Raw genomic sequence first — 57671 nt, forward strand, 5'->3', positions numbered from 1 at the left:
GTTGCAATAATAGCCAAAATCGGGACTTCATCAATAAGCCTTGGTACAATGTCCCCCATAACTTCTATTGGTTCTATCTCTGAAAATTCCACTTTGATATCACCAACAGGTTCTTTTCCAGCCTCCCATTCCTTTAATATTTCAATTTTTGCTCCTGATTTTTTTAATACCTCCAACATACCTATCCGCGTTTGATTTAATCCTACACGTTTAATAACTATACTCGATCCTTCAGAGATTAGCCCTGCTCCAATCAAAAATGCAGCAGAAGATATGTCCCCTGGAATATAAAAATCCTTTGCCTCATAACCCTCTATTTTGTGAGTCTTTAGTGTCAAACCGTCTCTTTCCAATGGTAATCCTAAATATTCAAATATTCTTTCTGTATGATCTCTTGATAATGCAGGTTCAGTAACCCATGTCTCACCTTCAGCCAATAAACCAGCTATAAGAAGAGCTGATTTGACCTGAGCACTTGCTACTTTTAATATATGTTTGAAACCTTTAAGTTGGTTACCTTTTATAGCTAATGGGGGATTATTGTTATCATTTCTTCCCCAGATCATTGCACCCATATTTACCAATGGATCTATAACTCTTCTCATCGGTCTCCTTCTTAGAGAATTATCCCCTGTTATAACTGAAAACATGTTTGGTATACTGCTCAAAAGTCCCGTAAGAAGCCTAATTGTAGTTCCAGAATTACCTGCATCTAAAACATCCTCTGGCTCTTTAAAACCTTTAATTCCTACTCCTTTCACTTTTATTACTTTTCCAATAATCTCTATGTTTACTCCTAAGCTTTTCAAACAATTCAATGTGGAAAGACAATCTTGAGAAAACAAAAAATTTTCTATCTTAGCTTCTCCCTCTGATAGAGCAGAAAAAATTAAAGCTCTATGGGAAATAGATTTATCTCCTGGTACTAAAATCTCTCCTCTTAAAGATACACTCTTCTTAATAACAATTTTTTTCATATTTTACCCCTCAATTTTCATTCTTTTTTCTCTTGCTCTTCTAAATATTTCTTCTATTTTTTCGAAATTTTTATCCCTTAAATAGTTAATAAAAAAATCTATATTATTTTTAAACTCACAAAATACATTCAATATTTCATCATAGTTTTCCTTTATAATATCCATCCAAAGTTTAGTATCACTCTTTGCTATTCTTGTTGTATCCTTAAATCCTGTTCCAAAAAAATTAGTTGAATTTCTTATTGACGTATAAGCCAACAAATAAGCAACAATCTGTGGTAAATGACTTGAGTATGCAAGAATCCTATCATGTTCATATGGATCAATCAAAACTGGTAAGGCTCCTATATTTTCGATAAAATTCATCAAAGTCTCTATTTTATCTTTTTCTACCCCCTTAGCAGGGGAAAGAAAATAAATCTTGCCCTTGAATAAATCAGAAATAGCCCCATATGCTCCTGAAATCTCTCTTCCTGCTAAGGGATGTCCCCCTATAAAAACTTTACATAATAATTTATCATTATTTACAAAAGTCATAATTTTTCCCTTAGTACTACTGGTATCACTTATGATACTTCTTTCTGGTATATAATTCTTAAGCTCTAAAAGCACATCCCTAACCCCTGAAGGATATACTGATATAAATATTATATCCGTATTATATATTTCTTTTTCAATTTCAGATATATCGATAGAGATATGGCTAAAAATGTCTTTATCCTTCAGAAAATTTAATGTATCACGATTTGTATCAATTCCCCATATCTCTATATCTCTATTTTCTTTTTTAATTGCCATTGCTATAGATGTACCAATTAATCCTAATCCTATTATTCCTATCTTCATAATCTTCTACCTATAGCATTAGCTATGCTTTTTAATTCATCCATAAGTCTTCTGAAATCAGAGAAGGTTAAAGATTGAGGACCGTCTGAAAGAGCTCTTTCTGGATGCGGATGAACTTCAATTATTAATCCATCAGCTCCTGCAGCTATAGCTGCCTTTGCCATACTTGGAACATATCTAAAGTTTCCAGTCCCATGACTTGGATCTACAAATACAGGAAGATGGGTTTTATACTTTAAAGCTGGCACAATAGTTAAATCTAAAGTATTTCTTGAATAATCCGAAAAGGTTCTAATTCCTCTCTCGCATAAGATAACCTCCGAATTTCCACCTACCATTATATATTCAGCTGCAAAAAGAAATTCTTCTAAAGTAGCAGAAATACCTCTTTTTAATAGAACAGGTTTTCTTAATTTACCCACTTCTTTAAGTAAGGTAAAATTCTGCATATTTCTAGCACCTATCTGAATTATATCTGCGTACTCTGCTACTATTTCTAAATCTCTTGGATCCATTACTTCTGTTATTACTGGCAATCCATATTTTTGCTTTGCTTCATAAAGTAGCTTTAATCCTTCTATTCCAAGACCCTGGAAACTATAAGGAGATGTGCGAGGCTTAAAAGCACCTCCTCTTAAAACCTTAGCTCCTACACCTTTTACAAATTCTGCAATCTCAAATAGCTGTTCTTTGCTTTCCACGGCACAAGGACCTGCCATAATTACTATTTGATCATTTCCTATTTCCACATCAGGAGAAATTCTTATTTTTGTTCCTGAAGGATTAAATTCTCTTGTCACTAATTTATATGGAGATAATATAGGAATTACCTGCTCAACAAATGGTAATGAACTTATCTGTTCCATTATCAAAATTTTCTCTTCCATTCTCTTCTCCCCTATCGCACCAATAACAACTCTATTTTCACCTCTTGAAATGTGGGCACCATAATTAAATTCTTTTAATTTTTCAACAACTCTTTGGATATCTTCATCAGAAGCTTCTGCTTTTAATACAATTATCATTTTATTACCTTTCCTCCTTTAACAAGATTATAATTTAATATAAAAAAGATAAGTTCTTAAACTCATAAAACTCAGATTCCATAACTATCACCCTCTTTCATAACCCTTAGTATATCTTCTTCTTTTAAATAATCTATGATCTTTACCTCTCCGATCTTTTCAGGTAATATAAATCTTAATTTGCCTTTGAAAGCTTTCTTATCTCGCTGTATAAATGGAATAAGTTCTTCAAATTTATAGGGGTTATTCACTACAAACCCAAAATTTAATAAAAGTCTTTTTAACCTTTCATACACTGAGAAATCACACATCTTCAGTTTATACGCCAACTGGGTTGCTAATATCATACCAATAGCTACTGCTTCTCCATGCAAATACTTTTTATATTTACTTTTTGCCTCAATTGCATGGCCAAATGTATGTCCAAAGTTTAAGATCATTCTTAAAGATGATTCTTTTTCGTCCCTTTCAACCACGTATTTTTTACATTCAAGACTTTTCTTTATAATCCATATTAATTTTTCTTTATTTCGATTTTTAATATCTAAATAATTTCTCTCCAAATATTCAAAAAGCTCATAATCCATAACTAATCCATATTTAACAATCTCTGCTATACCACTTATATATTCCCTTTGTGGAAGGGTTTCTAAGGTTTTAACATCAATAACAACAGCTCTTGGATGATAGAAGGTACCCACTAAATTCTTTCCTTCTGGTATATTTATCCCTGTCTTCCCTCCTATGGAGCTGTCAACTTGTGCAAGTAAAGTAGTAGGTATTTGTATATAATCAATACCTCTCATATAAATGGAAGATACAAATCCTGTTAAATCCCCAATAACACCACCACCAAAAGCTAATAAAACACTCTTTCTGTCAGCACCTAAATTAGCCATATTTCTAACAATTCTAATTACTTCTTTAAAGGATTTACTTTTTTCTCCTTCAGGAACAAATATATATGAATCTTCCTTTATATTTACGAAATCATTTTTGTAATAATTAATTAAAAATTTATGAGATATAACAAAATATGAGGAGTATGGCAAAATTAATTCATTAATCTTTTCCTTTAATATATCATCACCAATATATATTGGATATTCTCTTTTATCTGGCAAATAAATCCTTAACTCTTCCATCCCAACCTCTTATATACATAATTTTTATAATTTTCATAAGACAATTTAATCTCCTCTATATGATCTCCAGAAAATTTCTTAAGGAGTTCATCTGCAATTATCCAAGCCATCATTGCTTCACCTACAACTCCTGCAGATGTAACTACACAAACATCACTTCTTTCATAGTATCCTTCCGTTATCCTCTTTTCTTTTATATCAAAAGTTTTTAATGGTTTTCTCAAAGTTGGTATTGGTTTTACTGCAGCTCTAATCATTATTATTTCTCCGTTTGACATACCACCTTCTATTCCCCCTGCATAATTTGTTTTTCTCAACTTTGTACTTTCATTAATAAATTCATCATGAACTCTAGAACCCTTTTCTCTACTTGATAAAAAGGCCTCTCCAATTTCTACTCCCTTCACTGAGGGAATGCTCATAACTGCATATGCCAACAATGCATCAAGTCTTCTATCCCAATGAACATGACTTCCTATCCCAATAGGGACATTTTTTGCAAGTAAAATAAATCTTCCACCAAGAGTATCTCCCGTTTCCTTTGCTTCATCTATTAACTTTCTTGCTTGTTCTTCTAATTCATCGTCAATCATTCTAAGCTCTGAGTTTTCTACTTTATTTTTAATATAATCCCAAGAAAAGTTATTAATATCAAATCTACTTTCAATATTACCTATCCCTTCAACAAAACTTATTATATCTATATCAAATTCTCTCAATATACATTTAGCTACAGCTCCTACTGCAACCCTTGCAGATGTTTCCCTTGCACTTGCCCTTTCTAAAATATTCCTTATATCATCAAAATGATACTTTACAACTCCAGCAAAATCGGCATGGCCTGCCCTTGGTTTTGTTACAGGAACATAATCGTAAATTTCTTCAGGATCCATAACATTTTTCCAATTTTCCCAGTCCTTATTCTTTATTAAAAACCCTATAGGTGACCCTAAGGTATATCCACCTCTTATTCCTGAAATGATTTCCACCATATCTTTTTCGATTTCCATCCTCTTTCCTCTTCCATATCCTTTTTGCCTTCTATGAAGCTCCTTATCTATATCTTCTTTGTTTATCTTAATCCCTGCAGGAACTCCTTCTATTATTACTAATAAACCCTTTCCGTGAGACTCACCAGCTGTTAAGAAGCGCATATTATTTTTTCTGCCTCCTCCCTCATAATATTCACAGGTCCCATAAATCCAAACCATCTCTCCCAAGAAAATGCCGCCTGATATATGAGCATATCAAGACCATTTTTATAAGGAATATTATTTTCTTTTGCCATCATCAAAAGAGGCGTCAAAGGTGGGTTATATATAAGATCATAAACAAAAACAGCCTTATCTAAAGATGAATCCCAAGGATTACTCTTACTATCAAGTCCTAATGATGTAGTATTTATAAGTACAAATTTATCTTTAACTTTCTCCTTCTCTTCCCAAGGTAATAATTTAATAGCAATGCCCTTATTATTCCATATTTCTTCTGCTAATTTTTCTGCCCTTTCATAAGTTCTATTTGTTAAAAAAATCTCCCTTACTCCATACTCAACTAATGCATATAAAACTGCTCTACATGCTCCTCCTGCTCCTAATACTAAATAAATTATGTCCTGAGGAAGATTTAATTCCCTTAATGTATATAAAAAACCTGGTAAATCTGTATTATCACCCAACCAACAATTTCTTTTATCTCTATAGATAGTATTCACTGCCCCTAGCATTTTGGATGTGGGTGAAAGATCATCTAAGAATTCTATAACCTTCTCTTTGAAAGGTACAGTTACATTAAGTCCCCAAATAGGTAAATACTTTAATCCTAAAAATGCTTGGTTAAAATTCTCGGGTAAAATGGGTATATTTAAGTAAATAGCATCAATACCTGATGCCTGAAAAGAGGCATTGTGTATATAAAAAGATATAGAATGCCCTAATGGGTATCCAATAAGTCCTAATAATCTTGTCGATGAGGAAATCAAAGAAAATAATTCACCCCTCTTTCCACTATTTTCTCCCCTTTGAGCTTTTTAGTTAAAGGATAATTTACCAAAAAAAGCGTATTTTGTCAAACAGAAAGGATTTTACTTAGAAATTCAATGGTTCTCTCCTCCTTAGGGTTTTCAAAAAATTCCTTAGGATTACCTTCTTCTACTATCTGTCCTTGATCTAAAAATATAACTCGATGAGCCACATCCCTAGCAAAACCCATTTCATGAGTAGCAATCATCATAGTCATGCCACCATAAGCAAGTTCCCTTATTACATCTAAAACCTCTTTTGTCATTTCAGGATCTATAGCAGAAGTTGGTTCATCAAAAAGCATTACTTCTGGTTCCATGGCTAATGCTCTAGCAATTGCTATTCTTTGCTGTTGCCCCCCAGAAAGTTGAGATGGATAACTATTAGCTTTATCCTGAAGCCCTACTCTTTTCAAGAGTTCATATGCCTTCTCTTTAGCTATTTTAGGATCTATCTTTTTAACTTTTATTGGAGCTAAAGTTATATTTTCAAGAGCTGTAAGATGAGGGAACAAATTAAATAATTGAAAAACCATACCTACTCTTTGTCTTATTTTATTTATATCTACCTTAGGATCCGTGATTTTTACTCCATCTATATATATTTCTCCTTCAGTAGGTTCTTCCAACCTATTTATACATCTTAAAAGTGTGCTTTTACCTCCTCCACTTGGACCAATAATAACTAAAACTTCTCCTTTTTTTACTTCGAGATTTACGCCCTTTAATACATGAAGATTTTTAAATTTCTTATGAAGATTTACAACTTTAATCACCTTTTTTCAACCTCTTTTCCATCCACATTGATAAACGGGTTAAAGGTAAAGTCATAAGAAGATAAATAAGCGTAACTCCTAAAAAGGGACTAAAAACATTTGCTTTCCAAGCAACTATCTCTCTACCAGCCCTTAAAAGCTCAGTAACAGCTAAAGTAGAAGCTAATGAACTTTCCTTTAACATAGAAACAAATTCATTCGTCAAAGGAGGAAGAATTCTTTTAAAAGCTTGCGGCAAAATTACATATCTCATGGCTTGAAAATAGGACATACCTAAGGATCTCGCAGCTTCCATTTGTCCTTTCTCTATAGATTGAATTCCCCCTCTAAAAATTTCTCCTGTATATGCAGCACTATTAATCGATAGACCGACAATAGCAGCAGTAATAGCTCCTAAATTTATACCAAAGGACGGTAAAGCATAATATATGATAAGAAGTTGCATTAATAAGGGTGTACCCCTTATAACTTCTACATATAATGTGGCTGGTATCCTAAAAATATATTTTTTTGAAATTCTTGCAAGCCCAATAAATAACCCCAAAACTACACCAATACCTACAGATATAATCGAGAGGCGCAAAGTCACTAATGCGCCTCTCAATAGATATGGGATACTTTCTATGAAGATATTTATATTAAAATCCAAAATATCACCTCTACTCTATTGGCTCTGTACCAAACCACTTTTTATATATTTCTTTATATTTACCAGTTTTCTTTAAATTAACTAAAATTTCGTTTATTTTCTTCAAAAGATCAGTATCTTCTTTCCTCACAGCAATACCATACTGTTCCTTAGTAAATGGTTTTCCTACACATTTTAACTTTGGGTTATTCTTTGAATAATAAAGGGATACAGGAAGATCATTTATAACTGCGTCAAGTCTTCCAAGTTCAAGATCCATAAATGCTTCTGGAATTGTTTCATAGCTCCTTATCTCTTTAATCCCTACCTGATCCTTTAACTTTTTAGCACTTATTTCTCCTGTAGTACCTAACTGTACTCCAACTATTTTACCCTTTAAATCCTTCTCACTTCTTATATCTTTATTATCACTCCTTACAACTATAATTTGTCCTGAATCATAATAAGGGATAGAAAAGGATATTTCTTTTTTTCTTTCCTCTGTAATTGTCATTGCAGAAATAATCATATCAAACTTCTTCGCTTTTAATGCAGCTATTATTCCATCAAAAGAAGTATTTATAACTTGTAATCTCACTCCTAAGGCTTTTGCAATTTCATTAGCTATATCTATATCAAAACCTACAGGCTTATCACCTTCCATAAACTCGAAAGGTGCATAAGCCACATCACTACCAACTTTAAGAATACCTGCTTTCTTAATCCTCTCTAAAGCAGAAGCTCCAAATGTTGGTAAACTTAAAACAAATATTAATAGGAATAATATTAACCATAGTTTTCGCATAAATTTTCCTCCTTTTTGAAATTTTTAAAAGTATAAGAATAGATATTCATAAAAGTCAAGTATAATATATGAAGTGGAGGTGAAAAATTATGGATTACCTAATAAGAGGAATCTCTAAAGACAAAAAAATTATTGCTTATGTTGCTAAAACAACAGAACTGGTAGAACAGGCCAGGATTATACATAATGCCTCTCCTACTGCAATAGCAGTTTTAGGAAGAACTCTTACCCTAACAGCTATTATGGGGAAAATGCTTAAGAAAAAAGATGAAAGAATTAGTTTGCAAATTGTAGGGAATGGCCCCTTAGGAAATGTTTTTGCTGATGCTGATGCTAATGGAAATGTAAGAGGGTATATTAAAAAACCTTACATAGATTTGCCACCTACCCCAGAAGGAAAGCTTGATGTAGCTTCTGCAATAGGAAAAGAAGGAGTACTAAGTGTCATAAGAGATTTTGGACTTAAAAAGCCATATCAAGGAATGACACCACTTGTTTCTGGAGGAATAGCAAAAGACTTAGCTTATTATTTTGCTTCCTCTGAGCAACAACCATCAGCTGTTGCTGCAGGGGTTTATGTCAATAAAGAAGGAAAAGTAATTGCGGCTGGAGGTTATATTGTACAGATATTACCAGATTCAGAGGAAGATATTGTAAGTAAGTTAGAAGAAAATATTAATAGATTAAAACCACCAAGTCAAATGATATTAAATGGACTAAATCCAGAAGATATAATTAATAAAATATTTGAAGGATTTGATTTCGACATGTTTAATAGAGAAGAATTGAAATATGCATGTAGGTGTAGTCGAGAAAGAGCTGAGAATACTCTCATAGCTTTAGGATTAAAGGAATTAGAAGAACTACAAAAAAGAAAAGAAGACATAGAAGTGAAATGTGAGTTTTGTGGTAAGAAATATATTTTTCAAAAACATGATATAGAAAAAATTATTCTTGAACTTAAAAACAAAACTTAAAAAACCCCCGGAAAAACCAGGGGTTTTTTATACATTAACTCATTAACTTAGTACGTTTTCTAAAGGAGTGTAAGGCAGGTTAAAAGCGTTAGCAACTGCCTCACAAGTAATTTCCCCTTTTACTATATTTACACCTTTGGCAAGACTTTTGTTCTCTTTCACAGCTCTTTCCCAACCTTTATCAGCAATCTCAATTACATAAGGAAGAGTATTTAGAGTTAAAGCTCTTGTTGCTGTTCTTGGAACAGCTCCAGGCATATTAGCCACACTATAATGTATTACTCCTTCCTCCTCATAAATAGGATTTAAATGGGTTGTTGGTCGTGATGTCTCAGCACAGCCACCTTGATCAATAGCTACATCAACAATAACAGCACCTGTTTTCATTCTCTTTAAAAGATCCCTCGTAATTATTTTGGGGGCTTTTGCCCCTGGTACTAATACTGCTCCAATAAGTAGATCTGCGTATTCTACAGCCATCCTAATATTGTATTCATCAGCTATCATCGTATTCACCTTTCCTTGGAAATAATCGTCTACAAATCTTAATTTTCTTGGATTTATATCCAATAAAGTTACAGATGCACCCATTCCATAAGCTATTCTTGCAGAGTTAAAACCAACAGTTCCTGCACCTATTATAACCACATTGGCAGAAGGAACTCCTGGAACTCCACCTAATAAAATTCCTCTTCCACCAAAAGGTTTCTCTAAATATTTAGCACCTTCTTGGGGAGCCATTCTTCCTGCTATCTCACTCATAGGAGCAAGAAGTGGTAAAAAACCATCCTCTGTTTGTACAGTTTCATAAGCAATGCATATTGCTTTACTTTTAATAAGATTTTTTGTAAGTTCTTCAGATGCTGCTAAATGCAAGTAAGTAAATAAAATTTTTCCTTCAGAAAGAAGAGAGTACTCTTCAGGTAAGGGTTCTTTTACTTTTAAAATTAATTCTGCCTCATAAAACACATCCTCATGTTTTTCTAATATTATTGCTCCTGCCTTTTCATATTCTTCATCTGTAAAACCACTTCCTAATCCTGCACCTTTTTCAATATGTACTTTATGTCCTTTTTTGACCAATGTTTGTACTCCACCAGGAACAATAGCAACACGATTTTCTTCAGGTTTAATCTCCTTAGGAACACCTATAATCATATCTCTCTTAAGCCTCCTTGTTGTCTTATATCTTCTTTGATCTTAAGAAATAATAAATAGCAATTAAGGTTTTAGAATCCTCAAACTTACCACTTTCTAAAGCTTTTATTATCTCATCTGCTGTTAAAGAAATTATTTTTAAAAACTCATCATCATCAGGATTTGTATTTGTCTTCTCAAGATCTGTAGCTTCATATAGATATAACACCTCATCACTTATTCCAGGTGATGGGTAAAAAACATGAATTAACTTTAAATTTTTTGGAATATACCCTATTTCTTCTTCCAGTTCTCTTTTAGCACAATTTATTGGTTCTTCTCCAAAATCAAGTTTTCCGGCTGGAATTTCTAATAAGACTTTTTTAGCTGGAAGTCGATATTGCTCTACAAAAAATACAGATCCATCCCTTGCTATTGGTAATATAGCTACTGCACCCGGATGATGTACTACTTCCCTCTTAGCTAATTTTCCATTTTCAAGTACTACATCGTACTCTTTTACTGTAATTATTCTTCCTTTATAAATTTCCCTTTCATTTATTACTTTCTCATTCAACTTTCATCCCACCTCCTATTTCTCTCAATTTTTCTCTATTTTTAAGTTCTGACGCTTTTACTAAAAGCTCTTTAGCATGCTGTTGACTTACTTCAGAAACTATACTACCTCCTAACATTCTTGATATTTCCATCACTCTGATTTTATCCTCTAACATAGAAACCCTTATTCTTGTTTGATCATTTATAATCTTCTTCTCCACATGGAAATGATAATCAGCCCACGCTGCTATCTGAGGTAAATGTGTCACACAGAAAACTTGTCTCTTCTTAGATATATTCCATAATTTTTGAGCAAGTAGATAAGCCGTTTCCCCTCCAATACCTGTGTCTATTTCATCAAATACCAAAACAGGTGTATTATCCACTTCGTTAAGTATAGTTTTTAAGGCAAGCATTATTCTTGAGAGTTCTCCTCCAGATGCTATATGTCTCAAGGGTTTAAAAGCCTCTCCAGGATTTGGAGAAAGCATAAACTCTACAACTTCTCTTCCTTTTTCTCCCACTTTTACCCCATTAATAAATATAAATCCTCCTGTTGGTTCTTGAAAATCAACCGAAAATCTTGCATGTTCCATTCCTAAATCCTTTAACTCATTTTCTACCTTTCTTACAAAATTATCAACAATCTCTTTCCTCATTTGAGAAAGAACTTCACTTTCGTATAATAGCTTTTCCTCTAATTCCTTTATCTCCTTTTCTATGTTCTCTAAATGGGCTTCCATATTAGATAAAGTGTTAAGTTCTTCTTTAGCTTTTTCTTTATAATCTAAGATTTCCTCAATATTTTTACCATATTTCCTTTTTAATTGAGAGATTCTATAAAGTCTTTCTTCTATATATTCAAGATCATTAGGATCTATCTCTAAATTATCTTTATATCTCATTAAATTATCAACTGCTTCACTAAGATATAATTTAGCATTTTCCAATAGTTCTAATATTCCAGAAATATTTTCATCTATAGAAGAAAGAGCTTTTATACTATTTAATCCTTCTCCAATTAATTCAAAAGCAGAATATCCTTCGTTATTTTCATACAGATATTTTATAGCATCCTCAATACCATATCTTATTTTTTCAAAATTTTGTAGCTTTTGCCGTTGCTCTAATAGTTCCCCCTCTTCTCCTATTCTCAAATTTGCCTTTTCAATTTCTTCTATCTGAAAAGATAAAAGATCTATTCTTTGCTGTCTCTCTTTTTCCTTTGCATAAATTTCTTCCCTTTCGGAATAAAGACCTTTTAATCTAGAAAACAATTCTTTAACCTTTCCTTTTTGTTTTATCAATGAATCTCCACCTAAGAGATCGAATACTTCCAACTGAAAATCCTTATGAAGAATTTTCTGATGTTCGTGTTGTCCATGTATTTCAAGAATATTCGAGAGTAAACGCTCTAACATTCCTACTGTAACAAGTTCACCATTTACCCTACATTTACTTCTTCCATTTTTATTTAATTCTCTTGATACAAGTAATGTTCCATCCTTCTCTTTTGGAATCTCCCATTCATCCAATAGTCTTTCTGCTTCTTCATTCATAGCAAACATAGCTTCTACTAAACTTCTATTACTTCCTGTTCTAATAATGTCTGTTGATGCTCTTTCTCCAAGCAAAAAGGCTAAAGCATCCACAAGCAGAGATTTACCAGCACCTGTTTCTCCAGTGATTACGTTTAAACCATCATGAAAATCCAGAGTTAGCTCATCTATTATTGCAAAATCCTTAACTCTAAGAGCAAAAAGCATTTCTTATCTACCTCCAATGTAATTTCTTTTTTAATCTATTAATAAAATCCCAACCTGGAAGGAAAATAAGTTTTCCATAAAATTCCGCTTTAGTTATAATAACTTTTTGTCTATTTCCAACAAGATCTACTTTTTTACCATCAACCCAAACTTGCACTTGTAATGACCTTTTTGAAAAACTGATCTGAATTTCCGAATTAATTGGAAAAACAACAGGTTTAGATATAAGAGAATGGGCACATATGGGCAAAAATTCAAAAGCTTCAAGATCAGGAAAAATTATAGGACCACCAGCAGATAAAGCATAAGCTGTAGAACCAGCAGAGGTAGCAATAATTACTCCATCTGCAGGTTGTGTATTTAACAAAGCCCCATTTATTAATAGATTTAAAGATATCAATGGAGTATTCTCAGATTTCAAAAATACAACCTCATTAAAGGCATAATAAATATTATCATCAATTTTTAATTTGATTACAGGATGCTGTTCTATGAAATACTTCTTTTCATCTAAAGAAAATAAAAATTTACCTATATCTTTAAACTCAACAGTAGTTAAGAATCCAAGTCTACCCGTATTTATTCCTGCTATAGGTATACCCTTAGATGCCAACCTCTGTAAGGCATACAAAACAGTACCATCCCCACCAATTGCTATTCCCAAATCCACATCAGTATCATCTATTAAAACCTTATAATTCTTCTTTATTGCCCACTCTTTTATTATTTCTATTCCCTTTTTCGCATCTCTTTTTTTAGGGTTGTAAAATATACCTATTTTTTGGAAAGTAATTTCCAATTTGTAAAAGCCTCCCTTACTATCTCTTTTATCTTATCCATAGACAACTCATCCTTTTCTTGCAAAACAAACAATGTTGGATATTCTATATTTCCTTTTCCTTCCTTGCTATAAAAATACGTAATATTTTTTAAATAAAATCCAAGATCTTTTAAATTATTTTTAATATTTTCTATTACTTTTAAATGGACGTCAATATTCTTTACTATACCCCCCTTATTAACATCCTTTGGTGATGCTTCAAATTGAGGTTTTATCAATGAAATAACCATTCCTTCTTCTTTTAAAAAAGATTTTATAACAGGAAAAATCTTTAATATTGATATAAAGGATATATCTATAGTTATAATATCAACCTTATCGGGAATATCACCTTCTTTTAAATATCTCGCATTTATCCCTTCCATTACTACTACTCTTGTATCCTTTCTTAATTTTTCGTGTAAAACGCCCTTTCCCACATCAACAGCATAAATTTTCTTTACACCTTCTTGTAATAAACAGTCAGTAAACCCACCAGTACTTGCACCTACATCAATAGCTATAAATCCTGTAACATTTATCTTAAATTCATTTAAAGCCTTTTTTAGCTTAAATCCACCCTTACTAACATAGGGAAGAGATTGTTGAATTTCAATGGAAACAAAAGGTGAAAATTTTATATCAGGTTTATCTGCTACCTTGCCGTCTACTTTAACCAGTCCAGCAATAATAGCAGACTTAGCTTTTTCTCTACTTTCAAAAAATCCTTTCTTAACTAATAGAGTATCGAGTCTTTCCTTAGGAGTTTTTTCTTTCAACCTTCCACCCTTGTTTTATCAAGAACCCTTATTACTTCTTTTACCACATGATATTCTTTTAAACCGTATATTTCTTTTAAGATTTCCACATTTCCATGCTCTATGAATTTTTCTGGAAGTGCTATGGGATATACATTTACGTTAAAATGAAACTTAGAAACAAATTCAGAAATTGCACCAAAAAGTCCTCCTGTTACAATGTTTTCCTCTAATGTAAAGATATATTTAAACTTAGAGAATAATTCTTCAAGCAATGGAATATCTAAAGGTTTTAAAAATCTTAAATTGACTACTTTAGCATATATTCCCTTCTCCTTCAAAATATTATGGGCTTCCAAAGCAGTATAGACCATGGAACCTATAGCCAAAAAAAGAACATCCTCACCTTCTTCTAATATCTCAGCTTTACCTATCTCAATCTTACTAGGATTAGAAGGAAGTTTTACTCCGTATCCTTTTCCTTTGGGATATCTTATTGCAAATGGACCAGGATAATTAACTGCTGTATATAATAAATCTCTAAGTTCAGATTCATCCTTTGGAGAAGAAACAACTATATTGGGGATAAGCCTCAAATAAGAGAGATCAAAAATTCCTTGATGAGTAGGTCCATCATCACTAACAAGGCCAGCCCTATCTAATACAAATACTACAGGAAGCTTCTGTAAACAAACATCGTGAATGATCTGGTCAAAGGATCTCTGGAGAAAAGTAGAATATATAGCAACTACAGGTTTTAATCCATTCATAGCAAGTCCTGCTGCAAAGGTCACTGCATGCTGTTCTGCTATTCCAACATCAAAAAATCTTTCTGGAAATCTTTCTGCAAAATAGGAAAGTCCAGTACCATCTGGCATTGCAGCTGTAATGGCTACAATCTTTTCATATTTTTCCCCTAATTCTACCAATGTCTTACCAAAAATCTCTGTGTAGGTAGGTACCTTTTTTTCGCGTTCTTTCCTTGATCCCACACTATGGAACTTGGAAGGTACAGCTTCTGCATCTTTATGGCCAATTCCTTTTTTTGTTGTGACATGTATCAAAACTGGACAAGATAGATTATCTTTTATACCCTTAAATACAGAAATTAAAAGGGGTATATCATGTCCATCAAAGGGGCCAAAATACTTAAAACCTAAATCTTCAAATATGGGATTTTCCAAAAGGAGACTCTTTAAACTTCTCTCCAATTTTAGATCCAAGGATAATAAGGTCTTTCCTAAAGGTAAATTCTTCAAAAAATTCTGGGTTGTCTGCTTAAAAAATCTATAAAGAGGATGTTTCCTTAATTTAGCCAAATAAACTGCCAAAGCTCCTACATTCGGTGAAATAGAATGTTCATTATCATTTAATATAACAATAAGATCTGTATTTAAGAAGCCAATTTGGTTCAATGCCTCCCATGCCATTCCAGAAGTCAAGGCACCATCACCTATCACTGCTACAACTTTATATTTTTTCCCTTTAATATCCCTTGCTTTAGCGAATCCTAAGGCAGCAGATAAGGATGTACCAGCATGTCCTACAGCAAAATGGTCATATTCACTTTCCCAAGGAGCAATATATCCACTGATTCCACCATATTGTCTCAATGTATGAAAATCTTTGGCTCTTCCAGTTACTAATTTATGAGTATATGCCTGATGCCCTACATCCCAAATTATCTTATCCTTTGGTGTATCAAAAACATAATGAAGAGCTAAAGTTAATTCAACAGTTCCTAAATTAGATGCTAAATGACCACCATTATTCTCTACTGTATTAATAATTACTCTCCTAATTTCTTCAGCTAAATTCCTTAGCTCTTCTACAGATAGAGATTTTAAATCATTCGGAGAATTAATTCTCTCTAACAACATTTAAATATTCCTCTCTAATTTTTAAAATCTCATCCCAATTCCTAACTATATTCCTTAAAATACCATTAACAAATCTACCAGCTTCTGGACTGACATATTTTTTAGCCAACTCAACAGCTTCATTAACAGTAACACCAGGTGGAATATCTTCAAAAGCAAACATTTCAGCTATTGCCATTCTTAAAATGTTTCTCTCCAAGCCTCCTATTCTATCTAATCTCCAATTCTTACTAAATTTACTTATAATAGCATCAGCAACATTTCTAAAATAAAGAGTACTTTCATAGAGTTTGTGAGCAAAAGCTTGAGCTTGTAGTGAAAAATCATCAAAATCTACTTCAACATTTTGACCCAATTCTTGCTGGAATAAATACATCAAAACCTTTTCTCTACATCTTGTTCTTTCTTTGCTCATTTTTACCTTCCTATCATAAATATCTCTTTAATTTTTTCTATAAAAAGAAACAATAGATTCTTATCAATTATATTACCAATTAAATACCCTAAAAGTAACATAATGATTAGAAATAAGGTTCTCCAAAAACCAATAGTAAGAATAAGGATTCCTAATATTAAAAATACTAATGAGAAAATAAATCTATATTTATAATTTTTTATCCTTTCAAGATTCATCTACTTACCCCTTTTTGAAGGAACCACATCATCAATTATTACGTTTATTTTTTCTAAGTTCAAAGGTAAAACACTTTCAAAATAAACTTTTAATCTTTGTTGCATCTCATTAACAATTCTTGTTATATCTGCACTAGCAGGAATTTTTATCCTCAAAGTAATATATATTTTATCTTTTATAATTTCAATCTCAGGTCTTATATCTTGAATTTCTGAAAAATATCCAGCTATCTCTCTGATAGAACTTTTAATACCATTAACAGAAATCATTACATCACCTAAACCTGTTCTATTTCCTATAACAACAGAAGTTTTCTCTCTATTTATAATTAAAGCAAAACTTGATGAAAAAGCAAGAACAAAAAGAATTATAAACAAAATAGCAGAAAACAAAAAACCAGGTCCCTTAGCCCAATTTATTATACTTAATGCTAATTCCCATTTAAAAAGTCCAAGGATTAAAATAAGATCAATAAAAGAGAAAATTAACAAAATTATAGAGTAAATAATAATTTCATATCTATTAAGTTTCATTTCTTCTCCTCCTTATCTTTTTTACCTATCAATACTCCTTTTATAATAACATTCACTTCCCTTACATTTAATCCTGTCATACTTTCTATCACTTCCTTAACATGGGATTGAACTTCTCTTGCAACTTCAGGAAAAAAAACATTTTGTTTTACATAAATAGGTATCATTATGTATACATCTTTTTCATATAGATCAATTTTTATGCCCCTTCCAAGAGGTATACCCGATACAAGTTTCATAAATGAAGAAGAAGGCTCTCCTACTTGAGCGACACCTTCTACCTCTTGAGCAGCAATACCCGCTATTACAGAGATAACCCCTTTTGATATATTTACCGTTCCATATGAAAGTTCTTCTTTCATAGCTTATCACCACTCTCTATTTTATCAAAAATTAATCCTCTACTAACACCCTTCTTGATAAAAAGTTAGTAGAATAGTCTCCTTTTATAAATGAACTGTTATTTAGTACTTTTAAATGAAGAGGGATTGTCGTTTTAATTCCTCTCAAAACAAATTCCTCCAAAGCCCTTTTCATCCTTATTATAGCCTCATTTCTATCTTTTCCCCAAGTTATAATCTTTGCCAGTAAAGAATCATAAAAAGGTACCATTTCATAACCTTCATAAAGATGAGTATCAATTCTTACAAAAGGGCCTCCTGGAGGTATATATTTATCTATTTTTCCAGCAGATGGAGCAAAATTATTATCAGGATCCTCAGCATTAATTCTACACTCTATAGCATGTCCTCTTAATGTTACTTCTTTAAAATCTAATTTCTCTCCAGCTGCAATTAGTATTTGCCATTTTACAAGATCAATACCAGTTACCATTTCTGTTACAGTATGTTCTACCTGAATTCTCGTATTTACTTCCATAAAATAAAATCTCCCATCTTTGTCCAAAAGAAATTCAAAGGTTCCAGGACCCACATACCCAACCTTATACGCCCCTCGAATTGCAGCTCTACTCATAGCCTCTCTCAATCTTCTATCTACTACTGGGGAAGGAGATTCCTCAATTAATTTTTGATATCTTCTTTGAATAGTACAATCTCTTTCACCAAGAGAAACAATATTACCATAAGCATCTCCCATTATCTGTATCTCCACATGTCTTGGTTCTTCTATAAACTTTTCAATGTACACGCCAGGATTTCCAAAATTTTTCTCAGCTTCCAATTTAGCAAGTCTTATATTTTTTACCAATTCCTCAGGACTGTATGAAATCCTCATTCCTTTACCGCCACCACCAGCAGTAGCCTTTATAAGAACAGGAAAACCTATCTCTTTAGCAATTTTTACTGCTTGTTTTTCATCCTCAACAAGTCCTTCAGACCCAGGTAACAAAGGAACACCTGCTTCTTTCATTATTTTTTTGGCTCTGGCCTTGTCCCCTAAACTTTCAATAACTTCCTTTTTAGGACCTATAAACACTATACCGTGGTCTTGACAAATTTCAGCAAATCTTGATGATTCTGCTAAAAAACCATATCCTGGATGGATAGCATCAGCATTTGATATTAAAGCGGCACTAATAATGTTTGGAATATTTAAGTAGCTTTGTGAGGCAGGAGGTGGGCCTATACAGATTGCCTCATCTGCCATATATACATGAAGAGATTCTTTATCTGCTTCAGAATATACAGCTACTGTTTTAATGCCTAATTCTTTACAAGCCCTTATAACTCTAACAGCAATTTCGCCTCTATTTGCAATAAGAACTTTCTTAAACATTGCTCTCTGTATCTATTAGAAAAAGTTTTTGTCCAAATTCCACTGCCTGACCATTTTCAACTAATATTTTTTTAACTCTTCCTCTTACATGACTCTTTATCTCATTCATTAATTTCATGGCTTCAATTATACATACTGTTTGTCCTGGCTCTACCAAATCACCTTCTTCAACAAAAGGAGGGGCGCCTGGAGCGGGGGAACGATAAAAAACTCCAACCAAAGGAGCAGTAATATATACACCTTCCTCAGCAACCTCTTTTATGGCTTGTAATTTTTCAACTTGAGATTCTACCTGAGGTGATGAAATAGAAACAACATGATCACCTCTTCTTAAAATCAATTTATTTTCTCCATTTTCTATTATCAATTCTGAAAGATTACTCTTGTTAAATAGACATATTAACTCTTTTAACTCTTCTAAAGACCATTCTTTCATAGTAATACTCCTTTTTATTAAAACTCATTATTAAAATCTATGCTCTTTCAACATATTTTGCATAACGAGTATCCACTACAACTTTATCTCCAATTTGTATAAATAAAGGGACCTGTATTACTAATCCCGTTTCTAATTTTGCAGGTTTTGATCCACCCGAAACTGTATCTCCTCTAAGACCTGGATCAGTTTCTATAACCTCTAAAACAACTGTAGTAGGAAGCTCTATACCAATAGGATTTCCTTCATAAAAAAGCACACTAACGATAGTTCCTTCTTTTAAGTATTTAATTGCATCTCCTAATTGCTCCTCAGTGAGCATATGTTGTTCATAGGTTTCATGATCAATAAAATAATACTCATCTCCTTGTTTGTAAAGAAATTCTGCTTCTCTTTTATTAATAAAAGCTTGAGGAACATATTCATCTGATTTAAATGTTTTTCTCAATACATTTCCTGTTTTCAAGTTCTTTAATTTTACTTTGACTGTTGCCTGACCCTGAGCCATATGTACATGTTGGTATTCAAGTACTATATATATTTCTCCATCTAATTCAATAGTAAGACCAGGATAAAAATCATTTACTGAAATCATCTTTTTTATTACCTCCCTTTCCCTATATTATTATAAGTTCGTTAGTAAAACTATTTAATATAGTTGCCTTTTCCTCTTCAACAACTACCATATCTTCAATTCTTACCCCAAACCTTCCAGGAATATAAATACCAGGTTCAACAGTAACTACCATATTTTTCTTTAGAACCCAATTTCCTTTTGGGGATAACCTTGGTAATTCATGTATTTCAAGTCCTATACCATGCCCAAGGCCATGACCAAAATAATTTCCATAACCATTTTCTTGAATTATATCACGAGAAACTTTATCTACAAAACTACTTTCTATACCTTCTTCTATTACTTCTTCTGCCCTTTTCTGTGCTTCAAGAACAATATTGTATATTAATAGTTCTTCTTCAGTTGGGTTTCCGATATACACGGTTCTTGTAATATCCGAATGATATCCCTTATAAACAGCCCCAAAATCAAATACAATAAACTCATTTCCATATATCTTTTTATTGCTCGCCTTTCCATGAGGAAGTGCAGCTCTTGGTCCTGATGCCACAATTGTATCAAAAGCTATTTTCTCACTACCTTTTTTTGCCATTTGATACTCTAATTCTATTGCTAAATCTCTTTCAGATATACCTGGCTTTATAATTTCTAATACTTCTTCAAAAGCCTCTTCTGCAATTTTTAAAGCTGTTTTTATTTTCTCTATTTCATTATCATCCTTAACCATTCTCATCTCCTCTACCCAATTTTCTACTGGAATCAACTCAATATTCAATAAACTTTCAATCAATTTTTTATACTTAAAATAATTGAATGATTGTCCCTCAAAAGCTATTCTCTTAAAATCTTCTTTTTTTGAAAGATCCTTTAAGAAGGAGAATAAATTCACATCACCATTAATAAGAACAGGCTCCACCATATCAACTTCCTGGTGTACTTGTTCCCAATACCTTGAATCAACTAATATGTAACCCCCCTCCTTCAGAAGCACAAGTTCAGCTGTTGAGCCCGTAAATCCTGTAAGGTATCTAATATTCACTATACTACTAATAACAATCCCATCTATTTTTTCTTTATTTAGTTTATTTTGTATTTCTCTAAGTCTTGTATTCATAAAATATTTATCCTCATTTTTATCTTATTCTATTGTCTTAGGAGTTATAAGTATAATAAGCTCCTTCTGAACATTTTGAGTCTTCCTTGCTTTAAAGAGTTCTCCAAGAATTGGGATATCTCCTAAGAGTGGTACCTTAGACATACTTTCAATTTCTTCTTGTCTTAACAAACCACCTAAGGCAAGAGTTTCACCATTCTTCAAGTTAACTATGGTTTGAGCTTCTCTGGTCGATATTATAGGTACATCTCCATCCTTTCCTGCATAACCACTTATTGTGCTAACCTGAGGCTTAATATTTGCAGTAATAGTACCATCAGGATTTATAGTAGGTGTTACATCAAGTATTATTCCCACATCTATATATGTAATTGATCTATTACCTTGAGCATCATAAGATACCAATGGTACCCTATCACCTATCATAATTCTTGTAGCTTTACCACTTATAGTTGTCATACTTGGTTGAGCAAGTATTTTAGCTTTATTTTGGGTCTCTAAGGCCTTTATAGTAGCAAGCACACTTTCAGGATTTATAATACTTAACTTCAGATCTTGCCAACCAACATTAGCTTCTATTTTAATACCTGTACCTATATTTTGTGTACCCCACGCTATACCTATATCCTTTACATTTTCTCTTGATACCTCTACTATTTGAACATCTACTTTTACTTGTGGGGTTGGCTTATCAAGTTTTGCTATCATATTTTCCACAGCTGTAACTTGGTCTACAGGACCTTGAACCAACAAAAATCCTGAGGTTTGATCATAATAGAAGGATACATCTTTAGCAAGACCTGAAACTACAGATTTTAATGTATCTAAGGATATATATTTTAGCTTATACTCTTTTGTAATAGTTTGTACTCCCTCTTTAGCTGTTATAACTGGTGGCACATAAGGTCTAACATATGTCACAACACCCACTTTTTCAAAGGTTATATTTCCTATTCTACTCAATATATCAATAGTATCTTGTAACTCTACCCTGTTTAGATAGAGATCTACTTCTCCTACTACCTTTGGATCTATCACAAAGTTAATATCTGCTTTCTTACCAAGCTCCCTCAATACTTCCCTTATATCTGCCTTCTTCAAATCACAGCTTACATATATCTTCCCTTCTTCTTTCTCTACACTTAATAACTCCTTCGCTACTACTACCTCTTCCCCTTTCCTCTCCACATCTATCCTGCTTATTAGATCATCAAGTACCTTCAAGTCCTCTTCCTTACCTTGGGCTATTAATAACCTCGTCTTACTATCATAACTTAAGCTTATGTTCTTTACTAATGCCCCTCCTACTCTCTCTATGTCTGATATGTCTATATATTTCAATACATATATCTTCGTCTTCGCTGTCTCTACTGGTACCGCTACCTTCTCCTCTTGCATCTTCACATAGGTCACTTTATCATCCCTCGTTATGCTTATCTTCGCTGCCTTCTGGAGTATGTTCAATACCTCTGATAACTCTACCCTGTTTAGATAGAGATCTACTTCTCCTACTACCTTTGGATCTATCACAAAGTTAATATCTGCTTTCTTACCAAGCTCCCTTAATACTTCCCTTATATCTGCCTTCTTCAAATCACAGCTTACATATATCTTCCCTTCTTCTTTCTCTACACTTAATAACTCCTTCGCTACTACTACCTCTTCCCCTTTCCTCTCCACATCTATCCTGCTTATTAGATCATCAAGTACCTTCAAGTCCTCTTCCTTACCTTGGGCTATTAATAACCTCGTCTTACTATCATAACTTAAGCTTATGTTCTTTACTAATGCCCCTCCTACTCTCTCTATGTCTGATATGTCTATATATTTCAATACATATATCTTCGTCTTCGCTGTCTCTACTGGTACCGCTACCTTCTCCTCTTGCATCTTCACATAGGTCACTTTATCATCCCTCGTTATGCTTATCTTCGCTGCCTTCTGGAGTATGTTCAATACCTCTGATAACTCTACCCTGTTTAGATAGAGATCTACTTCTCCTACTACCTTTGGATCTATCACAAAGTTAATATCTGCTTTCTTACCAAGCTCCCTTAATACTTCCCTTATATCTGCCTTCTTCAAATCACAGCTTACATATATCTTCCCTTCTTCTTTCTCTACACTTAATAACTCCTTCGCTACTACTACCTCTTCCCCTTTCCTCTCCACATCTATCCTGCTTATTAGATCATCAAGTACCTTCAAGTCCTCTTCCTTACCTTGGGCTATTAATAACCTCGTCTTACTATCATAACTTAAGCTTATGTTCTTTACTAATGCCCCTCCTACTCTCAAAATATCTTGTAAATCAATATATTTAAGAACATATAATTTAGTTAATATAGGCTGAACCACTGTAGGGGCTGTTTGTATTTCCTTAGGTTTAACATAATAGGTCTTCCCTACTTTTTCCATATCAAAATTGGCAAGCCTTTGTAAAATAGTAAGAACTTCATCCAGTGGTACTTTATTTACAAATAGATCTACACTTCCTGAAATCTTTGGATCTATTACAAAATTAAACTCTGTTTTCTTTGCTATCTCTTGGAGTATATCTCTTATATCAGATTTTCTAAGATCTGCGGTAACATAATAAACATCACTAATTTTATCTATCTTAACAAGTTCTTTTATCTCTAAAATAGGTATTGAAGGAGCTTCACCCTTAGGTACACTTACTATTATAAAACCTCCTTCTCTTATCTCATATGTGTATCCTAAACTTCTAATAATAAGATCTATAGCTCTATCTAAGGAAACTTTGTTTAAGGTAAGATATAAACCTCCAGAAATATCTTTTGAAAATATTATATTCCTACCCGTTTTTTGTGCTATTTCTTGAAGAATATCTTTAATATCTTCTCCCTTCGCATTAAGAGAAACAAGATATGTATCTTCAAACCTTTCAACTTGAACCTTACCTACTCCCTTTGTCTCGGCAACTTTTTCAGATGGTATATCTAAAATTTTGATGGCATTCTCTATCTTCGGAAATTCTGTTGATGGAGCTGAAACTATTAGCCAATTTCTCGTATCATCAGAATCAAAAATTGCAGTTTTAGATGTTTTGGATAGAATTTCCTTAGCCTTTTGGCTTTCAAAATATCTAAGTTGATATACCTTTGTAACTAAATCTCTACTTTCAATTTTTTGAAGCTTATCAAGGTTCGCTACAATAATTACTTCTCCTTGTTCCACATATCCAAGATCCGATGATGCAAGTAAGGCGTAAAAAGCATCTCTAAATGGAATATCTTTTAAATAGACACTTATTCTTCCTTGGACACCAATATCCGTTATTATATTAAGTCCCGCCAACTGCCCCATTGCCTTTAAAACATCTCTTATTTCAGCCCTATCAAAAGAAACTGAAATCTTTTGCTGGAATTTATCTTTTACCTCTACAGGCTTAGGATGTTCCAATTTGGTTTCTACTTTTTGTTCTTCTTGTACTTCTCTAGTTTTTATCTCAGTTATCTTTGGAGTCTCTTCCTTTTCTGGTGCTTCTATAGTCTTCTGACTCACAATCTTTGTGGTTGTTGGAACAACTTTGGCTAAAACATCTTCTGTCCCTATATATATTTTATTATCAGCTGATTTTGCAGATATTGCAGGAAAAGAAGTCTTCAAGTCAATTACTATCCTTGTAACAAACGGTTTAGTACTAAATTGAGAAGTTCTAATTGAAATAATAGGACTGGAATTTACAGATATAACCTTAGAGCCAAGTTTGTTTATCGTATCATTTAAATCAATAACAAATCTTAAAGGATTTTTAAGGAGCGAGCTTTTAAAATCTGGGGCTTTATTAGAAAACTCTAACACTATAAGATTGGGCTTATAATTCTTATCAATCTTTATATTCAAAAGAGTATTTTCTATTGAAGAAATCTGTTTAATAGATGAAGTTTCTTCTTTGGAATAAGCACCTGAAGGACTTAGTGTAATTTTTAAAATTCCAGAAGTAGAAGTAACTGAATACTTAGGTAAGGATCCTATAAAATTTATTACAAGTATAGTATTATTTTTATTTTGAGAGAGTTCTAAATTAGTCAAAAATCCTTTATTTATTTCAACATTTTTTGATACAGTTTTTATCTGAGTATCATAAAAAGTTACCACAATTTTTGAGGCAGATTGTTTAATATCATATTTTGGTACCGAAGTAGTTGAAAAATAAATATTTATATTTATGGTACCACCACTACCATCTTCTACTTGAATTCCCACTAAACTTTTTAAACTATTTTGAGCAAATATCCCCCCAATTAACAAAAAGTTTATAAACAGAATCAAAGAAATTAATTTTCTTATGTGAGACAAACTATTCACCTCCCAGTTTAATAGTAGTTGTTTCTTTTCCTTTCCTTAAAATTACCGAATTTTCCAAGATCTTTTCCAGGTATATATCCCCCCTAAACAATTCTCCTTCTCTTATGATATAGCCCCTATCACCTTCTTCTATAATCGCATAACTTTTATCCCAACTTCTTATTATTCCTGTAAGCTTAAAATTGCTATACCAAGTTTTAGTAACAGAAGAAGACTGTGGTACTATAGAAATTCTCGTAGTTGCTTGAGGTAAAGACGATATCTTAGGCTGTGGTTTTGGATTTAAGTCAATAACAGGTAAAAAAGGATTACTTCTTCCTAAAGCAACATTTGAATAAGTAAAGACTACTCCTATTTGTTCAGTAAGAGTTTCTAATATTTCAGCAAAAGTATAAGTACCTGTTGTAGTTTTTGCCTTAGGTGTTGTTATAACAGGTTCCTCTTGGGGAGTTAATACATAATTTGCCACAATATAGTATCCTCCAATCGCACCTACAATAATAAAAAGACTTATAAGGACTATTAATCTTTGTTTTGGATCATTAAATATACTTTTAATATCCATATTTCCCCACCTATTTAATTATAAATGTAGACAATATGAAGGAAAATTTTAGTTCTTTAGCAGTTGTATCTACAGGATCAATTTTTAAATCCTTTAAAAGAATAATACGAGGTGCTGTCTTTAGCTTAGCTAAAAATAAGAGAAATCCACCATAACCACCTTGTAAGTCCACACTATAATTTCTTTCTTCATAAAGAGGTTTTGGAGCCTCTTTTTTCCCCTCTTGTGAGGTAGGCTGAGGTTGTTCTTGTACTTGAATTGGCTTAAAACTATTTACAGAAAGCTTTGATTCTTTACATATAGTCTCTACAAAAGCTAAAAGATGAGGAAGATCTTCCTTTGTAGGTAACTTCTGTTGTAATTCAGCAAATTTCTGCAAAGATTCTTTAAATTTCTCCCACTCTTCTAAGCTCTTTTTGTAATTCAGCTGATACTTAAGAAGCATCTGACGATTATTATCAATGCTTTCCACTAATGTGTTTTTTTCATTCTCTAAAGATTTATATACAAGAAAGTAAAATCCAACAACAATAACAAATAAAAAAATACCTATAATTATCCATATATTTATATTTGGTTTCATCTTTCACCCCTCTTATACTGAGCAGCTATCCTAAAATTAATAGCAATAACTGGAGGCTGTCCAACCTTCTGAGCAAAACCCAAGGTAATTTTATCCATAAGATTGGTTTTTTCTAATTGATCTAAAAAAATTGCTATATCTTTGTAGCTTACAGCAAATCCCTCGATATTTACATTATCTGAAGAATCTAAGCTAAAACTTTTAATCCAAAGATTTTTAGGAGTAATTCCATTTATAGTCTCAAAAATATCAACCCAAGATATCTCTTTAGAAGAAATCTCATTTAATAAATTTATCTTTTCTTCATATTGTTTTTTTATGTCTTGCAATTTTTGTAATTCTTTTATTCTTATTTTAAGATCATTTATTTGGGCTTCAAGAGAAGTATTTTCGTTTCTTAAATTATTAACTTCAGATGAAAGATTAAAATAAAGAACAATCTCTCCAAATAGAAGTAATATCCCAATCACAGTAATAAGAATACCTAAAAAGGGAATTCTTATTGCCTCTTTTTTCTTAGCTTCCTTCGGTAAAAGGTTAATCTTAAACATATTCCTACATCCTTCCCCAGAAAAATAGTCCTATAGGTACTACCCAAGAAGAAAGATCTTCTAAAAATGATTTATCTTGCTTTTTTGCATTTACTATTACGTCAGAGCTAAGAGTCAATGGGGCTACTTCTGATGGTACATTTAAGAGAGCCTCTAAAAGATCCACAAAATCTTTATTTTTAGCATTGCTTCCCATAACTATAGCTTGATCTATATGTTCCTCTGGAAACTGTAGAAAGAAAAAATTAATAGATTCTTGAATTTTTCTTACAAAATCTTCCAAAATAAAAGACTTTGTAAGCTCATCTACTCCTTCTTCATGTGGATTCCATTCTTCCATAATAGTGCTTCTAAAAAATATGGGTTGATTATCCTTTAGCACAACAAATTCTGCAATATTATCGTGAGTATACAAGAACAAGGTATTACCCTTAGGAAGCTCTTTTCTATTAAATACTACTGATCTTACAGCCGAAAAAATACTTATATCTACTACCTCTAAATTTAGCCCTAAGGATTTTACTATCTCCAAATATGGATTTATGACTTCTTTTGGTACTGCAACCAGCATTACTTTACATTCTTTACTTCCTTCCCTCTCTATTACATCAATAATCTCTAAATCGTACACTATATCTTCCTCAGAAAATGGAATATACCTATCAAGCTCCCATTTTATGGCCTCTCTAAGTTCTTCTTCTGGCATATAAGTAAAATTAAAAAATCTTACCACCACATTTAAAGATGGTATAGCTATATATGTTTTTGGGTTCTTTACTTTCAATACTTTTAAGTCCTTTTTGAGAGTTTCTACTATTTTGGAAATATCTAAGGATTGACCCCCTTGAAAAATGTCAGGTGAAAAAAGAAAAGAAACTGCATTTTTAATTACAATCTTCTTATCTTTTCTCCTCCCCCCATATACTAATCTTACAGGATTTCCTAATTCAATACTCAAAATAGGCTCTTCTGAAGAAAATAAATTAAAAATCCCCATCTTTCCCTTCCTTTCAACCTCTCCCTGAATAAGATTTTATTTTAATACAAAAGATATAAATAGACAACTCTTTTAAAATTCATTCCATGAAAGAATCTTTAATTTTGTCTTTGTAGCTTTTACTACATTTGTTATGCCATGAGATTGCATGATATTTTCGATATAACTTCTATTGTGTTTTATAGTACTATTACCTCCAATTCTTACAGCCTCACCTATACTGGTACCTTCTATAATAGGATCTCCAAATATAGAAAGATCATCTGTAACAGAGTCAACTTTTGCTGCATATAATATCCCCCTTATTTTATTCCCAGTACCTGTAATCTTTACATCTCCTTTTACAATAACCATCCCTTGAAACTCAACATTCCCAGCCATCCTAGCATTACCATCTATATATATCACCAACGTCCATGTCAACCAAGTATTAGTGGCAGAATTGTACCAATTAGGATTACTCTTTGCATAATCAACTAAATTCTTTAAATCTACTATTCCCCCAGATCTGTAAAGACCTTGTGACATAGCTACCCCTTTAAGATAATCCTCATTTAAGGTTGGCATAGAAAGGGAATTATCATTTGCAATAACGTCTATTCCTAATACAGGAGAATAAGAACCATTTATAAGTGGAGGATTACTTAAATCTACAGGACCATTAGAATATATTGCAGTATCAAAAGTCCCATCAGGCAATCTCTCTCCTTCAATAACTGCAGCTTTTCCAGAAAAATTAACAGAAGTTCCTGCAAAGACTGCAAATTTAAATGGATCAAGAGTTATTTCAGTATTATTCCCATATACTTCAAGTTTCCTAATAACCCTATAATTATCTATGGATGGTACATAGCCTTCACATCTTATCTTATATATGGGATAATCGATTAAAACTCCTCCTGAATTTAATTTTGAAAAGGTATATGAAACAGTAACATTATATTCACCAACAGATATAGAACCTATATTATAGCTAAATTTAAATAAATCTCCGTTAGTATAAGTCATTGTATAGGATAATAGATTACTACTGTTGTCTATTCTTCTTAAAGTAAGGGTCAAAAATGCTAAATCTGGGTTAGAATTTATTATATAAAAAGCCTGTTGAAGACCTGATTGAGCTAAATAAAAGGCTTGATTACTCTCAAGAGTCCTTCTTGTAATAACATTTTCTGAGGGTATAAGTTGAACAATAATTAACCCCAATACAAATATAAAGATAACGATACTCATTAATATCACTAATTGTCCCTTTTCTTTATTATTAGAAAACATTTTTTTCTTCCCCCTATTTTAAGTAATAAGTGTTTTTTATAGGGAGAAATATTGAAAAAGTCAAGGTATAATCAACAACATTATCTTTATTTCCGTCAAATTTAAGTACCACTTGAACAATTTGAGCATTCCTTGGAGAAACAATATTCCCAGAATCATCATAATAAAAAAATATAGGAGGTATAACCTTGAAATCACTTTCTGTTAGGGGATTATTACCTACCCATAAGTTCCCCTGTTTTACTTGTCTTCTGAGAATACCATTATTATCTATATAATATCTTATAGTAGATAATGTAGACGAAATAGGATTAGTACTAAAGTCATAATAAGTATAACTAAATATTAAATTACCACCATCTGAAGTACTATCAATAATAGATGCTTTTTTAACTTCCCTAATAAGTCTCTCTGCCACTAATCTTGCATTTCTTTGATATTGTATCTTTTTATTTATAAACTGATATCCTAAGGAACCTGTGGTTAAGAAACTCACCACAAGAGCAACTATTATAAGGGATATGGAAACACCAATTAAAAGTTCAATTAAAGTAAAGCCCTTTTTCATAATTTAGCCCTAAAAAATTCAATTCTAAATTCTTTATTTTCTTTACCTTCAATCCAAGATGCTTCTAATCTTATGAATCTTCCCCATGTAAGAGTATTATCTATTGTACATGTAATAGTATATACCATGTTTTTATCCTTTACAACCTTAGGATAATTAGAAGTTATATAGCTATCTAAAATAGTATAACTTTTTGAAAAAATTAACTCTGCCTCTTTTGAAAGGATATAGTTAGCATTAATAAGGTTCTCTACCTTCGGAGCATTATAAAAAGTTACAAAATACATTTGTAAAATTCCTACGATTGCTATTAAAAGTACCGCTCCAGCTATCAATGCCTCTAATACACTAAAACCACTATATTTACTAATCTTCTGGCATTTTATCACTTATATATATCCTCCCTGTAGCAGGAGTTACTACTACATATTTTCTCATATTTTTATACCTTATTACAACAGTTCCCCCTGAAGAAGGAATTCCCAGCCTATTAAAGTAAACATACTCATTTACTCCAAAAACTGAAGAAACAAGATCTATATTTTCTTCTCTCAGATCAATTATTTTCGTAATTTTATAAAAATTACTTTTTTTATCATAACATTTTAAAACAATCTTGTCTATAGAAGGAAAGAAAAATAAAATGTTTGGAGTACCCTCATCACAAGAATATGCACTATCTCTAAGTTCTACAAGCTCTTTTAATATTAATATAGCACAACTATTCAGATTAGCTCTATCTAAGCTTGCAATTGTAACATGGAAAGAAATATAGGATAAAATTCCAATAATAATAACAGTTATTAAAAGTTCTATCAGTGTATATCCGTTTAAATTTGTCATTTAATAAAAAAAAGAAATATAAAGACTTATTATAGACTCTCCCCAAAATAAAGATATGAATGATCCCGAGATTAGAAAAGGACCAAAAGGTATAGCAGTTTTTAAGTCTTTATTTTTAAATAGCAAAATAAAGACGGATATAACACCTCCTAAAATGTAACTCAAAAATAAAGCTAATAAGGATAGTTTTAATCCAAGAAAACTTCCCAAAAAAAATCCCAACTTTATATCTCCCTGTCCCATGCCTTCTTCTTTTAATATTAAAAGAGCACCTAAATATATTAAAAGTAATATTCCCCCAAAAACAATGCTTCCTAAAATGCTTTGGTAAATCTTACCTTCTAATAAAGAGAGAAAAAAACCTATTCCTAAACCAGCAAAAGATAAAACGTCAGGAATCAACATATGTTCGATATCTATAAAAAAGATTGGCAAAAGGAATGAGAAAAGTATTAATATTTTAAAACAGTGAAAAGACCATCCATATACCCAAAAAGATAGGGCAAAAAATATTGCAGTAAGGGTCTCAACCAAGGGATATCTTATAGAAATCTTTGCTCTACAGTATCTACATTTCCCTTTAAGAAATATATAACTGAAAATAGGTACAAGGTCCTTCGGTGCTAATTTATGATTACAAGAAGGACAACGAGAAGAAGGAAATAAAATAGATTCTTTTCGAGGAAGTCTATATATCAAAACATTTAAGAAACTACCGACAGCACTCCCCAGCAAAAAAAACCAGATAGTAAAAAGAATCTTAAATAACATTTATTTATCCTCCTATAAGGCTTTTTTTGGTATTTATCTCGTCTGAAAGCTTGTTAATAATGACATTAAGTTCAAAAACCCCTAAATCTTGATTATGGGTCCTTACACTTACCTTCCTTTCTGCCTTTTCCTTATCCCCTACTATAAAGATATAGGGTATTTTATTATTTATAGCCTTTCTAAGCTTATAATTCAACTTGGCTTGATCTAAATCAACTTCTACCCTAAAGTCATTTTCTTTTAAAATCTTAGCAATCTCTAAGGCATAATCTTCATGCTTTTCTGATATAGGAAGAATAGCAATTTGAACAGGTGCAAGCCATAAAGGAAATCTTCCACCATATTGTTCTATAAGAATACCTATAAATCTTTCATAGGAACCTAATATTGCTCTATGTATCATAACAGGTCTTTTCTTTGTTCCATCAGAAGCATCATAGGTTAAATCAAATCTTTCTGGCAAATTAAAATCCACTTGAATTGTAGGACCTTGCCATCTTTTTCCAAGTAACCCCCTTAACTTTAAATCAATCTTAGGACCATAAAAAGCACCTTCACCTTCAGCAACTTGATAACTAACCCCTACACTCTCTAAAGCATTTTTAAGAGCTATTGTTGCTTTTTCCCATATTTCATCAGATCCAATATATTTTTCGGGTCTCGTAGAAAGAGTAATTTCATATTCATTTAAGCCAAAACTTTTTAACATAAAAAATACAAAATCTAATACTCTTTTAATCTCTTCTTCCAATTGTTCTTCTGTACAGAAAATATGTGCATCATCCTGAGTAAAACCTCTGGCTCTCTCAAGTCCATATAATACTCCTGATCTTTCATATCTATAAACAGTTCCCATTTCAAAAAATCTAAGAGGTAAATCCCTATAACTTCTTACAGTAGACCTATATATAAGAACATGTCCTGGACAATTCATAGGTTTTACAGCATAATCTTTTTCGTCTACTTGTAAAAAAAACATATTTTCTCTATAATTATCCCAATGACCTGATATTTTCCACAAATCAGCTTGCATTAAATGGGGAGTAATAACTGGTAAGTAACCTCTTTTTAAATGTTCTTTTCTTTCAAATTCTTCAATAATCAGTCTTAATAAAGCTCCTTTTGGTGGATAAAAAATTAAGCCTGGACCAGCTTCTTCAAAGGTATTAAATATCCCAAGTTCTCTTCCTACTTTTCTATGATCCCTCTTTAATGCTTCCTCCCTTTCTTTTAGGTAATCATTTAATTCTTTCTCAGAAGGAAAAGATATACCATAAATTCGTTGCAACATAGGATTATTTTCATTTCCTTTCCAATAAGCACCAGAAGTACTTAATAACTTTATAGCTTTTACTTTTCCCGTAGAAGGTAAATGAGGACCCTTACAAAGATCTATAAAATTACCTTGTCTATAAAAAGATATTTTTTCTCCTTCTGGTATTTCCTCAAGAAGCTCTAATTTAAAATTCTCTTCTAATTCTTCTAATAATTTTCTTGCTTCATCCCTTGTTAACTCTATTCTTTCTATAGGTATATCCTTCTTTATTATCTCCTTCATTCTTTCTTCTATTTTTTCTAAATCCTCCTGAGTAAAAGGAGTGTCTTTATAAAAATCATAATAAAACCCATCTTCTATAGCAGGTCCAATTCCTAATTTAACCTCTGGAAACAATTCTTTTACTGCATGAGCCAAAATATGAGAAGAAGTATGCCAATAAATACTTTTCCCCTCAGCATCATCCCAATCCACAATTTCCACTACACTACCAAAAGGAGGAATTATCTTCAGATCAGTTAAAATACCATTAATCCTTGCTCCTAATATTATATCTTCTAAACCTTCTTCCCTTAATGCATCCAGCAAACTGCCTTTTTTCTCCCAACTTTTATTTTTATATACCATTTTCCAACTCATAATATTCCGACCTCCCGTTTAATTTTTCACTATTTATTCTACAAATAAAAAAGCTCTCGTCCCATTAAAGGACGAGAGCTCCCGTGGTTCCACCTTAATGGATCTAAAAAAGATCCACTCTTGATCTTTAACGGAATCACCCGTCACTGCTTACTTTTCCATTAATGGAATTTCAACAGGAAGCTCCAAGGTGGTTTTCATCTATTTCAGATATGGAAGACTTCCAGCTTCTCGTCTTCCTCTCTGTATATCTGAAATAGATTACTTTCCTCTTCTTCGCCTTTTCTCTTATGGTGGGCGCGGGTGGGATTGAACCACCGACCCCTACCGCGTCAAGATAGTGCTCTCCCACTGAGCTACGCGCCCTTACAATGCAAAATTATACCTTTTCTTGTTCTTCGATGTCAAGTTGTATGGATGACAAAAACTTTTGTAGTATAATTATTGCTGACTGCTTATTCTTAATAATCTTTCTATCCTTTCTTTTAACATTAGCCTCTATTAAAACCCTCTCTACCTCCATAGTAGTGAATCTTTCATCTACTAAATAGGTTTTGATTTTAAATTTTTCTTCTATTTTCTTAGATAATTCTTTTATTTTTTCTGTTTTCTCATTCTCATGTCCTCTTAAGCTTATCGGATAGCCAATCACTATCCCTTCAATATCATATCTTTGAAGTATACCTTTGAGATAGTCGAAAAAGGATTTTTCGTTTTTAAACTCTATAACATCTAATCCTTGAGCTATAACCCCTAACGGATCAGAAATAGCAAAACCTATATATTTTTCTCCCCAATCTATTCCAAGATATCTACTCATTTGTTTTTAAAATAATCCTTCAAATATTCCTTAATTCTTGTGATATCTATTTTAGGAATATTAAACTGTGCTAATGTATCCCTTCCTCCACCTCTTCCTTTAAACTCTTCTGTTATTACTCTTACTATATCTTTAGCAAGAATATTTCTATCTACTAACTTAGGACTTATCATAACTGTACCTGTAAAACGTCCATCAATCTCTTTTAGAAAAACTATAACAAGATTTTCTTTTTTACTCTTTAAATAATCTCCCAATCTTTTTATAGCCTCATTATCCATGTCAACAATTTCACAAAGTATAGCTATATCCCTAATCATCTCAATTTTATTTAGTAAATTAGAGGATTCTTTTTTAATTATTTCTTCCTCTAGATTTTCTATCTTTTTATCTTTTTCTTTTAACTCTGAAATTAATCTTTCAATTCTTAAAGGTATTTCTTCCATATTATTTGCACCTAATAAATCCATAGACTTTTTAAGAATACTTTCCTTTTCTTTCTGATATTCCCAAGCTTTAATTCCACATACTGCAAATATCCTTCTTATTCCACTCCCAATTCCTTCTTCTCTGAAAATGTAAAAACTTCCTATCTCTCCCGTATAATCTACATGAGTACCACCACAAAGCTCCATACTAACATCCTCAATTTTAATGACCCTAACATCCTTCTGATACTTTTCAGTAAATAAAGCTATTGCTCCCATTTTTCTTGCTTCATCTAATGTAGTCCAGAATTTATCAACTTTAAAATTTGATAAAATATTTTTATTTATCTCTCTCTCAATAAGTCTCAATTCCTCATCTATTATAGGAGAATGGTGAGTAAAATCAAATCTTAAAAATTCTGGAGAAACTAAAGATCCAGATTGCATAATATGATTACCTAAAATCTTCCTAAGAGCTGAATGTAATAAATGGGTGGCAGTATGATGTCTCATAGTATGATATCTTCTTTCTTTATCTACTTCTGCCTTAACCTTCATCCCTTCCTTAAAGATTCCTTTAACTACTTTTCCTTTATGAAGAATAAATTTATCTCCAAGTTTTCTTACATCAGAAACTATTACCTCCACATTATCATTAAATACCTTGCCAGTATCTGCAACTTGACCTCCACTTTCTGGATAAAATGGTGTTTTATCTAATACAAAGTATACTTCTTCCTCTTCTTTTATTTCTTTATTATGTTTATTTCCTAAGAAAAAAAGAACGTTGCTTTCAGAAGAAAGAGTATCATATCCTACAAATTCAGTGTTAGGAATCTCCCTTAATTGATATACCTCATCATCGGATAATGATATGAATGTACTTTCAAGTTTTTCTTGAGTAGATAATCTTGCTTTCTCTCTTTGTTTCTCCATTTCTTTATTAAATCCTTCAATATCAACTTTAAATCCTACCTCTTCTGCAATTTCCTGCGTCAATTCAATAGGAAAACCATAAGTATCATAAAGTTTGAAAGCAAATTCACTATTAACAACTTTACTTGTAGATTTTCTAAAATAATCCTCCAAAAGATTAAGACCTTGCTCTAAGGTTCTTATAAATTGCTCCTCTTCTTTGATAAGTACTTTCATAATATAGTCAGATTTTTCTTCCAATTCAGGATAAGCATCTTCCATTACTTCTACAACAGTAGGCACAATTTTGTAAAGAAAAGGCTCTTTCACTCCTAACTTATAAGCTCTTCTTAATGCTCTTCTTATTAACCTTCTCAAAACATAGCCTCTTCCCTCATTAGTAGGAACCACACCATCACTCATAAGAAAAGTTATAGCTCTAATATGATCTGAAACCATTCTTTCTGTAACCAAATCAGAATCCTTAATAATTTCTTTTACCTTTTGAATAATTGGTTGAAAAAGATCTGTTTCAAAAACATTACTAACATTCTCAACAACTGTTACTATTCTCTCAAGCCCCATTCCTGTATCTATATTTTTCTGAGGTAAAGGAGAAAGTTTTCCCTCTTCATCCATATAGTAAGCCATAAATACTAAATTCCATATCTCCATAAAACGATCGCAAGGATCACCTGGCTTGCAATTTTCTTCCTCCTTAGATTTGGGACCAAAATCATAATATATCTCAGAACATGGACCACAAGGTCCCGTGGGTCCTGGAGGACCCCAGAAATTATCCACTTTTCCTAATCTTACTATTCTTTCTTTTGGAATTCCCATAATTTTATTCCAAATTTCAAAAGCCTCATCATCTTCCTCGTATACAGAAATCCAAATTCTTGATAAAGGAATCTCTAATTCTTTCGTCAAGAATTCATAAGCAAAACCAATCGCTTCCTTCTTAAAATAATCACCAAAAGAAAAATTACCAAGCATCTCTAAAAAAGTTAAGTGCCTTGGGGTAAGGCCGACCTTTTCTATGTCTGTAGTTCGAAAACATTTTTGAATTGTGGTAATACGCCTTTTAGGGGGTATACCTTGCCCTAAAAAATATGGTTTAAAAGGAACCATCCCAGCAGTGGTAAAAAGTAATGTGGGATCATCTGCAGGAACTAAAGATGCACTGGGTAAATGTAAATGGCCATTTCTAACGAAATATTGTGTAAATTTCTCTCTTATTTGTTGGCTTATTCTCATTTCTACAACCCCTCTAATGAAAGAATTTTTTTAAACAATTATTAAAAGCCCCGCTGTGCCGTGATGCCGAAGTCCTTGTGCCCCGTTCCACAATTTTGAGGCCTACCCTGCTTGGTTATGTAGCTCTTTAAGAGCCGCAATCCCAAGTCAGGAGATCAGCCTCCTGAAACAAGGTGTTGAGCCAGGACCACAGCATACACCACGCACACAGCAGGGCTTTCTAAATTGAATATACCACAAAACCAAACAAATTTCAATTACAACCCTATTTTTGTGGTAAGGTTACTTTCTGAAGTAGCACTGAAAGTCTAACTTTCGTCATAACTAAAATCTGCGGATCAGCTTTATCACCTAATTCTTCAATAATCTTATAAGTTTTTATGGCATCAATGATATTGTCTTCTTCTTCGTAAATAGTAGCTAAAATATACAAAGCATTTGAATTATCTTTATTCCTTTTAAGTACTTCCTTGATGTCTTTTTTAGCTTTATCAAATTTACGTAATCTTTTATACTCTAATGCTCTCTGTAAATAAAACCTATTTTCCTCACCACTTATAAAAAGCCCCTTTTTAAAGGTTTCTTCAGCTTCTTTTATTTTTCCTTCTTCTTCTTGAATAATACCTAAAACTATGTATAACTCCTCTTTGTCTTTATATTTTTTGATTTTTTCTTTCAATAATTTTTCAGCCTCTCTATATTTTTTAGCTGCCATAAACTTATAACTTTGGTCAATAGTCTCTAAGATCTCTTCAGCAGGTGTCTTGTAATTTAAAGCTATAAAAATAATTAGCCCGATAGTCATAATAACAACAACACTTCCTAAAAAAATTCTTTTTAATTTTCTTCTCCTTTTTTCATCCACTATTTCAACTATGTGCCACCACCAATACTCTTTAGGATAAAGATTAGATTTGTCCTTTAGTCTATTACTCTTTCTCATTATCTTATACAAAGAATTTATATTCTTCTTTAATTCGCCATCTATTTCACTCAATCGAGAAAGCTCTGGATCAATTGTAACATTTAATTTTTTCAGATCAATAAGCAATTCCTCTACTTCTTGTCTTAATGTCAAAAATTTTTCAATATATGACTCACTTTCTTTAAAATCAGGTACTATAAGTCTTCCAGAAATCTTCTTCAACTCTTCTAATTTATCCCTCAATTTTTCTAGAGGACTTTCTTTCATTATTTATCCCCTTTTATAGTTATTAAAACTACTGCAACTGCATATTTATGAGTATGAGAAATACTCACCTTTATATCTTTAACTCCTTTTTGAAGAGCAAATTCAAGAGCTTTATTCCTAAGATTAATCTCAGGCTTTCCACTTATTCCGTAAAGAATTTCCACATCTTTCCAATCCCAACCTGAATATCTCACACCAATGGCTTTTATAAAGGCCTCTTTGGCTGCAAAACGCGCAGCCAAAGAGGGATATAAATCTTTTTTCCCACTTAATTGCTCTAACTCTCTTAAAGAATATATCCTTTCTTTAAATCTTTTATATTTTTCACATAATTTCTTTATTCTTTCTATCTCAACAATATCCAAACCTACCTCAATAATCACGTTCTCCATATTATCTATTCTACCGTAACTGATTTTGCTAAATTTCTTGGCTGATCTATTTCTCTACCTAAATTATTAGCCATATAATAGGCAAAAAGCTGTAAAACAACAGCAGCTAAATATGGGTAATAAAAAGGATCAATATTAGGCATAGGAATCAAATCGTCTACCAAATTTAATAATTTTTCATCCTTTTCATTACCTATAGCTATAATTGGAGCTTTACGTGCCTTTGCTTCTTCTAAATTATTTACCATTTTAGAATAGGTCTCATCTTTATATACCAAACCAAAAACAGGAGTATCAGAATCTAAAAGGGCAATAGGACCATGCTTCATTTCTCCTGCAGGAACCGCCTCAGCATGTATATAAGATATCTCTTTAAGCTTTAATGCACCTTCCAAGGCTAATGGATAATTTTTACCACGAGCAAGATATAGAAAATTTCTTTTCAAATAATATTTATCCGAAATATTTTTTACAAGATTCTTTACACTATCTAAATAGTTTTCTAAATAAGTGGGCAGTAAATTCCAATTATCTAAATTAATATTTTCTTTTAAAACTTTAGCTTTTATATAATCTTTTAATAGACCTAACCATATTAATTGAGCTATAAAAGTTTTTGTAGCCGCTACCCCAATCTCAACTCCAGCTTTAAGCCCTATTACATAATCGCTTTCCCTTGCAATAGTACTTTGGGTATTATTCACTAAAGATAAAACTTTAAAACCTTTCTCTTTCAAATTTTTAACTGCTGTAATCACATCTGCTGTCTCACCAGACTGACTTATAGCAATAAAAAGAGTATTTTGAGGAACCTTTAGCGATCTGTAATAGATCTGTGATGCGAGTTCTATATCTACAGAAAAAGGAAGCTCTGATTCCCATAGAAATTTTGCAAAATAGCCTGCATGATATGATGTACCACAAGCAATTATGAAAGTATGTTGAACTTTATCCCATTCAATATTACTCTCCTTTAACTCTTTAATTTCAAAAACATTATCGTACCTTTCTAAATTAGAAATAATTCTTCTTGCAACAGAAGGTTGTTCAAATATCTCTTTAAGCATAAAATGAGGGTAACCATCTTTCTCAGCCCTTATATTATCTTGGGGTATTTTTATTGGATTAATTGTAATTAATTTACTCTTATCACCTGTCACATGGAATATCTCTACTTTTTCGGGAGAAACCTTAGCAAATTCATTATCTTTTAAAAAATAAAAAGTATCTGTATACATACCTAAAGCAGGAATATCAGAAGCTATAAAATTCTCTCCTTTTCCATATCCTATAATCAGTGGACTTTGCCTTCTTATAGCAAAAAGTTCTCTATTTCTTCTCTTATCCATAACTAAAAAAGCAAAGGATCCTTCAAGTCTTCTGAAGATTTCTTCAATAGCCTCCTCTAAGCTAAGTTTTTCTTCTTCTAAAAGATACTCTAAAAGATGAACTGAAACTTCAGTATCTGTTTGACTTAAGAATTTATGACTTTTATTCTCTAAAAACTTTTTTACCTCTTTGTAGTTTTCAATTATTCCATTATGTACTAAGGCAATATTTTTTAAACAATCCACATGAGGATGTGCATTTTCGTAAGTAATACCACCATGAGTAGCCCATCTTGTATGACCAATACCAATATTTGAAATAGTAGAAAAATCTAAACTATTCTTAAGGTCTTGTACTTTTCCTACCACTTTTTTAATTTCTATCTCTCCATTTTTTATATAAGCAATACCAGCTGAATCATAACCTCTATACTCTAATTTCTCGAGACCCGATATTATATAAGGCAAAGAATTATTACTTCCTGTATATCCAAAAATACCACACATCTTTCTCCTCCTCCTTAAATTTTTCTGGGAGAAGGAGAATGTCCCTATAGCTACTTAGGGACCTTTTGTCCTGGTAGTCACCCACCAGTTTTGTGAGTCCCCTTAAGGCAGGTAGCTACTGCCTGGAGGCATCCGCCGAAAACCTCGATTAACCTCCACCTCGTCAACTTGCCTAAAAGGCAAGTCCTGGCGCTTAGATACTCAAATAACTTAAAATTTTCTCTTTAATATCTTTTAGAAAACAATCTAATTCCTTTTTAGGGACATCTCCTTCTAATGTGATTCTTAAAACTGGTTCTGTGCCAGATCTTCTTATAATAATTCTTATACTATTATCCTTTATCACCTCCTTAGCAATATCCATTATTCTTTTCTCATCATCTTCTGTAAGTTTTATTCCACTTATATTTATCTTATCATGTACTTGAGATAAAAGTTTTATTTCTTCCAACATTCTTACAAAATCATCTTTCATATGCTTAAAAATTTTTACTAAAAAAAGAGATGTGAGAATTCCATCTCCTGTAGGTAAATAATCAAAAAGAATTATATGGCCAGAAGTTTCTCCACCTAAATTTAAATCATGTTTTAGTATAGTCTCAAGTACATACCTATCACCAACATTTGCCCTAATAAGTTTTATACCTTTTTTATCTAAATACATCTCAAGCCCATAATTGGTCATAATTGTACCAACTACTTTGTTATTTCTTAGGATTCCTTGCCTTTTAAAATATTCTGCAAGAATACCCAAAATTTTATCTCCATCGATAATTTGATCTTTAAAGAATACTATAACTCTATCCGCATCTCCATCATATGTAAATCCTATATCAGCCTTACTTTCTATAAAAAGAGCTTTACCTATCTCTGGATATACTGCCCCACAATTTTCATTTATATTAAGACCATTATATTCAATATTATAAGCATACACTTCTGCCCCTAATTCTCTATAAATTTCAGGTGCCACATTAGATGCAGATCCATTAGCACAATCCAACATAATTTTAAAACCAGTGAAGTCTTCATTCACTACTTGTTTAAGATAATTTTTATATATTTCTTTTCCTTCATTAAATTGAAATATTCTTCCTATTTCATAAGGGTCTGCCCTGTAATAATTATCAGTTCCTTTCATGTATTCTTCAATCTTTTCCTCTACTTCATCAGGTAACTTAAATCCATCATTAGCAAAAATTTTTATACCGTTATATTTAACAGGATTATGGGAGGCTGAAATTACAATACCCAATAAAATATCTGGATTAGTTTTAACTAAATAAGATACAGATGATGTTGGCAATATTCCAGCATCTAATACATCTATACCACCTGAAGTAAGTCCTGCTGACAAAGCACTTTTTATCATATCACAAGATCTTCTCGTGTCTTGAGCAATAATAACCTTCTTGCCTCGAGAATTCTCAAAATAACCTAAAAGAGCTCTAGCTAATTTATACGCGAGCTCAGGAGTTAAAGCTTTATTAACAATACCTCTAATGCCATCAGTACCAAAAAGTTCTCTCACTTAATTTCACTCCTCTCCTTTTCCAAAATAACAATATCATATTTTTCATTTACCTCTTTACCTTGCCAAAAACCAACCACTTCAAAATTCTTTCTTACCTCACCAGTTACAATTAATTTTTCACCTTCAGCAGGAATTCCAGTAGTACTTAATACAGTAATCTGAAAGTTTTCAAAAGTAAGAGAATAGGCAGAATATATACTTCCCCATATACCATAAGGGTTTGTAGCCTCACCTTTTAGGGTTATTTCTTTCCCTATATATTTTTCTATATTTCTCCATTTCTCTCTCCATGGAGAGTCTTTTAACCAATCGTAATAACTATAACCAATAAAACATAATAAAAGAAATGAAAAAATTAAAAAATTTCTTATTCTTTTATTTTTAAAAAATTTCATGACAAATTACCCCCTACATATATAGGAAGTCCATAACCACAATAAGGACATTTATTATTGTGTCGTAAAAGATTTTTTCTTATAAAATATCCTTCTCTTACAATTAATTCACTACCACAAGAAGGACAATATGTAGTACTACCCCTAACATCCCTTACATTTCCAGTATATACATAATTTAATCTTTTTCTTCCTTCTTCATATGCAAAATTAATTATTTCAAGAGGAGTGGGAGGCTCTATAAATTTATATGCTGGAAAATATCTAGTAAAATGTAAAGGAATATCCTTACTAATTTCCGCTACCCATTCAATTAATCCGATTATTTCTTCCTTCTTATCATTATAATTTGTTATAATTAAATTTGTTAACTCAATGTGAATCTCTTTTTCAAAAGCCAAAAGTATAATTCTTTTTACCTTTTCTAAGTCTCCTTTACAAAGTTTTCGATAAAAATCAGGATTAATTGACTTAATATCTATATTCATAGCATCTATGAATGGAGCAATCTCTAAAAAAGGTTCTTCCTCAACAAATCCATTAGTCACAAAAACATTTTTTAAGTTATATTCTCTCGCGAGTTTAGAAACGTCAAAAACAAATTCGTACCATATAAAAGGCTCATTATATGTATAAGCTATTCCTATGGATTTATTTTTCAAAGCAATATTAACAAGAGTTTCTGGAGAAATCTCTTCTAAGTAAATTTCCTCTGGTAAAACTTGAGAAATACTCCAGTTTTGGCAAAAAGGACACTGAAAATTACAACCTGCTGTGCCCACAGAAAGAATCGAATTTCCTGGATAAAAATGGTATAGAGGTTTTTTTTCAATAGGATCTAAAGCAATAGAACTTACTTTTCCGTATATAAGAGTTACAAGAGTACCTTCTCTATTTTCTCTAACACCACATATTCCTCTTTTATTAGGATAAATTATACATTTATGAGGACATAAAAGACAGTGAACTTTCTTTTGATCTAATTTTTGGTAAAATAGAGCCTCTCTCATTAATCATTCCTTAAATCTTTGAACAGAAAACCTATATATTTTAAAATCCTCATCGGGATATATTCCAGCCTTAGCAAGAGCGATATTTAGCTGTTCTTCCACTGTATCCACACCTTCTAAATCAGGAAGTAATACCCCTTTTCTCCATCCTTTCTGAACTACAATACCATATCTTTTGGGATCAAGTTCTGTAATATTTTGAACTTCTTCCAAAGGGGAAAGAATATCTACAGAAATTTCTATATTATCTAACTCATCTAAGGACACAGGAGGAAATCGAGGATCTTCAGTAGCTGCACTTATAGCATTCCTTATAATTTCCTCAGCTATATTGGGAGTAGTAGGTAAAATAGTACCAATGCATCCTCTAAGCTCTCCATTTTGTCTTTTATGTAAAGACACAAATACACCTGATCTCCTTCTAAGAAGTTCATGAGGTAAATCCGAGGGAGGAGAAATTACTCTCCCCTCCCTGAGGTATGTCTCAATAGCTTTCCTTGCCAAAGAGACTATATGATAACCAATATCCATATAAATTCTTCCACATTAACGTTTTGAGTATTGAGGTGCTCTTCGTGCTCTCTTTAAACCATACTTTTTTCTTTCTTTTTCTCTTGGATCTCTCTTTAAAAGTCCCTCTTTCTTAAGAAGAGTTCTCCAATCAGCTTTTAAGGCAACAAGAGCCTTAGATATTCCATGAGCAAGAGCTTGAGCTTGAGCACTAACTCCTCCACCAATCGTTTGAGCTAAAACATCCACTTGATCTTTCATACCAGTAAGTTCCAAAGGCTTTTGTACCACTTTATGGAAAAAAATTCTCCCTCCAAAATACTCTTCCATTGGTTTATCATTAACTATTATTTTACCTTCTCCTGGAAATCTAAGCCAAACCTTTGCTCTTGCTGTCTTTCTGCCACCTACCTCATGAATTACTTTTACTTCCTGATTTGCAAACTCCAACATTTATCCCTCCCGTTTTATATATTCAGTTCTTTTGGCTTTTGTGCTTGATGTGGATGATCAGGTCCAGGATAAATCTTTAATTTCTTTAACATTTTTCTTCCTAATGGACCCTTAGGTAACATTCCCTTAACAGCCAGATATATTAACATCTCTGGCTTCTTAGCTTTTAATTCCTTAGCAGGAATTAATCTATGCCCTCCTGGATATCCTGAATGAAAGAAATAGATTTTTTGATTTTCTTTTTCTCCTGTAAGAACTACATCCTTAGCATTAATCACAATCACAAAATCCCCTGTATCCACATGAGGTGTAAAAATAGGTTTATGCTTACCCCTTAATATTTTAGCTATCTCTGAAGCAAGCCTTCCAAGAACTTTTCCTTTAGCATCAACCACATACCATTCTCTTTTTACCTCTTCTTTTTTTGCCATAAAAGTTTTCATTTTTAAATATTCCTCCTTTCCCGTTGCATTTTAATATAAATTTGTAAAATATGTCAATAATCTATTTTATATAAATATAAACCATTAGAGGGAGCAGGAGCTGAAAATCTATCTTTATATTCCTCTATTAAATAACTCTCAAAATCCTCTAAACTTTTTCTACCTAAGGATATCTCTACCATACTACCTACCAAAAACCTTACCATTTTTCTTAGAAAGTAGGGGGCACATATGAAATAAAAAAGATAGTTTTTTTTAAAACACCAAAATGATTCAAAAATTTCAATAATAGTATTTTTTTCTGATTCTTTAACTGCAAAATTCACAAAATCATGTTTACCTTTTATAATAAATGCTGCTCTCATTAGTAGATTCCTATCAAGAGGCCCTTTTATCCACCAAGAAAAGTCATTTAAAAAAATATTTTTCTCTGAATGATTATATATGAAATACATATACCACCTTCTTTTAGCAGAAAACCTTGCATGGAAATTGTCTTCAACCTTTTCAACCTTTTTCACTACAATGTCCGTAGGAAGTAACTTATTCAAAACAGATTTAATTTTTTCTTCCTCCCATTCTCTTTGAGATTTAAAACTAATTACCTGTCCCAATGCATGGACACCAGCATCAGTTCTTCCAGCTCCAACAATTTTTATCTCCTCATTAAATATATAACTCAATATTTTCTCCATCTCCCCTTGAACTGTTCTTTTACCTTTTAATCTTTGAAAGCCATAAAAATCTCTTCCTAAATAAGATATCTCCAATTTCCAGTTTGGCATATCAACTAAAAAATACCAGCAATAAAATTGGATATAAAATACCAATAGTCAAGAATACTAAATCCTTTATAGTCCAATGAGATATTCTATATCTTGTTCTTCCCTTTGCTCCTCTATAACAACGAGCTTCCATAGCTTCAGCCAGCTCATTTGCTCTTCTAAAGGCATTTATAAATAAAGGAATAATTATAGGCAGTAAACTTTTGGCTTGAGATATTAAATTTCCTTTTCCAAATTCCGCTCCTCTCGCCTTCTGGGCTTTAATAATCTTATCTGTTTCCTCTAAAAGAGTAGGAACAAATCTTATTGCTATAGTCATCATCATGGAAAATTCATGTACAGGAAATTTAACAAAATTTAATGGCTTTAATAGATCCTCAATAGCTTGGGCTAACTCTAATACTGAAGTGGTAAGAGTAAGAAGGGAAGTTATCAATACTAAGTATATGAGTCTTAAAGACATAAATAAAGCCATTTTGATACCATTGTCAGTAATATGAATAATTCCATATCTAAAATATACTTTTCCACCTTCCTCTCCAAAGAAAAAATGAATTACAAACGTGAATAATATCAAAAAATAAACTGGTTTTAGACTTCTAATAAAATAGTTTATTGATAAAGAAGATAACAGTATTCCAAGTAAAACTAAGAGAAAGAAAAGTAAATAAGAATAGAAATTCAGTTTAAGAAGGAAAATAATAATTATCAACCAAAAAGATACTATAATCTTAGCTTTAGCACTAATTCCATGAAGTAAAGAATTTCCCGGAATGTATTGTCCCAACGGAAATGTCTTTAAGATTTCCATATCGAAATATGCTCCTTAAAAGCTACAATTCTCTCTACAATTTCATGCACAGTAAAGGCTCCTTCTAAAGGATAGCCTTTATCTTCTAATACCTTTCTTAATTTAAGAATTTCCGGAAGCTCCAACTCTGCTTCTTCAACTTTTTCGTAATTTAAAAACAATTTTTCAATAGGACCATCAAAAATAATTTTTCCTTCTTTTAAAACTATTATCCTCTTAACGGTTTTTATTATCTCATCCAAATCATGAGAAACCAAGATTAAGGTTTTATTTTTACTTTGTATCCACCTATTAATATAGTTCATTATTTCGATCTTACCTTTAGGATCTATGTTTGCAGTAGGCTCATCCAATATAAGTACCTCTGGATTCATAGCAAGAATACTTGCAATAGCCAATCTTCTTTTTTCTCCACCAGAGAGATTAAATGGAGATCTATCTTTAATCTCTTCATATGGCAATCCAACTGTAATAAGGGCTTCTCTTACACAATTTTCTAACTTTTTATCTGATATCCCTATATTCCTTGGACCAAATGCTACCTCTTCAAAAACTGTCTCAGCAAAAAACTGATGTTCTGGATATTGAAAAACAATCCCTATAATCTTACAAAGTTCTTTAGAATTCCATTTTCTAATATCTCTGTCTTTTATAAAAATTTCTCCTTGAGTAGGATAAAGAAGACCTGAAATCAACTGAATCAAAGTTGATTTACCAGATCCTGTTTTCCCTATTATTCCTATACTTTCCCCTTCCCTTATATCCAGAGAGATATCTTTAATTGCTTCTCGTTCTAAGGGGGTCTTTTCTAAATATATGTATTGTACATTCTTAAGGCTTATCAAAGCCATACAGAAAGTTCCTCAATGGTAAGAATGGGATGAGGTATTTCAAAACCTCTTTCGACTAAACATTTAGAGAGTTTTGTAACTAATGGTACAGAAAGTCCCCATTTTTCTAACTTTTCGTCTTCCATAAATATCTCCTTTGGAGAACCTTCTAAAACTATCTCTCCTTTATTAAAGACTGCTATTCTATCCGCCCATACAACCTCTTCCATATGATGAGTAATAAGTATAATAGAAGTTTTCTCTTCTTTATATAATTTTTTTATAACCTCCATTATCTCTTTTCTACCTTTTGGGTCCAACATAGTTGTAGGTTCATCTAAAACTATATATTTAGGTAACATGGCCAATATTCCAGCTATTGCTATTCTTTGTTTTTGTCCACCAGAAAGAAGATGAGGAGGATATTTTCTATATTCTTCCATCCCGACAGATTTTAAAGCAAAAGCAATTCTTTCTTCAATCTCCTTGGGAGGCAAACCAAGATTTTCACAACCAAAAGCTACATCTTCCTCAACAGTCATTCCTACTATTTGATTATCCGGGTTTTGAAAAACTAATCCTACCCTTTTTCTTATTTCCCACAAATTTTCAAAGTTTTTAGAATTTAAACCATCAACGATCACGTCACCATATGTAGGAATAAAAAGGCCATTCAAAAGCCTTGCAAAAGTTGACTTACCTGAACCATTAGCCCCAATAACAGCTAAAAAAGAAGGAGAAGGTATCTCTATATTAATATCTTTTAGAGCTACCTTCTCCTGAATCGTACCTTCATGATAGACATAAGAAACATTTCTCAATTGAATCATTATACAAGTTCAATTACCGCCTCTTCTGCTGCATCCCCTCTTCTAAAACCAGCTTTTAATACTCTTGTATATCCACCATTTCTATCTTTATATTTTGGAGCTATTTCTACAAAAACCTTTCTTACAAGTTCTCTATCTTGTAACCATGCATAAACTAACCTTCTATGATGCACAGAGTCATCCTTGGCTATAGTAAGAAGCTTCTCAGCTAATCTACTTACCTCTTTTGCTCTTGGTAAAGTTGTAACTATCTTTCCGTTTTTAAATAAAGAAATTAAAAGAGCTTTTAAGAGAGCCTTTCTTTGAGGTGTTGGCTTACTTAATTTTCTATATGCCTTTCGATGTCTCATTCTAAGTCCTCTCCTTTCTCTAAATCAGGGTTTTCAGTATCCCTTAAACTCAAGCCTCTTTCTCTAAGCTTTTCCTCCAATTCTTGGAGAGACTTTAAACCAAAGTTTTTAATCTTCATTAGATCTTCTCTTGTTTTTGTAAGTAAATCCTCAATAGTATGTATACCAGCATGTCTTAAGGAATTATATGCGCGAGTTGAAAGACCTAAATCCTCAAGAGTTAATCCCTTCTTGCTCTCTTCTTCTAAAGTTGTAATTTCCTCAGTTACTTCTTCATAAGAAATTTGAAAGTCTTTCTCTGCTAAAAGTTTAAAATATTCCATAAGAATTCTCGATGCTTCTCTAAAAGCTTCTTCTGGAGTTATAGATCCGTTAGTCCATATATCTAAAACAAGTCTATCCAAATCTGTCCTTCTACCTACCCTCGTCTTTTCTACCTCATAACCAACTTTCTTTACAGGAGAAAAAATAGAATCTAAAACTAAAACTCCAATAGGTTGGTTAGGCTCTTTATTTTCTTCAGCAGTAACATAACCCTTTCCTTTTTTAACTTCTACTTCCATTCTAAATGGTACTTTATCGACTAAGGTTGCAATTTGTAAATCAGGATTTATTATTTTAACATTAGCAGGTACTACAAAATCTCCTGCCTTTATTACTCTTGGACCCATAACATCAAGATGGAGTATATGGGAATTATTATCTTCTATCTTTACTACCATCTTTTTCAAATTCATTAATACTTCAAGAATCTCTTCTTTAAGACCTGGAAGCACTTCTAACTCATGTTTCACTCCTTCAATCTTTACAGAAACAACTGCTGCACCCTCGATAGATGATAAAAGTATTCTCCTCAAAGCATTTCCAATAGTCCAACCATAACCCCTCTCTAAGGGTTCTACTATGAAACGACAATAATCATCAGTTTTCTTTTCAATAATAACCCTTACATTTTCTTCTATTAGCAAATTATCTACCTCCCTTATCCTGCCACAAAAACTATCTAGAGTAGAACTCTACAATAAGTTGTTCTTGTACTGGTGTATCTATTTCATTTCTGGCAGGAAGTCTCAAAACTCTACCTTTAAAATTATCTTTATCCAATTCTAACCAAGGAGGAACAGACCTACCTCCCAATACAGAAAGAGCTTCTTGAACTGGAAGTAAATCTTTATCTAAAAGTTCTATTATATCTCCTGGTTTTACATTAAAAGATGGTATATTTACTCTTCTTCCATTAACAGCAATCTTACCATGAGAAACTATTTGTCTTGCCTGATCACGAGAAAGTGCCCATCCAAGTCTGTAAACCACATTATCAAGTCTTGTTTCTAATAATTGTAAAAGACGTTCACCTGTAACCCCTCTTCCTTTAGAAGCTATCTCAAAATATCTTCTAAACTGCCTCTCTAATACACCATATATTCTTTTAGCTCTTTGTTTTTCTCTTAATCTCAATCCATATTCTGTTAGTTTTCTCTGAGCTCTGCCATGCTGTCCTGGAGCATAAGATCTTCTATCAAAGGGACATTTTTCAGAAAAACATTTTGTACCCTTTAAAAATAATTTCATTCCTTCTCTTCTACACAAACGACAATCTGGTCCTGTATATCTTGCCATTTTCTCTCCTCCCTTAAATTTTACACTCTTCTTCTACGGGGTGGACGACACCCGTTATGAGGTATTGGTGTAACATCCTTTATAAGAGAGATCTCAAGGCCTGCAGCTTGCAAGGCTCTTATAGCAGTCTCCCGTCCAGGTCCTGGACCTTTAACTAATACATCTACTTTCTTCATTCCATACTCTGAAATAGCCTTTTTAGCTGCCATTTCAGCTGCAAGTTGAGCAGCAAAAGGAGTGCCTTTCTTTGTACCTTTAAAACCAGCTGTGCCACCACTACCCCAGGTAAGAACGTTTCCTTCAGGATCTGTAATGGTAACAATTGTATTATTAAATGTTGAGTTTATATGCGCAACTCCTACAGGAACAATCTTTTTCTCTTTACGAGGACCTCTTGTTCTCTTCTTTTTAGCCATTTACTTAGTTTCCCTCCTGTTTTAACAAATTTTATCAGTTTTATTTAAAGCTAAAAATTATTTTTCCTTTCTCTTAGCACCTACAGTTTTTCTTGGACCTTTTCTTGTACGTGCGTTACAACGAGTTCTTTGACCTCTTACAGGTAATCCTCTCTTATGTCTAATACCACGATAACATCCTATTTCTATAAGACGCCTTATATTAGAGGCTATCTCTTGCCTTAAATCACCTTCTACTTTATAATTATTTTCGATTTCCTCTCTTAATTTGCTTATTTCTTCTTCAGTTAAATCTTTTACTCTCTTATTAGGATCAACACCAGTAGCTTGTAAAATCTTTTTGCTTGTAGTTCTTCCTATTCCATATATATATGTTAGAGCAATCTCTATTTTTTTATTGTTTGGTAAATCTACTCCTGCAATACGTGCCATTTTAAATAAAACACCTCCTATCCTTGCTTCTGTTTATGTCTTGGATTTTCGCAGATAACAAAAACTCTCCCGCCTCTCTTTACAATCTTACATTTTTCACATATTTTCTTCACCGAAGCTCTAACCTTCATCCTTATTACCCTCCTTATTTACGAATCTATATGTTATTCTTCCTTTAGTAAGATCATATATCGAAAGCTCTACTTTTACTCGATCACCTGGCATTACTCTTATAAAATTCATCCTCATTTTTCCAGATATATAAGCCATTATTTCAAGACCATTATCTAATTGTACCTTAAATGTAGCATTTGGCAATGCCTCTTTTACCGTTCCTACAACTTCAATAACTTCTCTATCCTTTTTTGTCATAGGCCCTCCCTAATCTATGGTCAATACCTGAGGACCATTTTCAGTAATTGCTACTGTATGTTCAAAATGAGCAGAAAGTCCACCATCTACTGTAACAGCTGTCCAACCATTATTCAAAATTTTAACCTCATAACTTCCTGTAACAACCATTGGTTCTATAGCAATAACTAACCCCTCTTGTAATACAGGTCCCATTCCTGGAGGTCCATAATTAAGAACATTTGGGGGCTCGTGCAATCTCCTTCCTATACCATGCCCAACAAAATCTCTTATAACATTAAATCCATTCTTCTCAACATATTCTTGAATTGCCCATGATATATCTGAAAGTTTTGCCCCAACTTTAGCCTTCTCTATTCCTCGCCAAAGAGCCTCTTCAGTAACTCTTATAAGTTTTAGAGCTAAAGGAGAAACATCTCCTATAGCATATGTTTTTGCAGCATCTAAAAAGAATCCTTTATATTCTATACCAATATCTACACTTACAATATCTCCATCTTCTATTAGTTTCTTTGTGCTTGGAATTCCATGCACTATTTCTTCATTTATTGAAACACATATTACCTCAGGATAACCCCTATAACCTTTAAAAGCTGGTTTAACATTATAGTTATTCATAAATTCTTCTGCTCTTCTTGCCAAACCATAAGTTGTTATTCCACTTTTTAGGACTCTTTCTATCCCGTTAAAAATTTTTGATAATATTCTTCCTCCTTCTCTCATAATTGCTATTTCATCTTTTGTTTTTAACTCAATTACCATCTTTTACCACCTTTAATATCTCCTGCAAAACTTCTTCTCTATCTTTTTCAGCAATTATTGTATACATTACTCCTCTGTTTTTATAATAATCAATAAGAGGTTGGGTCTCTTTATAATAAGTTTCTAATCTTTTCTTAATAACCTCGGGATAGTCATCACTTCGTTGATATAACTCTCCTCCACAAATATCACATATTCCCTCCTTTTTAGGAGGCATAGAAATTATATTATATATTGCTCCACAATTTTTGCAAACTCTTCTTGATGAAAGTCTTTTTATTACTAAATCATCACTTGCATCCAAATATATAACTTTTAAATCTGCATTCCTTTCATTTAAATATTTATCTAATAATTCTGCCTGCAAAATGGTCCTGGGAAAACCATCTAATATAAAACCATCCTTGCAATCTTCTGTATCTAAACGATCTTTCACTACTTCCCACACAAGTTCATCAGGCACCAATTTACCAGAATCAAGAAATTCTTTAACCCTCATTCCAAGTTCAGTTTGATTCTTAATCGCTTCCCTAAATATATCCCCTGTAGAAATATGGGGGATGTTTAAGATATAACTAATTTCTTTCGCATGTGTACCTTTTCCAGCCCCTGGAGGACCTAAAAATATAATTGCTTTCATCATTTTAAAAACCCCTCATAACTTTTCATTATCATTTGAGCTTCAAGAGTCTTTATAGTCTCTAATATCACACCAACCATAATTAATATACTTGTTCCACCAAGTTGAAATTCTGTAACACCAGTAATTCTTTCAATAAAAGTAGGCAACAAAGCAATCAATCCTAAGAATACACCACCAAAAAAGTTTAATCTATTTAAAGTTTTCGATAAATATTCCTCTGTTGGTTTTCCTGGTCTTACTCCTGGAATAAATCCACCATATTTCTTAAAATTCTCAGCTAAATCTGCAGGATCAAATACTATGGATGAATAAAAGTAAGTAAATCCAAGAACAAGTAAAAAATAAATAATAGGATAGAAAATGGAACTTGGAGAAAAAATATTCAAGATACTCTTTAGCCAACCAATTTTTACAAACGGAATAAAACTCTGTGGAACCATAAGAATTGTAATTGCAAAAATGATTGGTATCACACCAGCTTGATTTAATTTTAAAGGAAGATAGGTACTTTGCCCCCCATAAACTCTTCTTCCTACAATTCTACGAGAATATTGTACAGGAATTCTTCTCTCTGCACTCTCTTCCCAAACCACACCTATAATAATTAATATTAAAAGAGCAAAGAAGGCAATTACATTTAAAATTCCAATTTCTCCTCTACTTAGCAAAGCAAAAGTTCTTGCCAAATCAGTTGGAAATCTTGCAACTATAGATGTTAATATGATTAAGGATACACCATTTCCTATTCCATATTGAGAAATCTGCTCACCAAGCCACATTATAAAAGTACTTCCCGCTGTTAATGTTATTACACTGCTTATCACATATAATGGGGTAAGACTTGGAATAACTTTATAATTATGCATAAAAATAGTTAATCCAAAAGCTTCAATGGCTGCTAATAAAACTGAAAGATTTCTAGCATATCTTGTGAGCTTTTTCCTTCCATCTTCTTCCTTCTTTAACTCAGCTAATGATGGAAATACGGCAGTTAAAAGTTCCATCATGATGGAAGCATTAATAAAAGGTATAATACCCATAGAAAATATAGAAAATCTTGATAGCGCTCCTCCTGTAAATAAATCTAAAAATCCTAAAGCCCCTTGGCCTTTAAAAAGATTTGATAGAGCAACCCTATCTACTCCAGGCACAGGTATATGAGCACCTAATCTATATACCGCAAAAATAAAAAGAGTAAAAAGTATCTTTTTCCTTAAATCTGGTACTCTAAAAGCCCTAGCTAAAGTATCAAACACTATTCAATCACCTCAGCTTTTCCGCCCACACTTTCTATCTTCTGTCGGGCTTTTTCACTAAAGGCATGAGCTTTTACAAGAAGAGGTTTAGTTAATTCACCATTGCCAAGAATTTTTACACCATTTCCAATTTCTTTTACTATTTTTTTCTCCAAAAGTATATTAGGATCAACAATCTCATTTGCGTTAAACTTTTCCTCTAAAACTGAAAGATTTATTACAGTAAATTTTCTGCGGGGAGGATTTGGAATACCATCCATTTTGGGTAATCTTCTAGTTAATGGGGTTTGACCACCCTCAAAACCAGGTCGTACGCCATCTCCAGTTCTTGAGTTCTGACCACTCATACCTCTACCTGCATATTTACCAGAAGCAGCATATCCACATCCCCATCTTTTAGGTTTTTTACGAGATCCTAATTTAGGCTTTAATTCAAATAATTTCAATTTTCTCCCTCCCTATTTTGGGTATTCTCCTCCTTATGTTTTACATCTATTATCTCCCTTATCTTTTTATCTCTCATTTCAGCTACTTCAGGAATAGATCTAAGTTTTTTAAGAGCTTCAAAAGTAGCTTGAGCAAGGTTTATGGCTGTAGTAGAACCCAAAGCTTTAGCCAAAACATTTTTAATTCCTGCAAGCTCTAAGACTGCTCTCGCAGCTCCACCAGCTATAACACCTGTTCCAGGTGCAGCAGGCTTTAAAAGTATTTTAGATGCTCCTAATTTTCCATATACTTCATGCGGAATGGTACCTTTGCTTATTGATATCTTCACCGCATTCTTCTTAGCCCTTCTTACAGCTTTTCTAATAGCATCTGGCACTTCAGCAGCTTTTGCTATACCTACCCCAACAGTACCCTGCTCATCACCCACTACAACTAAGGCTCTAAAACGCAAATTTTTACCACCAGCAACCACTTTAGCTACTCTTCTTATCTCTATAACTCTTTCTTTAAAGACAGGTTCTAACTCTTTCAAAGAAGTTCCCTCCTTTTTTAGAATTCAAGGCCAGCTGCCCTTGCACTATCAGCAAGAGCCTTGACTTTACCATGATATAAAAATCCACCTCTATCAAAAACTACTTTTTTAATTCCCTTTTCTAAAGCTCTTTTTGCTATCACTTCACCAACTAATTTTGCAGCTTCTATATTTTTAGTAGATTTTAACTGTGATCTCAATTCCTTTTCCAAGGAAGAAGCCGATACTAAAGTATGACCTTTCGTATCATCAATTATCTGAGCATATATATATCTCAAGCTTTTAAAAACAGCTAATCTCGGTCTTTCAGGAGTTCCATAAATCTTTTTTCTTATTCTTAAATGCCTTACTTTTCTAAGTTCCTTTCTTGATCTTTTTATAATCATAATGTCAAACCTCCTACTTCTTACCAGCCTTACCAGCTTTTTGTCTAATCTTTTCGCCTTCGTATCTTACACCTTTTCCTTTATATGGATCTGCAGGTCTAATTCTTCTAATTATAGCTGCAAACTGCCCCACTAGTTCTTTATCAATACCCTTTACACTTATTTTAGTATTATCTTGTACTGTTACTGTAAGCCCTGTAGGAATATCAAGCTCTACGGGATGAGAAAAACCCAATTCTAACACAAGTTTATTACCTTGTACTCTTGCTCTATATCCTGTGCCCTGCAATTCCAATCTTTTCTCAAATCCTTGTGTTACTCCTATTACCATATTATTTATTAAAGCTCTTGTTAAACCATGTAAGGCTTTAGTAAATTTTTCGTCATTAGCTCTCTCCACTACTATTTGGCCATCTACTTTCTTTACAGATACAAGAGGATGGAAAGTTCTTTCTAGCTCTCCTAAAGGACCTTTTACCTTTACCAAATTTCCATCACTTATTTCTACTTGTACATTTTGTGGTATTGGTATAGGTTTTCTTCCTATTCGTGACATATTTTATTCCTCCTTTTCTACCATACCATACAAATAAGCTCTCCACCGACCCCTAAAAGTCTTGCCTCTTTATCTGTCATAATTCCTTTAGAGGTAGATAAGATAGCAATTCCCAAACCTCCAAGAACCCTTGGAATTTCTTCTCTCTTAACATAATATCTCCTACCGGGTTTACTCACTCTTTTCAATTCCTGAATTACGGGAGTTTTTCCCTTATATTTTAGATAAATCCTAATATATTTTTGTGGGATCTCTCCTATTACCTCATATTTTGCTATATATCCTTCCTTAAGCAAAATTTCTGCAAGCTTTTCCTTAATTCTTGAATGAGGAATATCAACAGTAGGATGTCGTCTCATATTTGCATTTTTAATTCTAACTAACATATCAGCAATAGGATCTGTTACGTTCATAGCAACCCTCCTTACCAACTTGCTTTCCTAACACCTGGTAATTCGCCTTTTAAAGCTAATTCCCTAAAACATAAACGGCAAAGACCAAACTTTCTTATATATCCTCTTGGTCTTCCACATATTCTACACCTATTATATTCTCTGACCTTATACTTCTTAGGTTTAAGCCATTTTACAATTTGCGATTTCTTAGCCACAATTTCCTCCCTCGCTTTTCAAATTATTTTTTAAATGGCATTCCAAGAAGAGAAAGAAGCTCCTTAGCTTCTTCGTCTGTTTCTGCTGTTGTCACAATGGTAATATCCATCCCTCTTATTCTATCTATCTTGTCATATTCTATTTCAGGAAAAACTAATTGTTCTTTAAGACCTAAGGAGTAATTACCTCTACCATCAAAAGAATTAGGTGAAACACCTGAAAAATCTCTCACTCTTGGCAAAGCAAGATTTATCAATTTGTATAAGAAGGCATACATTCTTTCTCCTCTTAAAGTTACCTTTAATCCTATAGGCATACCTTTCCTTAAGTGAAAGTTTGCTATAGATTTACGGGCTTTTCGTACTATGGGTTTTTGCCCTGTAATGATGCTGAGATCTCGAGCTGCAGCTTCAATTGCTCCTGGATTTTGTACTGCTTCACTTACTCCAATATTTACTACAATCTTTTCAATTTTAGGTACAGCCATTGGATTCTTATATCCGAACTTCTTCATCATTGCAGGAATTACTTCTTGAATATATTTTTGCTTTAAAACTTCCATTATTACCTTCCTCCCTTATTAAACACGATCAATAATCTCTTTACATTTAGAGCAAACTCTTACTTTTTTTCCATCATCTAAAAATGTATGCTTTATCCTCGTAGGTTGGTTACAACGAGGACATATAAGCATAACTTTACACCTATATAAAGGTGCCGGTTTCTCAACTATTCCACCTTGCCTCATTTTAGCAGAAGGACGTACATGTTTTTTTACAATATTAACTCCTTCGACAACTATTTTCTCTTCAGCAGGAAGAACAGAGATAACCTTTCCTTTTTTTCCTTTATCTTTTCCTGATATTACGAGAACTAAATCACCCTTTTTAATATCCATCTCTCTTCACCTCTATATGACTTCTGTTGCTAAAGAGATAATTTTCATAAAATTCTTTTCCCTTAATTCTCTGGCTACTGGTCCAAACACTCTTGTCCCTCTTGGATTACCATCCTTATCAATTATTACTGCCGCATTGTCATCAAACCTTACATAAGATCCATCTTTCCTTCTTATAGTTCTTCTTGTTCTAATAACCACAGCATATACTACATCACCCTTCTTGATATTAGCTCTTGGAACAGCATCTTTTACGCTGGCCACTATAATATCTCCAACCTGAGCTACTCTCTTTTTTCCTAAAATTCTAAAGCACATTATCTCTTTAGCTCCACTATTGTCTGCTACTACCAATCTAGTTTGAGGCATTATCATTTAAATCACCTTCCCTTATA

Annotated in this window: 69 protein-coding genes, 1 tRNA gene and 1 other annotated feature (1 of these 71 running past the window's edge); of the genes, 1 reads left to right on the plus strand and 69 read right to left on the minus strand. The window is 32.5% G+C overall.

The features are described from left to right. The 9 genes from aroA to ACY3IT_RS06645 form a co-directional block, all read right to left on the minus strand. Positions 1-977, minus strand: the 5' portion of a protein-coding gene (aroA, locus tag ACY3IT_RS06605; protein WP_463082166.1) for a 3-phosphoshikimate 1-carboxyvinyltransferase. The gene continues 331 nt to the left of window position 1, outside the view; only the first 977 of its 1308 coding nucleotides appear in the window; its start codon is at positions 975-977; the stop codon falls past the left edge of the window. A gap of 3 nt (positions 978-980) precedes the next feature. Beyond that, positions 981-1823 carry a prephenate dehydrogenase gene (locus ACY3IT_RS06610; RefSeq protein ID WP_463082167.1) on the minus strand — a complete coding sequence of 281 codons (843 nt, stop codon included), beginning with the start codon at positions 1821-1823 and terminating at the stop codon, positions 981-983. After that, on the minus strand, positions 1820-2848 hold the full coding sequence (aroF, locus tag ACY3IT_RS06615; protein ID WP_463082168.1) for a 3-deoxy-7-phosphoheptulonate synthase: 1029 nt from the start codon (positions 2846-2848) through the stop codon (positions 1820-1822). The genes ACY3IT_RS06610 and aroF overlap by 4 nt, the downstream gene beginning before the upstream one ends. Positions 2849-2919: 71 nt before the next feature. Then, on the minus strand, positions 2920-3993 hold the full coding sequence (aroB, locus tag ACY3IT_RS06620) for a 3-dehydroquinate synthase (protein WP_463082169.1): 1074 nt from the start codon (positions 3991-3993) through the stop codon (positions 2920-2922). Continuing rightward, complete coding sequence (aroC, locus tag ACY3IT_RS06625; RefSeq protein WP_463082170.1) at positions 3981-5147, minus strand: chorismate synthase; 1167 nt, start codon at positions 5145-5147, stop codon at positions 3981-3983. The genes aroB and aroC overlap by 13 nt, the downstream gene beginning before the upstream one ends. Beyond that, positions 5135-5974, minus strand: coding sequence for a shikimate dehydrogenase (gene aroE / locus ACY3IT_RS06630; protein ID WP_463082171.1), 840 nt, complete (start codon positions 5972-5974; stop codon positions 5135-5137). Before aroE ends, aroC begins: the two co-directional genes overlap by 13 nt. Before the next feature lie 86 nt (positions 5975-6060). Next, positions 6061-6789: an amino acid ABC transporter ATP-binding protein gene (locus ACY3IT_RS06635; protein WP_463082172.1), complete on the minus strand. Its 729-nt coding sequence runs from the start codon at positions 6787-6789 to the stop codon at positions 6061-6063. After that, positions 6782-7438: an amino acid ABC transporter permease gene (locus tag ACY3IT_RS06640; protein WP_463082173.1), complete on the minus strand. Its 657-nt coding sequence runs from the start codon at positions 7436-7438 to the stop codon at positions 6782-6784. The genes ACY3IT_RS06635 and ACY3IT_RS06640 overlap by 8 nt, the downstream gene beginning before the upstream one ends. A gap of 10 nt (positions 7439-7448) precedes the next feature. Continuing rightward, entirely contained in the window at positions 7449-8222 is a 774-nt protein-coding gene (locus ACY3IT_RS06645) for a basic amino acid ABC transporter substrate-binding protein (protein WP_463082174.1), read from the minus strand. 89 nt (positions 8223-8311) lie between these two features. On the opposite strand from ACY3IT_RS06645, the gene hslO reads away from it, so the two are divergent. After that, positions 8312-9199, plus strand: coding sequence for an Hsp33 family molecular chaperone HslO (gene hslO / locus ACY3IT_RS06650; RefSeq protein WP_463082175.1), 888 nt, complete (start codon positions 8312-8314; stop codon positions 9197-9199). A gap of 42 nt (positions 9200-9241) precedes the next feature. Here the strand turns inward: hslO and ald are convergent, their stop codons facing one another. From ald to rplN, 60 genes are all read right to left on the minus strand, one after another. Then, the gene (gene ald, locus ACY3IT_RS06655) at positions 9242-10357 is read right to left on the minus strand and encodes an alanine dehydrogenase (RefSeq protein WP_463082176.1); all 1116 of its coding nucleotides are present in this window, start codon (positions 10355-10357) and stop codon (positions 9242-9244) included. A 25-nt stretch (positions 10358-10382) separates the two neighbouring features. Continuing rightward, entirely contained in the window at positions 10383-10913 is a 531-nt protein-coding gene (locus tag ACY3IT_RS06660) for an NUDIX hydrolase (RefSeq protein ID WP_463082177.1), read from the minus strand. Beyond that, positions 10906-12660: a DNA repair protein RecN gene (gene recN, locus ACY3IT_RS06665; protein WP_463082178.1), complete on the minus strand. Its 1755-nt coding sequence runs from the start codon at positions 12658-12660 to the stop codon at positions 10906-10908. The genes ACY3IT_RS06660 and recN overlap by 8 nt, the downstream gene beginning before the upstream one ends. A gap of 7 nt (positions 12661-12667) precedes the next feature. Then, positions 12668-13459, minus strand: a complete 792-nt coding sequence (locus ACY3IT_RS06670; protein ID WP_463082179.1) for an NAD(+)/NADH kinase — start codon at positions 13457-13459, stop codon at positions 12668-12670. After that, the gene (locus ACY3IT_RS06675) at positions 13435-14259 is read right to left on the minus strand and encodes a TlyA family RNA methyltransferase (RefSeq protein ID WP_463082180.1); all 825 of its coding nucleotides are present in this window, start codon (positions 14257-14259) and stop codon (positions 13435-13437) included. Before ACY3IT_RS06675 ends, ACY3IT_RS06670 begins: the two co-directional genes overlap by 25 nt. Beyond that, complete coding sequence (dxs, locus tag ACY3IT_RS06680; RefSeq protein ID WP_463082181.1) at positions 14256-16118, minus strand: 1-deoxy-D-xylulose-5-phosphate synthase; 1863 nt, start codon at positions 16116-16118, stop codon at positions 14256-14258. Before dxs ends, ACY3IT_RS06675 begins: the two co-directional genes overlap by 4 nt. Next, a complete protein-coding gene (gene nusB / locus ACY3IT_RS06685; protein WP_463082182.1) occupies positions 16099-16533 on the minus strand; it encodes a transcription antitermination factor NusB in 435 nt (144 codons plus the stop codon). The genes dxs and nusB overlap by 20 nt, the downstream gene beginning before the upstream one ends. A gap of 2 nt (positions 16534-16535) precedes the next feature. Beyond that, on the minus strand, positions 16536-16751 hold the full coding sequence (locus ACY3IT_RS06690) for a DUF2273 domain-containing protein (protein ID WP_463082183.1): 216 nt from the start codon (positions 16749-16751) through the stop codon (positions 16536-16538). Continuing rightward, the gene (locus tag ACY3IT_RS06695; protein ID WP_463082184.1) at positions 16752-17285 is read right to left on the minus strand and encodes an Asp23/Gls24 family envelope stress response protein; all 534 of its coding nucleotides are present in this window, start codon (positions 17283-17285) and stop codon (positions 16752-16754) included. Then, positions 17282-17647 (minus strand): Asp23/Gls24 family envelope stress response protein, encoded by a 366-nt coding sequence (locus ACY3IT_RS06700; RefSeq protein WP_463082185.1) that lies wholly within the window; start codon positions 17645-17647, stop codon positions 17282-17284. The genes ACY3IT_RS06695 and ACY3IT_RS06700 overlap by 4 nt, the downstream gene beginning before the upstream one ends. Before the next feature lie 31 nt (positions 17648-17678). After that, positions 17679-19022, minus strand: a complete 1344-nt coding sequence (gene accC, locus ACY3IT_RS06705; RefSeq protein ID WP_463082186.1) for an acetyl-CoA carboxylase biotin carboxylase subunit — start codon at positions 19020-19022, stop codon at positions 17679-17681. Continuing rightward, a complete protein-coding gene (gene accB, locus ACY3IT_RS06710; protein ID WP_463082187.1) occupies positions 19015-19458 on the minus strand; it encodes an acetyl-CoA carboxylase biotin carboxyl carrier protein in 444 nt (147 codons plus the stop codon). The genes accC and accB overlap by 8 nt, the downstream gene beginning before the upstream one ends. A gap of 37 nt (positions 19459-19495) precedes the next feature. Then, the gene (gene efp / locus ACY3IT_RS06715; RefSeq protein ID WP_463082188.1) at positions 19496-20053 is read right to left on the minus strand and encodes an elongation factor P; all 558 of its coding nucleotides are present in this window, start codon (positions 20051-20053) and stop codon (positions 19496-19498) included. A gap of 22 nt (positions 20054-20075) precedes the next feature. After that, entirely contained in the window at positions 20076-21149 is a 1074-nt protein-coding gene (locus ACY3IT_RS06720; RefSeq protein WP_463082189.1) for a M24 family metallopeptidase, read from the minus strand. A 24-nt stretch (positions 21150-21173) separates the two neighbouring features. Continuing rightward, positions 21174-25475 (minus strand): secretin N-terminal domain-containing protein, encoded by a 4302-nt coding sequence (locus ACY3IT_RS06725; protein ID WP_463082190.1) that lies wholly within the window; start codon positions 25473-25475, stop codon positions 21174-21176. Between the two features lies 1 nt (position 25476). Beyond that, complete coding sequence (locus ACY3IT_RS06730) at positions 25477-26049, minus strand: hypothetical protein (protein ID WP_463082191.1); 573 nt, start codon at positions 26047-26049, stop codon at positions 25477-25479. A gap of 10 nt (positions 26050-26059) precedes the next feature. Further along, positions 26060-26632 carry a type IV pilus inner membrane component PilO gene (locus ACY3IT_RS06735; protein WP_463082192.1) on the minus strand — a complete coding sequence of 191 codons (573 nt, stop codon included), beginning with the start codon at positions 26630-26632 and terminating at the stop codon, positions 26060-26062. Next, positions 26629-27183 (minus strand): PilN domain-containing protein, encoded by a 555-nt coding sequence (locus ACY3IT_RS06740; protein WP_463082193.1) that lies wholly within the window; start codon positions 27181-27183, stop codon positions 26629-26631. Before ACY3IT_RS06740 ends, ACY3IT_RS06735 begins: the two co-directional genes overlap by 4 nt. Positions 27184-27187: 4 nt before the next feature. Next, positions 27188-28180 carry a type IV pilus biogenesis protein PilM gene (gene pilM, locus ACY3IT_RS06745; RefSeq protein ID WP_463082194.1) on the minus strand — a complete coding sequence of 331 codons (993 nt, stop codon included), beginning with the start codon at positions 28178-28180 and terminating at the stop codon, positions 27188-27190. Positions 28181-28252: 72 nt separating this feature from the next. Then, positions 28253-29455: a hypothetical protein gene (locus ACY3IT_RS06750; protein ID WP_463082195.1), complete on the minus strand. Its 1203-nt coding sequence runs from the start codon at positions 29453-29455 to the stop codon at positions 28253-28255. A 13-nt stretch (positions 29456-29468) separates the two neighbouring features. Next, complete coding sequence (locus tag ACY3IT_RS06755; RefSeq protein WP_463082196.1) at positions 29469-30023, minus strand: PilW family protein; 555 nt, start codon at positions 30021-30023, stop codon at positions 29469-29471. Next, positions 30020-30412 carry a type IV pilus modification PilV family protein gene (locus ACY3IT_RS06760; RefSeq protein ID WP_463082197.1) on the minus strand — a complete coding sequence of 131 codons (393 nt, stop codon included), beginning with the start codon at positions 30410-30412 and terminating at the stop codon, positions 30020-30022. The genes ACY3IT_RS06755 and ACY3IT_RS06760 overlap by 4 nt, the downstream gene beginning before the upstream one ends. Next, positions 30390-30866 carry a type II secretion system protein gene (locus ACY3IT_RS06765; protein ID WP_463082198.1) on the minus strand — a complete coding sequence of 159 codons (477 nt, stop codon included), beginning with the start codon at positions 30864-30866 and terminating at the stop codon, positions 30390-30392. Before ACY3IT_RS06765 ends, ACY3IT_RS06760 begins: the two co-directional genes overlap by 23 nt. Further along, positions 30867-31637 carry a prepilin peptidase gene (locus ACY3IT_RS06770; protein WP_463082199.1) on the minus strand — a complete coding sequence of 257 codons (771 nt, stop codon included), beginning with the start codon at positions 31635-31637 and terminating at the stop codon, positions 30867-30869. A gap of 4 nt (positions 31638-31641) precedes the next feature. Next, a complete protein-coding gene (gene thrS / locus ACY3IT_RS06775; protein WP_463082200.1) occupies positions 31642-33552 on the minus strand; it encodes a threonine--tRNA ligase in 1911 nt (636 codons plus the stop codon). Between the two features lie 64 nt (positions 33553-33616). Then, positions 33617-33838, minus strand: a binding site (T-box leader). Between the two features lie 5 nt (positions 33839-33843). Then, a tRNA-Val gene (locus tag ACY3IT_RS06780) sits at positions 33844-33918 on the minus strand. Between the two features lie 13 nt (positions 33919-33931). Next, positions 33932-34372: a Holliday junction resolvase RuvX gene (gene ruvX, locus ACY3IT_RS06785; protein WP_463082201.1), complete on the minus strand. Its 441-nt coding sequence runs from the start codon at positions 34370-34372 to the stop codon at positions 33932-33934. Continuing rightward, a complete protein-coding gene (alaS, locus tag ACY3IT_RS06790) occupies positions 34369-36975 on the minus strand; it encodes an alanine--tRNA ligase (protein ID WP_463082202.1) in 2607 nt (868 codons plus the stop codon). The genes ruvX and alaS overlap by 4 nt, the downstream gene beginning before the upstream one ends. Before the next feature lie 265 nt (positions 36976-37240). Continuing rightward, a complete protein-coding gene (locus tag ACY3IT_RS06795) occupies positions 37241-38167 on the minus strand; it encodes a tetratricopeptide repeat protein (protein ID WP_463082203.1) in 927 nt (308 codons plus the stop codon). Then, positions 38167-38559 carry a holo-ACP synthase gene (gene acpS, locus ACY3IT_RS06800; RefSeq protein ID WP_463082204.1) on the minus strand — a complete coding sequence of 131 codons (393 nt, stop codon included), beginning with the start codon at positions 38557-38559 and terminating at the stop codon, positions 38167-38169. Before acpS ends, ACY3IT_RS06795 begins: the two co-directional genes overlap by 1 nt. 5 nt (positions 38560-38564) lie before the next feature. Next, positions 38565-40394: a glutamine--fructose-6-phosphate transaminase (isomerizing) gene (glmS, locus tag ACY3IT_RS06805; protein WP_463082205.1), complete on the minus strand. Its 1830-nt coding sequence runs from the start codon at positions 40392-40394 to the stop codon at positions 38565-38567. A gap of 193 nt (positions 40395-40587) precedes the next feature. After that, a complete protein-coding gene (locus ACY3IT_RS06810; protein WP_463082206.1) occupies positions 40588-41925 on the minus strand; it encodes a phosphohexomutase domain-containing protein in 1338 nt (445 codons plus the stop codon). Continuing rightward, the gene (locus tag ACY3IT_RS06815; RefSeq protein ID WP_463082207.1) at positions 41922-42323 is read right to left on the minus strand and encodes a hypothetical protein; all 402 of its coding nucleotides are present in this window, start codon (positions 42321-42323) and stop codon (positions 41922-41924) included. The genes ACY3IT_RS06810 and ACY3IT_RS06815 overlap by 4 nt, the downstream gene beginning before the upstream one ends. Next, positions 42320-43333 (minus strand): AmmeMemoRadiSam system radical SAM enzyme, encoded by a 1014-nt coding sequence (amrS, locus tag ACY3IT_RS06820; RefSeq protein WP_463082208.1) that lies wholly within the window; start codon positions 43331-43333, stop codon positions 42320-42322. The genes ACY3IT_RS06815 and amrS overlap by 4 nt, the downstream gene beginning before the upstream one ends. A 3-nt stretch (positions 43334-43336) precedes the next feature. Next, the gene (gene amrA / locus ACY3IT_RS06825) at positions 43337-43864 is read right to left on the minus strand and encodes an AmmeMemoRadiSam system protein A (RefSeq protein ID WP_463082209.1); all 528 of its coding nucleotides are present in this window, start codon (positions 43862-43864) and stop codon (positions 43337-43339) included. Between the two features lie 15 nt (positions 43865-43879). Then, positions 43880-44296 carry a 30S ribosomal protein S9 gene (gene rpsI / locus ACY3IT_RS06830; protein WP_463082210.1) on the minus strand — a complete coding sequence of 139 codons (417 nt, stop codon included), beginning with the start codon at positions 44294-44296 and terminating at the stop codon, positions 43880-43882. A 14-nt stretch (positions 44297-44310) separates the two neighbouring features. Beyond that, a complete protein-coding gene (gene rplM, locus ACY3IT_RS06835; protein ID WP_463082211.1) occupies positions 44311-44739 on the minus strand; it encodes a 50S ribosomal protein L13 in 429 nt (142 codons plus the stop codon). 53 nt (positions 44740-44792) lie between these two features. Beyond that, positions 44793-45524, minus strand: a complete 732-nt coding sequence (gene truA / locus ACY3IT_RS06840; RefSeq protein ID WP_463082212.1) for a tRNA pseudouridine(38-40) synthase TruA — start codon at positions 45522-45524, stop codon at positions 44793-44795. Position 45525: 1 nt separating this feature from the next. Beyond that, a complete protein-coding gene (locus ACY3IT_RS06845; RefSeq protein WP_463082213.1) occupies positions 45526-46335 on the minus strand; it encodes an energy-coupling factor transporter transmembrane component T family protein in 810 nt (269 codons plus the stop codon). Next, a complete protein-coding gene (locus ACY3IT_RS06850; protein ID WP_463082214.1) occupies positions 46323-47186 on the minus strand; it encodes an energy-coupling factor transporter ATPase in 864 nt (287 codons plus the stop codon). The genes ACY3IT_RS06845 and ACY3IT_RS06850 overlap by 13 nt, the downstream gene beginning before the upstream one ends. After that, positions 47177-47995 (minus strand): energy-coupling factor transporter ATPase, encoded by an 819-nt coding sequence (locus ACY3IT_RS06855; protein WP_463082215.1) that lies wholly within the window; start codon positions 47993-47995, stop codon positions 47177-47179. The genes ACY3IT_RS06850 and ACY3IT_RS06855 overlap by 10 nt, the downstream gene beginning before the upstream one ends. After that, the gene (gene rplQ / locus ACY3IT_RS06860) at positions 47995-48345 is read right to left on the minus strand and encodes a 50S ribosomal protein L17 (protein ID WP_463082216.1); all 351 of its coding nucleotides are present in this window, start codon (positions 48343-48345) and stop codon (positions 47995-47997) included. Before rplQ ends, ACY3IT_RS06855 begins: the two co-directional genes overlap by 1 nt. Further along, entirely contained in the window at positions 48342-49313 is a 972-nt protein-coding gene (locus tag ACY3IT_RS06865) for a DNA-directed RNA polymerase subunit alpha (RefSeq protein ID WP_463082217.1), read from the minus strand. Before ACY3IT_RS06865 ends, rplQ begins: the two co-directional genes overlap by 4 nt. A 31-nt stretch (positions 49314-49344) precedes the next feature. After that, positions 49345-49965, minus strand: coding sequence for a 30S ribosomal protein S4 (rpsD, locus tag ACY3IT_RS06870; protein WP_463082218.1), 621 nt, complete (start codon positions 49963-49965; stop codon positions 49345-49347). Positions 49966-49985: 20 nt separating this feature from the next. After that, entirely contained in the window at positions 49986-50381 is a 396-nt protein-coding gene (rpsK, locus tag ACY3IT_RS06875) for a 30S ribosomal protein S11 (RefSeq protein WP_463082219.1), read from the minus strand. 57 nt (positions 50382-50438) lie between these two features. Beyond that, positions 50439-50813, minus strand: a complete 375-nt coding sequence (gene rpsM, locus ACY3IT_RS06880; RefSeq protein ID WP_463082220.1) for a 30S ribosomal protein S13 — start codon at positions 50811-50813, stop codon at positions 50439-50441. Between the two features lie 17 nt (positions 50814-50830). Further along, on the minus strand, positions 50831-50944 hold the full coding sequence (gene rpmJ, locus ACY3IT_RS06885; RefSeq protein WP_463082221.1) for a 50S ribosomal protein L36: 114 nt from the start codon (positions 50942-50944) through the stop codon (positions 50831-50833). Beyond that, entirely contained in the window at positions 50934-51185 is a 252-nt protein-coding gene (gene infA / locus ACY3IT_RS06890) for a translation initiation factor IF-1 (RefSeq protein WP_463082222.1), read from the minus strand. The genes rpmJ and infA overlap by 11 nt, the downstream gene beginning before the upstream one ends. A 9-nt stretch (positions 51186-51194) precedes the next feature. Next, on the minus strand, positions 51195-51947 hold the full coding sequence (gene map / locus ACY3IT_RS06895; RefSeq protein ID WP_463082223.1) for a type I methionyl aminopeptidase: 753 nt from the start codon (positions 51945-51947) through the stop codon (positions 51195-51197). Next, positions 51937-52590: an adenylate kinase gene (locus ACY3IT_RS06900; protein WP_463082224.1), complete on the minus strand. Its 654-nt coding sequence runs from the start codon at positions 52588-52590 to the stop codon at positions 51937-51939. Before ACY3IT_RS06900 ends, map begins: the two co-directional genes overlap by 11 nt. Further along, positions 52587-53846: a preprotein translocase subunit SecY gene (gene secY / locus ACY3IT_RS06905; protein WP_463082225.1), complete on the minus strand. Its 1260-nt coding sequence runs from the start codon at positions 53844-53846 to the stop codon at positions 52587-52589. The genes ACY3IT_RS06900 and secY overlap by 4 nt, the downstream gene beginning before the upstream one ends. Next, a complete protein-coding gene (rplO, locus tag ACY3IT_RS06910) occupies positions 53846-54292 on the minus strand; it encodes a 50S ribosomal protein L15 (protein WP_463082226.1) in 447 nt (148 codons plus the stop codon). The genes secY and rplO overlap by 1 nt, the downstream gene beginning before the upstream one ends. Continuing rightward, positions 54289-54825, minus strand: coding sequence for a 30S ribosomal protein S5 (gene rpsE, locus ACY3IT_RS06915; protein ID WP_463082227.1), 537 nt, complete (start codon positions 54823-54825; stop codon positions 54289-54291). Before rpsE ends, rplO begins: the two co-directional genes overlap by 4 nt. Positions 54826-54842: 17 nt before the next feature. Further along, positions 54843-55211: a 50S ribosomal protein L18 gene (gene rplR / locus ACY3IT_RS06920; protein WP_463082228.1), complete on the minus strand. Its 369-nt coding sequence runs from the start codon at positions 55209-55211 to the stop codon at positions 54843-54845. A 13-nt stretch (positions 55212-55224) separates the two neighbouring features. Further along, positions 55225-55767, minus strand: coding sequence for a 50S ribosomal protein L6 (gene rplF / locus ACY3IT_RS06925; RefSeq protein WP_463082229.1), 543 nt, complete (start codon positions 55765-55767; stop codon positions 55225-55227). Positions 55768-55784: 17 nt separating this feature from the next. Continuing rightward, complete coding sequence (gene rpsH, locus ACY3IT_RS06930) at positions 55785-56180, minus strand: 30S ribosomal protein S8 (RefSeq protein ID WP_463082230.1); 396 nt, start codon at positions 56178-56180, stop codon at positions 55785-55787. Positions 56181-56191: 11 nt separating this feature from the next. Further along, the gene (locus ACY3IT_RS06935; protein ID WP_012548533.1) at positions 56192-56377 is read right to left on the minus strand and encodes a type Z 30S ribosomal protein S14; all 186 of its coding nucleotides are present in this window, start codon (positions 56375-56377) and stop codon (positions 56192-56194) included. A gap of 23 nt (positions 56378-56400) precedes the next feature. After that, a complete protein-coding gene (gene rplE, locus ACY3IT_RS06940; protein ID WP_463082231.1) occupies positions 56401-56940 on the minus strand; it encodes a 50S ribosomal protein L5 in 540 nt (179 codons plus the stop codon). Between the two features lie 18 nt (positions 56941-56958). Then, on the minus strand, positions 56959-57276 hold the full coding sequence (rplX, locus tag ACY3IT_RS06945) for a 50S ribosomal protein L24 (protein ID WP_463082232.1): 318 nt from the start codon (positions 57274-57276) through the stop codon (positions 56959-56961). A gap of 12 nt (positions 57277-57288) precedes the next feature. After that, complete coding sequence (gene rplN / locus ACY3IT_RS06950; protein ID WP_463082233.1) at positions 57289-57651, minus strand: 50S ribosomal protein L14; 363 nt, start codon at positions 57649-57651, stop codon at positions 57289-57291. Between the last annotated feature and the right edge of the window lie 20 nt (positions 57652-57671).

Source organism: Dictyoglomus sp. GBS (genome assembly GCF_055179815.1).

Excerpts from the sequence above, each read along its gene's own strand:
- ACY3IT_RS06610 (WP_463082167.1), bottom strand. The coding sequence starts at position 1,823 with ATGAAGATAGGAATAATAGGATTAGGATTAATTGGTACATCTATAGCA.
- ACY3IT_RS06850 (WP_463082214.1), bottom strand. The coding sequence starts at position 47,186 with ATGGCTTTGATAAGCCTTAAGAATGTACAATACATATATTTAGAAAAG.
- recN (WP_463082178.1), bottom strand. The coding sequence starts at position 12,660 with ATGCTTTTTGCTCTTAGAGTTAAGGATTTTGCAATAATAGATGAGCTA.
- ACY3IT_RS06695 (WP_463082184.1), bottom strand. The coding sequence starts at position 17,285 with ATGAAACTTAATAGATATGAAATTATTATTTACTCTATAATTTTGTTA.
- map (WP_463082223.1), bottom strand. The coding sequence starts at position 51,947 with ATGGTAATTGAGTTAAAAACAAAAGATGAAATAGCAATTATGAGAGAA.
- rpsD (WP_463082218.1), bottom strand. The coding sequence starts at position 49,965 with ATGGCAAGATATACAGGACCAGATTGTCGTTTGTGTAGAAGAGAAGGA.
- rplM (WP_463082211.1), bottom strand. The coding sequence starts at position 44,739 with ATGAAAACTTTTATGGCAAAAAAAGAAGAGGTAAAAAGAGAATGGTAT.
- accB (WP_463082187.1), bottom strand. The coding sequence starts at position 19,458 with ATGAAAGAATGGTCTTTAGAAGAGTTAAAAGAGTTAATATGTCTATTT.
- accC (WP_463082186.1), bottom strand. The coding sequence starts at position 19,022 with ATGTTTAAGAAAGTTCTTATTGCAAATAGAGGCGAAATTGCTGTTAGA.
- alaS (WP_463082202.1), bottom strand. The coding sequence starts at position 36,975 with ATGAGAATAAGCCAACAAATAAGAGAGAAATTTACACAATATTTCGTT.
- aroC (WP_463082170.1), bottom strand. The coding sequence starts at position 5,147 with ATGCGCTTCTTAACAGCTGGTGAGTCTCACGGAAAGGGTTTATTAGTA.
- ACY3IT_RS06765 (WP_463082198.1), bottom strand. The coding sequence starts at position 30,866 with ATGACAAATTTAAACGGATATACACTGATAGAACTTTTAATAACTGTT.
- ACY3IT_RS06770 (WP_463082199.1), bottom strand. The coding sequence starts at position 31,637 with ATGTTATTTAAGATTCTTTTTACTATCTGGTTTTTTTTGCTGGGGAGT.
- ACY3IT_RS06645 (WP_463082174.1), bottom strand. The coding sequence starts at position 8,222 with ATGCGAAAACTATGGTTAATATTATTCCTATTAATATTTGTTTTAAGT.
- nusB (WP_463082182.1), bottom strand. The coding sequence starts at position 16,533 with ATGAGCAAAGAAAGAACAAGATGTAGAGAAAAGGTTTTGATGTATTTA.
- ACY3IT_RS06735 (WP_463082192.1), bottom strand. The coding sequence starts at position 26,632 with ATGAAACCAAATATAAATATATGGATAATTATAGGTATTTTTTTATTT.
- rplR (WP_463082228.1), bottom strand. The coding sequence starts at position 55,211 with ATGATTATAAAAAGATCAAGAAAGGAACTTAGAAAAGTAAGGCATTTA.
- ACY3IT_RS06740 (WP_463082193.1), bottom strand. The coding sequence starts at position 27,183 with ATGTTTAAGATTAACCTTTTACCGAAGGAAGCTAAGAAAAAAGAGGCA.
- efp (WP_463082188.1), bottom strand. The coding sequence starts at position 20,053 with ATGATTTCAGTAAATGATTTTTATCCTGGTCTTACTATTGAATTAGAT.
- pilM (WP_463082194.1), bottom strand. The coding sequence starts at position 28,180 with ATGGGGATTTTTAATTTATTTTCTTCAGAAGAGCCTATTTTGAGTATT.
- rpsM (WP_463082220.1), bottom strand. The coding sequence starts at position 50,813 with ATGGCACGTATTGCAGGAGTAGATTTACCAAACAATAAAAAAATAGAG.
- acpS (WP_463082204.1), bottom strand. The coding sequence starts at position 38,559 with ATGGAGAACGTGATTATTGAGGTAGGTTTGGATATTGTTGAGATAGAA.
- rplQ (WP_463082216.1), bottom strand. The coding sequence starts at position 48,345 with ATGAGACATCGAAAGGCATATAGAAAATTAAGTAAGCCAACACCTCAA.
- aroF (WP_463082168.1), bottom strand. The coding sequence starts at position 2,848 with ATGATAATTGTATTAAAAGCAGAAGCTTCTGATGAAGATATCCAAAGA.
- ACY3IT_RS06700 (WP_463082185.1), bottom strand. The coding sequence starts at position 17,647 with ATGAAAGAAGAACTTTCATATGGAACGGTAAATATATCAAAAGGGGTT.
- rpmJ (WP_463082221.1), bottom strand. The coding sequence starts at position 50,944 with ATGAAGGTTAGAGCTTCGGTGAAGAAAATATGTGAAAAATGTAAGATT.
- ACY3IT_RS06720 (WP_463082189.1), bottom strand. The coding sequence starts at position 21,149 with ATGAATACAAGACTTAGAGAAATACAAAATAAACTAAATAAAGAAAAA.
- ACY3IT_RS06755 (WP_463082196.1), bottom strand. The coding sequence starts at position 30,023 with ATGAAAAAGGGCTTTACTTTAATTGAACTTTTAATTGGTGTTTCCATA.
- rplE (WP_463082231.1), bottom strand. The coding sequence starts at position 56,940 with ATGGAAGTTTTAAAGCAAAAATATATTCAAGAAGTAATTCCTGCAATG.
- rplN (WP_463082233.1), bottom strand. The coding sequence starts at position 57,651 with ATGATAATGCCTCAAACTAGATTGGTAGTAGCAGACAATAGTGGAGCT.
- ACY3IT_RS06795 (WP_463082203.1), bottom strand. The coding sequence starts at position 38,167 with ATGAAAGAAAGTCCTCTAGAAAAATTGAGGGATAAATTAGAAGAGTTG.
- ACY3IT_RS06900 (WP_463082224.1), bottom strand. The coding sequence starts at position 52,590 with ATGATGAAAGCAATTATATTTTTAGGTCCTCCAGGGGCTGGAAAAGGT.
- rpsH (WP_463082230.1), bottom strand. The coding sequence starts at position 56,180 with ATGAACGTAACAGATCCTATTGCTGATATGTTAGTTAGAATTAAAAAT.
- amrA (WP_463082209.1), bottom strand. The coding sequence starts at position 43,864 with ATGGATATTGGTTATCATATAGTCTCTTTGGCAAGGAAAGCTATTGAG.
- ald (WP_463082176.1), bottom strand. The coding sequence starts at position 10,357 with ATGATTATAGGTGTTCCTAAGGAGATTAAACCTGAAGAAAATCGTGTT.
- ACY3IT_RS06690 (WP_463082183.1), bottom strand. The coding sequence starts at position 16,751 with ATGAATCTTGAAAGGATAAAAAATTATAAATATAGATTTATTTTCTCA.
- ACY3IT_RS06845 (WP_463082213.1), bottom strand. The coding sequence starts at position 46,335 with ATGGAAATCTTAAAGACATTTCCGTTGGGACAATACATTCCGGGAAAT.
- rpsI (WP_463082210.1), bottom strand. The coding sequence starts at position 44,296 with ATGTTGGAGTTTGCAAATCAGGAAGTAAAAGTAATTCATGAGGTAGGT.
- ACY3IT_RS06815 (WP_463082207.1), bottom strand. The coding sequence starts at position 42,323 with ATGAAATTTTTTAAAAATAAAAGAATAAGAAATTTTTTAATTTTTTCA.
- truA (WP_463082212.1), bottom strand. The coding sequence starts at position 45,524 with ATGCCAAACTGGAAATTGGAGATATCTTATTTAGGAAGAGATTTTTAT.
- rplF (WP_463082229.1), bottom strand. The coding sequence starts at position 55,767 with ATGTCACGAATAGGAAGAAAACCTATACCAATACCACAAAATGTACAA.
- ruvX (WP_463082201.1), bottom strand. The coding sequence starts at position 34,372 with ATGAGTAGATATCTTGGAATAGATTGGGGAGAAAAATATATAGGTTTT.
- rplX (WP_463082232.1), bottom strand. The coding sequence starts at position 57,276 with ATGGATATTAAAAAGGGTGATTTAGTTCTCGTAATATCAGGAAAAGAT.
- infA (WP_463082222.1), bottom strand. The coding sequence starts at position 51,185 with ATGACAAAAAAGGATAGAGAAGTTATTGAAGTTGTAGGAACGGTAAAA.
- thrS (WP_463082200.1), bottom strand. The coding sequence starts at position 33,552 with ATGAGTTGGAAAATGGTATATAAAAATAAAAGTTGGGAGAAAAAAGGC.
- ACY3IT_RS06750 (WP_463082195.1), bottom strand. The coding sequence starts at position 29,455 with ATGTTTTCTAATAATAAAGAAAAGGGACAATTAGTGATATTAATGAGT.
- ACY3IT_RS06855 (WP_463082215.1), bottom strand. The coding sequence starts at position 47,995 with ATGATTCAATTGAGAAATGTTTCTTATGTCTATCATGAAGGTACGATT.
- aroB (WP_463082169.1), bottom strand. The coding sequence starts at position 3,993 with ATGGAAGAGTTAAGGATTTATTTGCCAGATAAAAGAGAATATCCAATA.
- dxs (WP_463082181.1), bottom strand. The coding sequence starts at position 16,118 with ATGTTGTTAGAGAGAATTAATTCTCCGAATGATTTAAAATCTCTATCT.
- rpsK (WP_463082219.1), bottom strand. The coding sequence starts at position 50,381 with ATGGCTAAAAAGAAGAGAACAAGAGGTCCTCGTAAAGAGAAAAAGATT.
- glmS (WP_463082205.1), bottom strand. The coding sequence starts at position 40,394 with ATGTGTGGTATTTTTGGATATACAGGAAGTAATAATTCTTTGCCTTAT.
- amrS (WP_463082208.1), bottom strand. The coding sequence starts at position 43,333 with ATGAGAGAGGCTCTATTTTACCAAAAATTAGATCAAAAGAAAGTTCAC.
- ACY3IT_RS06730 (WP_463082191.1), bottom strand. The coding sequence starts at position 26,049 with ATGGATATTAAAAGTATATTTAATGATCCAAAACAAAGATTAATAGTC.
- hslO (WP_463082175.1), top strand. The coding sequence starts at position 8,312 with ATGGATTACCTAATAAGAGGAATCTCTAAAGACAAAAAAATTATTGCT.